This is a genomic window from Agarivorans sp. 1_MG-2023 (assembly GCF_030548385.1).
Classification (GTDB): Bacteria; Pseudomonadota; Gammaproteobacteria; order Enterobacterales; family Celerinatantimonadaceae; genus Agarivorans.
Window position 1 is genome coordinate 56,552 of the sequence record NZ_JAUOSJ010000015.1, and the last position, 50,331, is coordinate 106,882.

The 50,331-nt window shown below is 44.3% G+C and carries 50 protein-coding genes; 23 read left to right on the forward strand and 27 right to left on the reverse strand.

The annotated features are described in order from the left end of the window. Positions 1-168: 168 nt before the first annotated feature. From Q4592_RS18810 to Q4592_RS18840, 7 genes are all read right to left on the reverse strand, one after another. Entirely contained in the window at positions 169-1,656 is a 1,488-nt protein-coding gene (locus Q4592_RS18810) for a carboxypeptidase M32 (RefSeq protein WP_303516073.1), read from the reverse strand. 23 nt (positions 1,657-1,679) lie between these two features. Continuing rightward, positions 1,680-2,255: a DNA endonuclease SmrA gene (gene smrA, locus Q4592_RS18815; RefSeq protein ID WP_303516075.1), complete on the reverse strand. Its 576-nt coding sequence runs from the start codon at positions 2,253-2,255 to the stop codon at positions 1,680-1,682. A 72-nt stretch (positions 2,256-2,327) separates the two neighbouring features. Then, a complete protein-coding gene (locus tag Q4592_RS18820; RefSeq protein WP_137672653.1) occupies positions 2,328-2,471 on the reverse strand; it encodes a DUF3149 domain-containing protein in 144 nt (47 codons plus the stop codon). 68 nt (positions 2,472-2,539) lie between these two features. Continuing rightward, positions 2,540-3,415: a TraB/GumN family protein gene (locus tag Q4592_RS18825; RefSeq protein ID WP_303516079.1), complete on the reverse strand. Its 876-nt coding sequence runs from the start codon at positions 3,413-3,415 to the stop codon at positions 2,540-2,542. A 63-nt stretch (positions 3,416-3,478) separates the two neighbouring features. Then, positions 3,479-4,312 carry an SDR family oxidoreductase gene (locus tag Q4592_RS18830; protein ID WP_303516082.1) on the reverse strand — a complete coding sequence of 278 codons (834 nt, stop codon included), beginning with the start codon at positions 4,310-4,312 and terminating at the stop codon, positions 3,479-3,481. After that, positions 4,309-4,977 carry a PilZ domain-containing protein gene (locus tag Q4592_RS18835; protein ID WP_137672656.1) on the reverse strand — a complete coding sequence of 223 codons (669 nt, stop codon included), beginning with the start codon at positions 4,975-4,977 and terminating at the stop codon, positions 4,309-4,311. Before Q4592_RS18835 ends, Q4592_RS18830 begins: the two co-directional genes overlap by 4 nt. Positions 4,978-5,201: 224 nt before the next feature. Then, positions 5,202-5,420 carry a DUF1127 domain-containing protein gene (locus Q4592_RS18840; RefSeq protein ID WP_303516086.1) on the reverse strand — a complete coding sequence of 73 codons (219 nt, stop codon included), beginning with the start codon at positions 5,418-5,420 and terminating at the stop codon, positions 5,202-5,204. Positions 5,421-5,514: 94 nt separating this feature from the next. On the opposite strand from Q4592_RS18840, the gene Q4592_RS18845 reads away from it, so the two are divergent. Then, positions 5,515-6,465 carry a LysR substrate-binding domain-containing protein gene (locus Q4592_RS18845; RefSeq protein WP_303516088.1) on the forward strand — a complete coding sequence of 317 codons (951 nt, stop codon included), beginning with the start codon at positions 5,515-5,517 and terminating at the stop codon, positions 6,463-6,465. A gap of 51 nt (positions 6,466-6,516) precedes the next feature. Here Q4592_RS18845 and Q4592_RS18850 read toward each other — a convergent pair whose 3' ends face one another. Further along, a complete protein-coding gene (locus tag Q4592_RS18850; protein WP_137672659.1) occupies positions 6,517-7,239 on the reverse strand; it encodes a DUF3108 domain-containing protein in 723 nt (240 codons plus the stop codon). Between the two features lie 124 nt (positions 7,240-7,363). Continuing rightward, positions 7,364-10,036, reverse strand: a complete 2,673-nt coding sequence (gene adhE / locus Q4592_RS18855) for a bifunctional acetaldehyde-CoA/alcohol dehydrogenase (RefSeq protein WP_303516092.1) — start codon at positions 10,034-10,036, stop codon at positions 7,364-7,366. A 562-nt stretch (positions 10,037-10,598) separates the two neighbouring features. On the opposite strand from adhE, the gene Q4592_RS18860 reads away from it, so the two are divergent. The 5 genes from Q4592_RS18860 (at position 10,599) to oppF (ending at position 16,149) form a co-directional block, all read left to right on the forward strand. Next, the gene (locus tag Q4592_RS18860; protein WP_303516095.1) at positions 10,599-12,227 is read left to right on the forward strand and encodes an ABC transporter substrate-binding protein; all 1,629 of its coding nucleotides are present in this window, start codon (positions 10,599-10,601) and stop codon (positions 12,225-12,227) included. Positions 12,228-12,329: 102 nt separating this feature from the next. After that, positions 12,330-13,250: an oligopeptide ABC transporter permease OppB gene (oppB, locus tag Q4592_RS18865; protein WP_303516098.1), complete on the forward strand. Its 921-nt coding sequence runs from the start codon at positions 12,330-12,332 to the stop codon at positions 13,248-13,250. A 9-nt stretch (positions 13,251-13,259) separates the two neighbouring features. Continuing rightward, on the forward strand, positions 13,260-14,168 hold the full coding sequence (oppC, locus tag Q4592_RS18870) for an oligopeptide ABC transporter permease OppC (protein WP_137672663.1): 909 nt from the start codon (positions 13,260-13,262) through the stop codon (positions 14,166-14,168). Between the two features lie 15 nt (positions 14,169-14,183). Beyond that, positions 14,184-15,158, forward strand: a complete 975-nt coding sequence (locus Q4592_RS18875) for an ABC transporter ATP-binding protein (protein ID WP_303516102.1) — start codon at positions 14,184-14,186, stop codon at positions 15,156-15,158. Position 15,159: 1 nt separating this feature from the next. Continuing rightward, positions 15,160-16,149 (forward strand): murein tripeptide/oligopeptide ABC transporter ATP binding protein OppF, encoded by a 990-nt coding sequence (gene oppF, locus Q4592_RS18880; protein WP_137672665.1) that lies wholly within the window; start codon positions 15,160-15,162, stop codon positions 16,147-16,149. Between the two features lie 76 nt (positions 16,150-16,225). Here oppF and Q4592_RS18885 read toward each other — a convergent pair whose 3' ends face one another. Together Q4592_RS18885 and Q4592_RS18890 are read right to left on the reverse strand one after the other, a co-directional pair. Beyond that, positions 16,226-17,182, reverse strand: coding sequence for a 3'(2'),5'-bisphosphate nucleotidase CysQ (locus Q4592_RS18885; RefSeq protein WP_303516107.1), 957 nt, complete (start codon positions 17,180-17,182; stop codon positions 16,226-16,228). After that, positions 17,182-18,165, reverse strand: coding sequence for a phosphotransferase (locus Q4592_RS18890; protein WP_303516109.1), 984 nt, complete (start codon positions 18,163-18,165; stop codon positions 17,182-17,184). The genes Q4592_RS18885 and Q4592_RS18890 overlap by 1 nt, the downstream gene beginning before the upstream one ends. 281 nt (positions 18,166-18,446) lie before the next feature. Between Q4592_RS18890 and Q4592_RS18895 the strand changes: the two genes are divergently transcribed. Further along, the gene (locus tag Q4592_RS18895; protein ID WP_303516111.1) at positions 18,447-21,647 is read left to right on the forward strand and encodes a diguanylate cyclase; all 3,201 of its coding nucleotides are present in this window, start codon (positions 18,447-18,449) and stop codon (positions 21,645-21,647) included. Positions 21,648-21,777: 130 nt separating this feature from the next. After that, the gene (locus tag Q4592_RS18900; protein WP_303516114.1) at positions 21,778-22,788 is read left to right on the forward strand and encodes an MBL fold metallo-hydrolase; all 1,011 of its coding nucleotides are present in this window, start codon (positions 21,778-21,780) and stop codon (positions 22,786-22,788) included. Positions 22,789-22,837: 49 nt separating this feature from the next. Here Q4592_RS18900 and Q4592_RS18905 read toward each other — a convergent pair whose 3' ends face one another. Together Q4592_RS18905 and Q4592_RS18910 are read right to left on the reverse strand one after the other, a co-directional pair. Continuing rightward, entirely contained in the window at positions 22,838-24,181 is a 1,344-nt protein-coding gene (locus tag Q4592_RS18905; RefSeq protein ID WP_303516117.1) for a cellulase family glycosylhydrolase, read from the reverse strand. 70 nt (positions 24,182-24,251) lie between these two features. Then, the gene (locus Q4592_RS18910) at positions 24,252-25,631 is read right to left on the reverse strand and encodes a glycosyl hydrolase family 8 (protein ID WP_303516119.1); all 1,380 of its coding nucleotides are present in this window, start codon (positions 25,629-25,631) and stop codon (positions 24,252-24,254) included. 404 nt (positions 25,632-26,035) lie between these two features. Here Q4592_RS18910 and Q4592_RS18915 point away from each other — a divergent pair, with 404 nt between their 5' ends. The 3 genes from Q4592_RS18915 (at position 26,036) to Q4592_RS18925 (ending at position 27,931) form a co-directional block, all read left to right on the forward strand. Then, positions 26,036-26,911, forward strand: coding sequence for a WYL domain-containing protein (locus Q4592_RS18915; RefSeq protein WP_303516122.1), 876 nt, complete (start codon positions 26,036-26,038; stop codon positions 26,909-26,911). A gap of 10 nt (positions 26,912-26,921) precedes the next feature. Then, positions 26,922-27,140 carry a DUF6500 family protein gene (locus Q4592_RS18920; RefSeq protein WP_303516124.1) on the forward strand — a complete coding sequence of 73 codons (219 nt, stop codon included), beginning with the start codon at positions 26,922-26,924 and terminating at the stop codon, positions 27,138-27,140. Between the two features lie 128 nt (positions 27,141-27,268). Further along, entirely contained in the window at positions 27,269-27,931 is a 663-nt protein-coding gene (locus tag Q4592_RS18925; protein WP_303516126.1) for a cation transporter, read from the forward strand. Between the two features lie 51 nt (positions 27,932-27,982). On the opposite strand, the gene Q4592_RS18930 is transcribed toward Q4592_RS18925, so the two are convergent. Next, positions 27,983-28,360: a hypothetical protein gene (locus Q4592_RS18930; protein WP_137672675.1), complete on the reverse strand. Its 378-nt coding sequence runs from the start codon at positions 28,358-28,360 to the stop codon at positions 27,983-27,985. Between the two features lie 438 nt (positions 28,361-28,798). Beyond that, the gene (locus tag Q4592_RS18935) at positions 28,799-29,689 is read right to left on the reverse strand and encodes an NAD(P)-dependent oxidoreductase (protein ID WP_303516131.1); all 891 of its coding nucleotides are present in this window, start codon (positions 29,687-29,689) and stop codon (positions 28,799-28,801) included. Positions 29,690-30,009: 320 nt separating this feature from the next. Here Q4592_RS18935 and Q4592_RS18940 point away from each other — a divergent pair, with 320 nt between their 5' ends. Continuing rightward, positions 30,010-30,489 carry a pyrimidine dimer DNA glycosylase/endonuclease V gene (locus tag Q4592_RS18940; protein WP_303516133.1) on the forward strand — a complete coding sequence of 160 codons (480 nt, stop codon included), beginning with the start codon at positions 30,010-30,012 and terminating at the stop codon, positions 30,487-30,489. A 140-nt stretch (positions 30,490-30,629) separates the two neighbouring features. Next, on the forward strand, positions 30,630-31,994 hold the full coding sequence (locus Q4592_RS18945; RefSeq protein WP_303516136.1) for a PLP-dependent aminotransferase family protein: 1,365 nt from the start codon (positions 30,630-30,632) through the stop codon (positions 31,992-31,994). A 1-nt stretch (position 31,995) separates the two neighbouring features. On the opposite strand, the gene Q4592_RS18950 is transcribed toward Q4592_RS18945, so the two are convergent. Continuing rightward, positions 31,996-32,358, reverse strand: a complete 363-nt coding sequence (locus Q4592_RS18950) for a helix-turn-helix domain-containing protein (RefSeq protein ID WP_137672679.1) — start codon at positions 32,356-32,358, stop codon at positions 31,996-31,998. 156 nt (positions 32,359-32,514) lie between these two features. On the opposite strand from Q4592_RS18950, the gene Q4592_RS18955 reads away from it, so the two are divergent. Both Q4592_RS18955 and Q4592_RS18960 read left to right on the forward strand, forming a co-directional pair. Continuing rightward, positions 32,515-33,195, forward strand: coding sequence for a glutathione S-transferase family protein (locus Q4592_RS18955; RefSeq protein WP_303516138.1), 681 nt, complete (start codon positions 32,515-32,517; stop codon positions 33,193-33,195). 40 nt (positions 33,196-33,235) lie between these two features. Continuing rightward, positions 33,236-34,324 carry an alkene reductase gene (locus Q4592_RS18960; protein ID WP_303516140.1) on the forward strand — a complete coding sequence of 363 codons (1,089 nt, stop codon included), beginning with the start codon at positions 33,236-33,238 and terminating at the stop codon, positions 34,322-34,324. A gap of 95 nt (positions 34,325-34,419) precedes the next feature. Here the strand turns inward: Q4592_RS18960 and Q4592_RS18965 are convergent, their stop codons facing one another. Beyond that, positions 34,420-34,878: an invasion associated locus B family protein gene (locus Q4592_RS18965; protein ID WP_137672682.1), complete on the reverse strand. Its 459-nt coding sequence runs from the start codon at positions 34,876-34,878 to the stop codon at positions 34,420-34,422. A 56-nt stretch (positions 34,879-34,934) separates the two neighbouring features. Continuing rightward, a complete protein-coding gene (locus Q4592_RS18970; RefSeq protein WP_303516145.1) occupies positions 34,935-36,173 on the reverse strand; it encodes a nidogen-like domain-containing protein in 1,239 nt (412 codons plus the stop codon). Between the two features lie 292 nt (positions 36,174-36,465). On the opposite strand from Q4592_RS18970, the gene Q4592_RS18975 reads away from it, so the two are divergent. Further along, positions 36,466-37,008: an NUDIX hydrolase gene (locus Q4592_RS18975; RefSeq protein ID WP_303516148.1), complete on the forward strand. Its 543-nt coding sequence runs from the start codon at positions 36,466-36,468 to the stop codon at positions 37,006-37,008. Positions 37,009-37,014: 6 nt separating this feature from the next. Here the strand turns inward: Q4592_RS18975 and Q4592_RS18980 are convergent, their stop codons facing one another. Further along, a complete protein-coding gene (locus Q4592_RS18980) occupies positions 37,015-37,641 on the reverse strand; it encodes a bifunctional 2-polyprenyl-6-hydroxyphenol methylase/3-demethylubiquinol 3-O-methyltransferase UbiG (protein ID WP_303516150.1) in 627 nt (208 codons plus the stop codon). Between the two features lie 107 nt (positions 37,642-37,748). Here Q4592_RS18980 and Q4592_RS18985 point away from each other — a divergent pair, with 107 nt between their 5' ends. Next, a complete protein-coding gene (locus Q4592_RS18985; protein ID WP_303516153.1) occupies positions 37,749-38,633 on the forward strand; it encodes a LysR family transcriptional regulator in 885 nt (294 codons plus the stop codon). Position 38,634: 1 nt separating this feature from the next. On the opposite strand, the gene Q4592_RS18990 is transcribed toward Q4592_RS18985, so the two are convergent. The 7 genes from Q4592_RS18990 to Q4592_RS19020 all read right to left on the reverse strand — a co-directional run bounded on the left by Q4592_RS18990 (position 38,635) and on the right by Q4592_RS19020 (position 44,004). After that, entirely contained in the window at positions 38,635-39,123 is a 489-nt protein-coding gene (locus Q4592_RS18990; protein WP_303516155.1) for an ureidoglycolate lyase, read from the reverse strand. After that, on the reverse strand, positions 39,123-40,139 hold the full coding sequence (gene alc, locus Q4592_RS18995) for an allantoicase (protein ID WP_303516157.1): 1,017 nt from the start codon (positions 40,137-40,139) through the stop codon (positions 39,123-39,125). Before alc ends, Q4592_RS18990 begins: the two co-directional genes overlap by 1 nt. A gap of 150 nt (positions 40,140-40,289) precedes the next feature. Further along, positions 40,290-41,117, reverse strand: coding sequence for a MurR/RpiR family transcriptional regulator (locus Q4592_RS19000; protein ID WP_303516160.1), 828 nt, complete (start codon positions 41,115-41,117; stop codon positions 40,290-40,292). Between the two features lie 39 nt (positions 41,118-41,156). Further along, positions 41,157-41,885 (reverse strand): amino acid ABC transporter ATP-binding protein, encoded by a 729-nt coding sequence (locus tag Q4592_RS19005; RefSeq protein ID WP_303516163.1) that lies wholly within the window; start codon positions 41,883-41,885, stop codon positions 41,157-41,159. Next, on the reverse strand, positions 41,872-42,522 hold the full coding sequence (locus Q4592_RS19010) for an amino acid ABC transporter permease (RefSeq protein WP_303516165.1): 651 nt from the start codon (positions 42,520-42,522) through the stop codon (positions 41,872-41,874). The genes Q4592_RS19005 and Q4592_RS19010 overlap by 14 nt, the downstream gene beginning before the upstream one ends. Positions 42,523-42,534: 12 nt before the next feature. Further along, entirely contained in the window at positions 42,535-43,203 is a 669-nt protein-coding gene (locus tag Q4592_RS19015) for an amino acid ABC transporter permease (RefSeq protein ID WP_303516168.1), read from the reverse strand. 15 nt (positions 43,204-43,218) lie between these two features. Further along, positions 43,219-44,004: a transporter substrate-binding domain-containing protein gene (locus tag Q4592_RS19020; RefSeq protein WP_303516171.1), complete on the reverse strand. Its 786-nt coding sequence runs from the start codon at positions 44,002-44,004 to the stop codon at positions 43,219-43,221. A 443-nt stretch (positions 44,005-44,447) separates the two neighbouring features. On the opposite strand from Q4592_RS19020, the gene Q4592_RS19025 reads away from it, so the two are divergent. The 6 genes from Q4592_RS19025 (at position 44,448) to Q4592_RS19050 (ending at position 49,781) form a co-directional block, all read left to right on the forward strand. Continuing rightward, positions 44,448-45,146, forward strand: a complete 699-nt coding sequence (locus tag Q4592_RS19025) for a spondin domain-containing protein (protein WP_303516174.1) — start codon at positions 44,448-44,450, stop codon at positions 45,144-45,146. Between the two features lie 13 nt (positions 45,147-45,159). Next, positions 45,160-45,867, forward strand: coding sequence for a spondin domain-containing protein (locus Q4592_RS19030; RefSeq protein ID WP_303516176.1), 708 nt, complete (start codon positions 45,160-45,162; stop codon positions 45,865-45,867). 79 nt (positions 45,868-45,946) lie between these two features. After that, a complete protein-coding gene (locus Q4592_RS19035; protein ID WP_303516178.1) occupies positions 45,947-46,648 on the forward strand; it encodes a response regulator transcription factor in 702 nt (233 codons plus the stop codon). After that, complete coding sequence (locus Q4592_RS19040; RefSeq protein WP_303516181.1) at positions 46,638-48,131, forward strand: cell wall metabolism sensor histidine kinase WalK; 1,494 nt, start codon at positions 46,638-46,640, stop codon at positions 48,129-48,131. Before Q4592_RS19035 ends, Q4592_RS19040 begins: the two co-directional genes overlap by 11 nt. A 231-nt stretch (positions 48,132-48,362) precedes the next feature. Then, the gene (locus Q4592_RS19045; protein ID WP_137672698.1) at positions 48,363-48,554 is read left to right on the forward strand and encodes a hypothetical protein; all 192 of its coding nucleotides are present in this window, start codon (positions 48,363-48,365) and stop codon (positions 48,552-48,554) included. Positions 48,555-48,572: 18 nt separating this feature from the next. Further along, complete coding sequence (locus Q4592_RS19050; RefSeq protein ID WP_303516184.1) at positions 48,573-49,781, forward strand: MFS transporter; 1,209 nt, start codon at positions 48,573-48,575, stop codon at positions 49,779-49,781. Positions 49,782-49,955: 174 nt separating this feature from the next. Here the strand turns inward: Q4592_RS19050 and Q4592_RS19055 are convergent, their stop codons facing one another. Next, positions 49,956-50,228: a hypothetical protein gene (locus Q4592_RS19055; protein ID WP_303516187.1), complete on the reverse strand. Its 273-nt coding sequence runs from the start codon at positions 50,226-50,228 to the stop codon at positions 49,956-49,958. Between the last annotated feature and the right edge of the window lie 103 nt (positions 50,229-50,331).

The following is a 50,331-nucleotide window of genomic DNA, read 5'->3' on the forward strand; positions in this document are numbered from 1 at the left end:
AAGCGAGTGCCAAAGTGAGTAATTTAGTTTGTGGATTACCGAGAAGATCTGATGGTTACTTGAATCAATCGTTTATTGAGCCATTTAATCATCAACAGTGGGGTTCGCAACAAGCTTAGGGTGGGAATGGCAACTGCTACTAGGGTAGCAATTGCCTATTAGCCTCTTCTATAAGTACCTTGTACGAAGATGTTGTTCAAAATACTGGCTATTCAATGTTTCGCCAGTGGCGCGGCGTACCAACTCATCGGTTTCATAAATACTGGCTTGCGACCAAATATGTTGTTGAAGCCAAGCAAAGGCTCCACTGTAATCTCCAGCGGCAATCGCTTGTGGAGTATCTGGTTTTGCTTTTACCAGAGCAGCATGAAACTGCGCCGCATACATTGCCCCAAGTGAATAGGAGGGGAAGTAGCCGATTAAGCCAGCAGGCCAATGTACATCTTGCATACAACCATCTTTAAAGTTCCCCTTGGTGGATAAGCCTAAATATTGCTGCATCTTTTGGTCCCACAGCTCTGGGATATCCGCCACACTAATTTTCTGATTAATTAAGTCTCGCTCTAATTCGTAACGCAACATAACATGAGCAGGGTAGGTGAGCTCATCAGCGTCGACGCGGATGTAACCGGGCTTAACGCTTAAGTAGTGGCGTTTAAGTTCTTCTAATTGCATGGGTTGTTGTTGGCATAAATGCTGATTAACCAAGGGAAGCAACTGCTCTACAAATGGTTGGCTGCGCCCTAGCTGCATTTCAAAAAATAGGCTCTGGCTTTCATGAATACCCATAGAGCGGGCTTGGCCAAGGGGCAAGTCTAGGTAATCTAGCGGTAGGTTTTGCTCGTAACGGGCATGTCCTGTTTCATGTACTACACCCATTAATGAACGGGTAAAGTCTTCTTCTTCGTAACGGGTGGTGATACGAACATCGCTAGGTACGCCGCCACAGAAGGGGTGAGCGCTTACATCTAATCGGCCGCGCTTAAAATCAAATTGCAGTTTTTCCATTACAGCCAAACCAAGTTGCTTTTGTTGCTCGCTAGGAAAAGGCCCATTTAGCTGTAGTGCTGGCCAAGTAGATTGCTTATCAACCACTTGTTGAATTAGTTGCGGTAACCAAGTTTGGATCTCGCCAAATACCGTGTCTAAACGTTGCATTTGCATGCCTGGTTCGTATAAATCCAGCATAGCATCGTAAGGATTCAAACCTGTTTGCTCGGCACGGATCTGTGCTTCTTCTATCGCCAGTTGCATAACGGCTTGCAGGTTTACCTGAAAAGATTTCCAGTCGTTGGCGCCGCGTTGGTCTCGCCAAGCGTGCTCACAATGGGCAGTGGCTAAAGACTTTGCTTTTACTAAGTCTGCTGGCAGTGCAGTATTGTTGCGCCAACTGCGTTCCATTTCTCGTAATGAAGCTTGTTGAATAGGGTTAAGATTTTCTTGTGCAGCCTGGCCTAGCCAATCTTGCATTTCAGGGCGAGTGGCTTTTTCATGAATTAGCACCGCTAGTTCGGCGAGGGCTTCTGCACGCGCTTGATTGCCGCCATCTGGCATCATGGTAGCTTGATCCCAGCCGCATATAGCACTTAAATGTGACAGCTTAGAAAGGTGCTGAAAATGTTGGCTGAGTGCTTGGTAAGCGCTTTGCTTAGACATAGTAATTCCTTGAGTAACCTAGTTTACGCTAGGCGGCGAGCGTGACGCTCACGGTTATCGAGTTTTTGTGACTCGCTTTTTTTCAATAAAACGTAAATAGCGCCTGTGCCACCGTGCATGGTTTGGGCACTATGAATGGCTAATACCGCATCAATTTGTGGTAACCATTGGCTTACGTAACTTTTAAGTAAAGCGGGTGGTTCACTGTTGTGGCCTTTACCAGGAATGATAAGGGCGCTACGAATATTGAGCTCTTGGCACTGCTTAATAAAGCTCACCACCTCGTTACGAGCTTGTTCTAGCCTAAACTTATGTAAATCGAGTTTGGCTTGAATCTCATATTTGCCTAAGCGTAGCTTTTTAAACACACCTTGTTGTAAGCCTGACTTTTTGAATGACACTAAATCGTCAGGATGAAGCAGGGTGACATGCTCGAGGGATAAATAATCTTGAGAAGTGGCGTGATGATGCTCAGCGGCTTGTTGACGCGCTTGCTTGGCCGCATCATTGAGGCTATCAGAACTACTGAGTACCGCATCTTGTTTTAACGGTTTTACGCCAGCAACTTCTTGCTGGAAAAGATCAAATTCATTAGACATAAAAGAACCCCTGAACAACGAAGTCCCTTCTTTATAAAACAGAGCGGGCAGCGGTGCAACCGCTGCGTTTGCTTAATTTTGTGGAGGTTCGCTTTGACGAATTTTTTTCAAGAAGTAATAAGTATAAAAACCCATCAACGCAATTGTAGTGGCAATTACAGTGACAGACATTAATCCAATGCTGTTACCAAACAGTAAATCGAGCCAAAGTTCCATTGCTAACTCTCCTTTCAGGTAAGTAAAGTTAGCTTAATTTAGTCAATGAAATGTCAAATTGATGTGGGTCAATTTGTTAAAGGATCGACTTCACGGATTGCGTAACCCAGCTTTTTAAGGCTGTCTAATAGTCCTTGTTCACCGTATAAATGCATGGCACCTACTACCACAAAACTGGTATTTTCAAGCTGAGTAAGTTGTTTCATCCAGTTGCGATTTCGCTGATAAAGAAGTTTTTCAAGTACCTGCTCAGCCCCTTGTTGAAACATTGGATCGTCGTTGAGTAAGTTAAGTAGCTTGTTGTTCTCGCCGTTATTCCAATGACTGACTAATTGCTTGAATAAATCAGGCACTTGGTCAAAGTCATCGAGGGTTTGCTCCAGTAGCGGAACCTGAATGCTACTTAGGCTACTTAATGCTTCTATTTGATCGGCAAAACTCTCAAGTTCATATACCGGTGTATTACTATGTGCCGCTTGCTTAATAAAGTGCAAATCTAGACCAAGCTCTGGCTGATAACCTAAAGTTTGCATTTGTAGCTGGCTAAGTACCACCGCTACATACCAGGGCTGCATGTTATCGAAAATGTGCGAAGAAAGGCCCAATTCTTGGCTGCGCTTGGCTAAAAGCGTCATGTATTGAGGGCTGATATAGTCACTAAGACTTTTGCCGGCAGGCAGTTGGCTAGCTGCACTCAGCACTTGTTGGTCTTGGCTGCTAATGTTGCTCACGTTGGTTTCAATCACTAAGCGCTGGCTTTGTTGGTAAGCCTCAGTAAATGGCGCAGGTAGTGGATAAAAATCTTCGGTACCAAGATGAATCGATCCAAATAGATAAAGCTGTTGATGGCCTTTAGTTGCTAACCAAAGTGAAGGCTCTGCAGCAATTTGGCTGCTAGAAAAAATAAGTAATAAAGAGCCTAAACGGCTGATCCAAGGTTTCATGGTTAATCCACTCATACAAAGAGAAAACTACTTTAACATGAGAGGCTTAAGCTGCCAGTAGCTTTAGCTTTTTTTAAGAATTGCGTCCAGTATGGCAACCGGCAAAATGCGCCGTAACCAAGCAAACAAATGTGTAGGAAAGGTGACGTAATATCGGGCCTTGGGGTTGTTGGCTTCTAATGCGTGCAATAGCGCTTTGTAAACGGCGCTAGCGGGCAAGGTGAATTGGCTACTTGGCCCTTCTTGCGTTAATCGCTCAAGCGTTTGCTGGTAAGCCTGCTGGTGGCGAGTATTGTTAGCATCGATATGTTGCTCAAAAGCACGTTTGGCATTTTTTCTAAAGTGGCTAGTAATAGGGCCGGGTTCGATAAGTGATAAGTGCAGCGGCGTGTCAGACAGTTCCAAACGCAGCGTATCGGTATATCCTTCTAGGGCAAATTTACTGGCGTTGTAAGCACCACGGTACTTCATGGCCACCAAGCCTAATACTGAGCTGTTTTGAATAATACGCCCACTTTGCTGTTTGAGCATGTGTGCTATGGCCAAACGGCTTAGGTGGTGCCAGCCAAAAAGATTGGTTTGAAACTGCTCACGTAAGGCCTGGGTGGGTAAATCTTCTAACGCCCCTGGCTGGCCATAAGCGCCGTTGTTAAATACAGCATCGAGCTGGCCATTACTAATGTTTAAGGCTTGTTGCCAAGCTGACTCTATAGAGGTATCACTGGCCAAATCTAGCTGCACGCAGTGAAGGCCAGCTTGCTGGAGACGCAGAACATCATCAGCCTTTCGGCAGGAAGCAATAACCTTATAACCGCGTGAATGAAGTTGCTGGGCGCAATACAGACCAATGCCTGAACTACAGCCAGTAATTAAAATGGAACGGGAGGTTTGGCTCAAGCAATACCCTGTATTTTCTTCTCATAGGCTTTATCAACTAATTGCCTATCAATTTGTTCATTTACAATCTCGTAATCTTGAACAAACTGGCAGCCGAGTGCAAATTCATTACGCTCATTCGGAGTATTTTTTATTTGGCAGGTAAGAATTATCGGGTCATCTCGTTTAGGAAAGCGAGTTTGTAACTGAAGGTTCTTATCTTTAAGCACATTGATATTAAACTTGTTAGCCGCACTAGGTACAAACTTACAACCGCGTGAGGAGATGTCTTTTAGTACACCGCGTAATACGTGTTTAGAATCTAGGTGTAAGGTAGCGGGTTGGTAACATTCGTAACGGTCGTATTTACGCAGTGGCATAGACATAACATTTTGCGGATATTGTAAAATCATCCAACGGGCGGGTTCATTAATTAGCGTGACAATTTCAGAGCGGAAGGCAATAAGTTTGCCGTCCCAATGAAACCGTGCATTGACTTCGCAGCCTTCGCTAATAATGTTAATGCCTGAGTTTGCGTCACCGCCATTGAGGCGACAAATAATATAGCTGGTTTGATCAACACCAATCCAATGGCCTTTAAAGTCAGCGGCCTTTTTGAAACGAGTGGTAATGCTTAGGTTAATCCCGCAATTAGGCGGTACTTTGTGAAATTGTACTTGATCCATAAAGAAGAAACGCTAAATCCATTTATTGCTGCCACTAGAGGCGGGCCGCGTGGCTTAATTTCGATGATTCTAGCGGAAAACAATCAAAAAAAACATCTTGTAAAAATATATCTCAGAGCAGATTTTATTTTGTAAAAACTCAATTAGTTTAGGGCTTTAAATAAAACACATTAACATCAACGAATTATAAAGCCCTTGTGATAAATACCTTTGTTTGCGCAGACTTAGTATTTCCAAAATGGTTTTTCCGCTTCGTGCATCGCTTCGGCTCTGCTTACCCCAATGTCTTTAAGTAAGTAGTCTGGAAGTGACGCTAGTTCTCTGCGGCTTTTTCTGCGTAACAGTAAGCGGCTAATGTAGTTTGGCAAGCGTGTAATGCTTAATTTAATTACATCATAAACACTGTGTTGAACGTGACGGTTGGCCTGATTTAAGTAACTCATGATGAACTCCTTTTGTGTTGATGGTTAAAAAGTACGCTAAATTGGGGTAAGCTGACAAACGACTAAAATTGACTTTCGGTTAAGGAAAACTTAAGTGAGTGAGCGTTTGCCACCCTTGCAGGGCTTGTACTATTTTTATCTAGCGGCAGAGACGGGCAGTTTTAAACAAGCTGCCGAAAAGCTGTATGTGAGTGCCGCAGCTATGAGCCAGCAAATTCGCCAGTTAGAAGAGAGAGTTGAGGTACAGTTGTTTGAGCGGCAACATCGTAAGGTAGTGCTAACGCCGGAAGGTGTTACCTTGCATCACTATGCCAAACAAGCTTTTCGTAGCCTGCAGGATGGGGTGCGACAAATTAGCCAAGACCCAGATCCACTCAGCTTATCGTTATCGGTATTGCCATCGTTCGCTCAGCATTGGCTGGTGCCACGGCTTGGTGAGTTTAGCCAGCAGCATCCAGATTTGTCGGTAATGCTTATGCCCAAGAACAGCTTGATTGATTTTCGCCAGGATCGCGTGGATTTATGTGTACGTTATGGCTTGGGTGATTACGAAGGATTGCATTCGGTTAAACTGATGGATGATCATCTTTATCCAGTTTGTCATCCCTTGTATTTAAAGCAGCACCCCATTGAATCGCTCAATAACTTAAGCGAACACACCGTGATAGATGATGCGAGGCCAGATATGAACTGGCAACATTGGCTGCAAGTGGCTGGTTATGAATCAAGTACAGCTAAGGCTAATTTACGTTACCAAGGCGCTCATGTGGTTATTGAGGGGGCGTTAGCGGTGCAAGGAATAGCCTTAGTAAGACATAGCTTGGCATGGAAGTATATTCAGCAAGGTGTGTTAGTAAAGCTAGGAAAGGTAGAAGTGAAGCCGCGTTACAGTTATTACTTGGTTGCACCTAAACCCTATTTTAATCGTGACAAGATAAAGCAGTTTAGCGACTGGATTCAGTTGCAAGCGCATCAGTTTTGGGCAGAAGCAGAGCAGCAGCGTGTTCAAAGTAAAATAGTGAACACGCAGGTGATGAAGTATTAACGGTAGGCTTTAGTTCTTTCGATTTAGTTCTTTCGATTTAGTTCTTCTGATTTAGTTCTTAACGATTTGTTGATCGTCTAAACCTTGAATATCAAGCCGAGTGGCCTCAAGGGTTGCCCAACTTTTACCGTTACGAATAATCTCAGCTTTAACCAGATGGTAATCTAACTCTGGCGCTAGCCATAGCCAAGTGCTGCGGCCTTCTCGTTTCTTTTGTTCAACTTTTAAGGCTTGAAAAGTGCCCAAGTTAGTTTCAACGGTTTCTTCCGCTACCACGGTAAAGCGGTAGTTATCTACCTCGTCAATCACATTGTAGTGATAGTCTAAATCGGTCAGGCCTTTCTTTAAGTCATTCTGTAGTTGTACTGAAAAGCCCGCCGCATCCATTAATTGGTGAACATCTTCTGGTGCTTCAAAATGATGGCGCTCGCCATCAACATCTACAATTAATCCACCCTTTCTATCGGGATGCCCTGTGACCTGAGTAGTAGAAAAAAGGCCGCTTTGCTTCAGCACAAAACCTAAAGTTTGTACGTCTTGTTCATGATAGGTAAAACGCGAGGTATCGTCGTACTTTAAACCGCCAGCGAGGGCAGTGCCAATGCTTTTAATTTGATAGGTATCGTTGCCTAAATCGATAAGTTGACGATAGCCTTTTGCAATAGGGATGCCTTTAAAGTTCGCGCTATATTCAGCCTCAAAGGGCAAAACCTCGGCTAGGCTGGCGGTGCTAATTAACAAAGCTGATAGAGCAATAGCTTTTGAAAGTGACATAACAATAACCCCAGAATATCTTTAAATGAGTATAGCTGCCCGATATGACAAAGCGTAAGGCGAATTTTAAAGTAAAAAAAAGGCCCCGTAAACGGGGCCTTATAGTTCAGGACTTAGTTAGCAATTAAGCTTTCGCTTTAGTTGCTTTCTTAGCCGCTGGTTTTTTAGCTTTTTGAGACTCAGCTTCAGCACTGTCTGCTGCTTCGGTGTATGGACGACCGTAGTATGAATCAAGTAGTACTTGCTTCAATTCGCTGATTAATGGGTAACGTGGGTTTGCACCAGTACATTGGTCATCAAACGCGTCAACCGCTAGTTCATCAACTTTCGCTAAGAAGTCAGCTTCGTTCACACCAGCTGCTTGAATTGATAGTGGAATATCAAGCGCCACTTTCATTTCATCTAACCATGTTAACAATGCGTTAATCTTGTCTTCAGTGTTACCTGCAGTGAAGCCTAAGTGTGCCGCAACTTCAGCATAACGAGCACGCGCTTTAGGGCGATCGTACTGCGAGAATGCAGTTTGTTTAGTTGGGTTGTTAGTTGCATTGTAACGAATGGTGTTCGAAATCAACAACGCATTTGCTAAACCGTGTGGTACGTGGAACTCAGCACCTAGTTTGTGCGCCATTGAGTGACACACACCCAAGAAGGCATTCGCAAAAGACATACCAGCGATAGTTGCAGCATTGTGAACTTTCTCACGAGCAACTGGGTCTGTTTTACCGTTTGCGTAAGAGCTAGGTAGGTATTCTTTCAGTAATTTAAGTGCTTGTAGTGCATGTCCGTCAGAGTACTCGTTGGCTAGTACAGAAACGTAAGCTTCCATAGCGTGAGTAATCGCATCGTAACCACCAAAGGCACATAAAGACTTAGGCATATCCATTACTAAGTTAGCGTCAACTACTGCCATGTTAGGCGTTAGTTCGTAATCAGCTAATGGGTATTTTTGACCGGTTGAATCGTCAGTTACAACGGCGAACGGTGTTACTTCAGAACCAGTACCAGAAGTAGTAGTAATACATACTAGTTCTGCTTTAGAACCCATTTTAGGGAACTTGTAAATACGTTTACGGATATCCATAAAGCGCATTGATAGGTCTTCGAAATCAGTTTCTGGGTGCTCGTACATTACCCACATGATTTTCGCAGCGTCCATTGGTGAACCACCACCAACAGCTAGAATAACGTCAGGCTGGTAGCTATGACATGCTGCAGCGCCGGCTTTTACTACTGTTAATGTAGGGTCAGCTTCAACTTCGTGGAATACTTCAACTTCCATGCCTTTCTCTTTAAGGATAGAGCGAAGGTCGTCGATGTAACCATTGTTGAATAAGAAACGGTCAGTCACGATAAGTGCGCGTTTCTTGCCATCTAGATCGTCCATAGCGATTGGTAATGAACCACGACGGAAGTAGATAGATTTAGGAAGTTTATGCCACAACATATTCTCAGCTCGCTTCGCTACAATTTTCTTGTTGATTAAGTGTTTTGGACCCACGTTTTCAGAAATCGCGTTACCACCCCAAGAACCACAACCTAGCGTTAATGAAGGCGCTAATTCGAAGTTGTAAAGGTCACCAATACCACCGTGTGAAGAAGGTGTATTCACAAGAATACGTGCAGTCTTCATTTTGTCACCGAAGTAAGCAATACGATCAGCGTTAGCATCTTGGTCGGTGTAAAGTACAGATGTGTGACCAACACCACCGATGTCTAATACGATACCCGCTTGGCGAACAGCATCTTCAAAGTCTTTCGCTTTGAACACACCTAGCGTTGGAGATAGTTTCTCATGAGCAAACTCATCATCGTAAGACGCTTCTAAGCCTTCACCGATTAAGATTTTGGTTGCTTTAGGTACTGTTACGCCCGCTAGCTCAGCAATTTTGTATGCTGGTTGGCCAACGATTTTAGCGTTAAGCGCGCCATTGATAAGCAGTACTTTACGTACTTTATCTGCGTCAGCCTTGTTAAGCACAGCTGCGCCGTATTTAGCGAAACGCGCCATAACTTCGTCGTACTTAGATTCAACGATGATAGCCGCTTGCTCAGAAGCACAGATTACGCCGTTATCAAAAGTCTTAGACATTAAGATAGAAGAAACAGCACGTTTAACGTCAGCAGTTTCGTCGATAACAACAGGTGTGTTACCCGCGCCAACACCAATTGCAGGCTTACCTGAAGAGTAAGCAGCTTTAACCATGCCTGGACCACCAGTTGCAAGGATAAGAGAGATGTCATCGTGCTTCATTAATGCGTTCGACAATTCAACTGAAGGAGTATCAATCCAACCGATGATATCTTTTGGAGCACCCGCTGCAATTGCTGCATCTAACACAAGCTTAGCAGCGAAGTTAGTTGAGTTTTTAGCACGTGGGTGCGGAGAGAAGATACAACCGTTACGCGTTTTCAAGCTGATTAAAGCTTTGAAAATGGCTGTAGACGTTGGGTTAGTCGTTGGTACGATTGCACACACAATACCCACTGGCTCAGCGATAGTAATTGTGCCGCCTTCGTCGTTGCGGTCGATAACGCCACAAGTTGGTTCGTCTTTATATTTGTTGTAGATGAACTCAGAAGCGAAGTGGTTCTTGATCACTTTGTCTTCCATAATGCCCATGCCAGACTCTTCAGCCGCCATACGAGCTAGTTCAATACGTGCTGTAGAAGCAGCGAGTGACGCAGCGCGGAAAATCTTGTCCACTTGTTCTTGGTCAAAAGATGCAAATTCAGCTTGCGCTGCCTTTACTCGAGCAACCATTGCGTTTAACTCATCAATATTACCTACAGGCATCCTGTTCTCCTCATTTAAACTAAAACTAATTAGTAAACCGATACTGTCTAATTCGAATCTGAAAATCGTAGACCGTTATGTCGCTTTAGTGGTTTAGTAATTAACTTTCACCAGCGATTATAATAGCCCTTTAGTGGTACCACTTGATCCAGATCATGTGTTGCTAAGTTACAAATGTAAAAAAATCACTAAATAATTACAGTGATATTTAGCGATTGGTGTAATTTTTGAACATTTATTGTAATTTTAACCATATTCTTTTGTAATACAAAAGGGTGATGGTTCTAAGTAAAGGTGATTTTTACTGATCATTAACAATAATTGTTAGAGGTTAGCTTAACGTAGTGCTTTAACAATAAAAAACTATTTATTTGCGAGAATAATAGGGATGAATGGGCTGTAAAAGGTAACTTATTATTTGTCGTTTTTGTTATTCGAGTGTAGCATCTGGCGTGTATGAGCTTTTTATTAGAATATTGTACTGATTTAATATTCATGTAAAGTGAATGGAAATATCACAGAAGGCTAAAATATAGCTCACTGTGTCAATATGGAGATGAAAATGAAAACTGCTAAAACCCTCGCGGCTAGCCTCGTTAGCGCCGCAATACTAAGTACCTTCACTACCGCTACTTTTGCTGCAGATGTTCCCGCTGGCGTTAAACTTGCGCCGGTACAAGAATTAGTCCGTGGTAACGGTACTGAACCTGCTTCTTTGGACCCTCATAAAACCGAAGGTGTTCCTGAATCAAACGTGATTCGAGAGCTTCTTGAAGGGCTAGTAAACCAAGACGGCGATGGCAATTTAGTGCCTGGAGTAGCAGAGTCATGGGAAACTAAAGACAACAAAACCTTCGTTTTTCACCTACGTAAAGACGCAAAATGGTCAAATGGCGACGCATTAACGGCTCATGATTTTGAATATAGTTTCAAACGCGCTGTAGACCCTAAAACAGCCGCTCCTTACTCTTGGTATTTAGAAATGACTACCATGGTAAACGCAGCAGAGATTATTGATGGCAAAAAACCAGCCTCTGAATTAGCGGTTACCGCCCTAGATGATTACACCCTCGAAATTAAACTTGAGCAAGCGCTACCATATTTTGTAGCAATGACTTCTCACACCACCTTGAAGCCAGTTCACCGCGCTACGGTAGAAAAGTTTGGTGACAAGTGGACGCTACCGGCAAACTTCGTGGGTAATGGCGCTTATAAAGTGAGCGAGTGGGTGGTTAACGAAAAAATCGTAATGGCTCGTAACGAAAACTACTGGGATAACGACAGTACCGTTATTAACAAAGTAACGTACCTGCCAATCGAAAACCAAGTCACCGATATGAACCGCTTTTTAGCCGGTGAAATTGATATGACTTACGAAATGGCCAATGAGCACTTTAAGCGCATGCAAAAAGAGCAGCCAGATTCGTTAAAAGTAACGCCTTACTTATGTTCTTACTACTACGGCTTTAACAACAAAAAAGCCCCGTTTGACGATGTTCGAGTGCGCAAAGCTTTGTCTTACGCCATTGATCGTGACGCAGTCGCTAAATTCATTGTAGGTAAAGGTGAATTGCCAGCTTACAATTTTGCTCACCAAAAAGTGGCTGGCTTACAAGTTGATACGCCAGATTACGCAACCTGGACACAAAAAGAGCGTAACGCTAAAGCAGCGGCGTTACTGGCCGAGCTAGGTTACGGTAAAGACAAGCCTTTAGAGTTTACTTTGTTGTATAACACCAGTGAGAATCACAAGAAAATTGCTATTGCGGTAGCGTCTATGTGGAAGAAAACGTTGGGTGTTAAAGTTAACCTTGAAAACCAAGAGTGGAAAACTTTCCTAGATAACCGCCGTAACGGTAACTACGATGTTACTCGCGCGGGTTGGTGTGGTGATTACAACGAAGCGTCTACCTTCCTTTCGTTAATGCAAAGCAACAACGGTAACAACGACCAATTCTACAATAGCCCTGCTTACGATGGCTTCATGAATGGTGCGATGGCTGCAGTAGACGATGCCGTTCGCAGTGATAACTACCGTCAAGCGGAAGCGCAACTTGCTCAAGATATGCCGCTTGCACCTATCTACCACTATGTAAATGCGCGTTTGGTTAAACCAACAGTGGGTGGTTACCCAATGAATAACGCGGAAGATAAAATTTACACCAAAGATCTATACATCATCGCTAAATAATTGATGTTTGTTGAATAAGGCACCTTGCTTATCAGGGTGCCTTATTTTGTTGTTAGCTAGGTAATAGTGCGCAACGAAAATAAATAAAAGCTGGATACTTGTATGATTAAGTTCATCTTAAAACGAATGTTAGAAGCAATCCCCACTTTGCTGGTATTGATTACTATCACCTTTTTCATGATGCGTTTTGCCCCAGGAAGCCCTTTCTCTGGTGAGCGCTCACTACCGCCTGAAGTCCTCGCCAACATCGAGGCGAAATACGGTTTAGATAAACCAGTTCTGGAGCAATACTTCTCCTATTTAGGCAGTTTGGCTCAAGGCGACCTTGGCCCTTCATTTAAATATAAAGACTACACCGTGAATGAGTTAGTGGCGCAAGCCCTACCGGTGTCTGCCAAAATTGGCTCTATTGCCTTTATATTCACAGTATTAATGGGTGTGTCTGTTGGCACGCTAGCGGCACTTAAACAAAATACTTGGATGGACTTTAGCATTATGTCCACGGCAATGGCCGGGGTGGTGATGCCCTCCTTTGTATTAGCGCCTAGCTTGGTGTATGTCTTCGCCATTAAGCTGCAATGGCTCCCCGCCGGCGGGTGGAATGGGGGGCAACTGCAGTACATCATATTGCCGATGCTTGGCATGTCTTTACTCTACGTTGCGTCTTTTGCGCGGATTATGCGTGGTAGCATGATTGAAGTATTAAGCTCCAATTTTATCCGTACCGCTAAAGCTAAAGGCCTGCCTTATCGCCATATCATATTGCGCCATGCTTTACGTCCTGCACTGCTGCCAGTGGTGTCGTACATGGGGCCAGCGTTTGTCGGTATTATTACTGGCTCAGTAGTAATTGAAACCATTTTTGGTTTACCGGGCTTTGGTAAGTTGTTTGTAAATGGCGCGCTTAACCGAGATTACTCTTTAGTATTGGGTTTAACCATTCTGATTGGTAGTTTCACTATTATTTTCAATGCGATTGTCGACATTTTATATGCCTTCATCGATCCGAAAATTCGCTACTAGGAGGCTGCTATGTTAGATAATAAACAGAACAGCGAAGCGCTTAGCGAGTTCGCCGATAAGTTGGAAATTGAAGGTCGCAGCCTGTGGCAAGACGCCCGCATGCGCTTTATGCGCAATCGCGCGGCGATGGTGAGTTTGGGCATCTTAGTATTTATTACCTTGTTAGTGGCATTTGGCTCGCACCTTAGTGAGTTTGCTTTTGATGATACTGACTGGGGCGCTATGCATCATGCACCGTCTATCGAGAGTGGCCATTATTTTGGCACCGATTCTTTAGGTAGAGACATGTTTGTACGTACCTTATTAGGTGGTCAAATATCGTTACTTGTTGGTGTAATGGGGGCATTTGTAGCGGTGCTTATTGGCACCTTGTATGGCGCCACCTCTGGCTTTTTGGGTGGCACAGTAGACCGAGTCATGATGCGCTTGCTAGAGATCCTTTATGGCATTCCATTCATGTTCTTTGTGATTTTATTGGTAACCTTTTTTGGCCGTAACATCTTCTTGGTATTTGTGGCGATTGGTGCAGTATCGTGGTTAGACATGGCGCGTATTGTTCGTGGCCAAACCTTAAGTCTTAAAAACAAAGAGTTTATTGAAGCCGCCGAAGTATGTGGTGTATCAAAATGGAAGATCATTACTCGCCATATTGTGCCAAACGTATTAGGCATCGTGGCAGTGTACGCCACTTTACTGGTGCCGCAAATGATTCTTACAGAGTCATTCTTAAGCTTTTTAGGTTTAGGTGTACAAGAGCCAATGACATCTTGGGGCGCACTACTACAAGATGGCTCGCAGACCATGGAAATTGCCATTTGGCAATTGCTGTATCCAGCGGCATTTATGGTTGTCACACTATTCAGTTTTAACTATGTAGGCGACGGTTTACGTGATGCCTTAGATCCGAAAGATCGGTAAGGCAAGGGTATAACAATGAGTTTATTAGACGTTAAAGACCTTCGCGTGGAGTTTTCAACTCCTGAAGGCAGTGTTACAGCAGTGAATGATTTAACCTTTTCACTAGAAGCCGGACAAACTTTAGGCATTGTGGGTGAGTCAGGTTCTGGTAAAAGCCAAACCGCTTTTGCCTTAATGGGACTACTGGCGAAAAACGGCGTCATTTCTGGCGAAGCGCTATTTAATGGTCAGCAAGTGCTTAACTTGCCTGAACAGCAGTTAAACGCTATTCGTGCCGAGAAAATCTCGATGATTTTCCAAGACCCAATGACTTCGCTCAACCCTTATATGAAAGTAGGTGAACAGCTTAAAGAAGTATTGCGTTTGCACAAAGGCATGAGTAATCGTGAAGCCCATGTAGAAGCAGTGCGCATGCTAGATGCGGTGAAAATGCCAGAAGCTGAAAAGCGTATGGCGATGTATCCACATGAGTTTTCTGGCGGTATGCGCCAGCGCGTAATGATTGCGATGGCCTTACTATGTAAACCACAATTATTGATTGCCGATGAGCCTACCACTGCCTTGGATGTTACCGTTCAAGCGCAAATAATGACTTTGTTAAACGAGCTAAAAAGTGAGTTTAATACGGCGATTATTATGATTACTCACGACTTAGGTGTTGTGGCGGGTATTTGTGACAAAGTGCTGGTGATGTACGCTGGGCGAACCATGGAATATGGGAGCGCTAAAGACGTATTCTATCGACCAAGCCACCCCTATACCGAAGGCCTGTTAAAAGCGATTCCACGCTTGGATACCGAAGGCGAAATACTGCCAACAATTCCGGGCAATCCACCTAACTTGTTAAAGCTTCCGCAGGGCTGTCCATTCCAGGAGCGTTGCCACAGAGTAAGCGATCACTGTCGTCAGCATACGCCTGAACTAAGCACTTTTGGCGATCAGCGTCAGCGAGCTTGCCATGATGATTTCCACTTAAGCGGAGGCCAATAATATGAGTGATAAAGCCTTATTGCTGGACGTCGTGGATTTAAAAGTCTATTTCAAAATTAAGAACAACAAAGGTTTACCTTGGGCGCCAGCTGCTACTTTAAAAGCGGTAGACGGTGTATCACTAAAACTCTATCAAGGTGAAACCTTGGGTGTGGTTGGTGAGTCTGGCTGTGGTAAATCTACCTTTGCGCGTGCGGTGATTGGCTTAGTGCCAGCCGAAGCGGGTAAGGTGGTTTGGTTAGGCCAAGACTTAACTAAATTGCCCCATAAAGAACTACGTGAGAAACGTAAAGAGATTCAGATGATCTTCCAAGATCCGCTGGCCTCGTTAAACCCACGCATGACCGTTGGCGATATTATTGCCGAGCCTTTACAAACCTTTTACCCCAAGCTGAGCAAGGCAGAAGTTAAGCAGCAGGTAAAAGAGATGATGACCAAAGTAGGTTTACTGCCTAACGTTATTAACCGTTATCCGCATGAATTCTCTGGTGGTCAGTGTCAACGTATTGGTATTGCACGGGCGCTAATCTTAAAACCTAAGATGATTATTTGTGATGAACCAGTCTCTGCCTTAGATGTATCGATTCAAGCACAGGTGGTTAACTTACTTAAAGAGTTACAGGCTGAAATGGGGCTTAGCCTTATTTTCATTGCTCATGATTTATCGGTAGTGAAGCACATTTCTGACCGAGTGTTGGTGATGTATTTGGGCAATGCGGTAGAGCTGGGCACATCAAAAGCACTTTTTGATAAACCTACGCATCCTTACACTAAGGCCTTGATGTCGGCAGTGCCAATTCCTGATCCTGATTTGGAACGTAACAAAACCATTGATTTGCTAGAAGGCGATTTACCGTCGCCAATTAGCCCGCCATCGGGTTGTGTATTCCGCACTCGCTGTCCAATTGCTACCGAGCAGTGTGCTCAGTTAAAACCGCAGTTGGAAGGTACTAGCGATCACTCAGTGAGCTGTATTCATACTGCAGTGTAAGCCTTAGTCGGTAATAAAAAGCCAGACACTTGTCTGGCTTTTTTTGTTGCTTAGCTTTCGCTTGGTCACTTTGACCTTAGATATCACTAAACTGTTGATTTAGCTTTAAAGCTAAAATCTGTTCGGCTATATCTTGGGAGCTGGCATACAACACGCCTTGCTGATTCATAAAGCTAGAACCTGAGTTATTTAGCGCTAGGGTTTGGCCCATACTGTCACTTACCCACGCACCTCTTCCCCTTGCAATAGCAGCGGTAGCGGCAAAATCCCAAATGCTGCCACCGCCTTCGTTGCGCTTAGCCAATTTCAAGTAAAAGGCATCATTGCTGTCCATTACTGAGCAAGCGTTTACTACCGCGCCAGCCTGATGATTTATTACTAGCTCCTGATAGCCTAAACGATTTGCTAAGGCGCTTAGCTGCTGCTTTAGCGGGCTAAAGTAGGTTTCTTTCAAGCTACTTCTATCACAGTAAAATACTAAGGCTTGGCTGGTATTAGCAGTGCTAAGGCTAAACGTTTGCTGCTGTTTAATGCTTCGGTATTGATGGGTGTTCACGTCAAAGTAGCTGTGATACAAAACTTTGGAGAAGGGAAGGTATACCACTCCAATCAATGGCTGACCTTGCTTGTTTATAAGGGCGATAGACACCGCGCAACCATTACCGCCTTCAATAAAGGGTAGGGTGCCATCAAGAGGGTCAATGGCCCAAAATGCTGGCTGAGTGAGCCTTGGGTGTTGGCTAAGACTGTGTTGCTGAGTATTTTCTTCAGCTAATACCGCCAGCTCAAATTGCTGAGTAGCCTGCTTCAAGTGTTCTAAAATCAATTGCTCACAGTGCACATCAACCTGAGTTACCACTTGCGCACTTAAACTTAGAGTAGAAGATTTGCGATCAACCTCTAGCGAGCTACGCGGGAAGGCGGCGATGTACTCTCCGGCTTGTTGTGCGGCTTCAATAGCGAGTTGCTTAAGCTGCTCAAGGTTCGCCGTGCTAAATGGGCAGGATATTGATGGATGATTAATGCTATTCACTAAGCTAAGGCCTTAAGCGCACGCTGGGTTTGTTGTTCGCTGTAACTATTGAGCTTCCAATGATCAGGGCTCCAGCCAAGCAGAAAACGCTGGAAGTCGGCCCAGGCGAAGGGATATAACGCGCGCCACTGACGTTCTAGTTCGGCAACGTTTACTAAGCTTATCTTATAGTGCGAAATAGCCTGCTTAAGCTGGTGGAAGTAGATTTCAAGAAAATGGTCTTGTTGTTCAAAACATTGCTGTTCACTTAAACAGCTGCCCATAAACAAGGCTAAATCCTGAATACCACACCCTTTTCCCACGTATTGAAAATCTACCGCTGCTGCTTGATTCATTTCTTGGTTAAAGCAAAAGTTAGCGAGTTTGGCATCACCGTGAATCAAACAATGGTAGTCACTGTTTTGTAGTTGTTGGTCGATGACCGTCGCTGCTTGCTTGAGTGGACTATCTTCCATGGCGGCGAGTTCGTCTGGGCGGGTAGCTAAATGCCAGTAGCTACCTTGCTGCCAAAGTTGTGCTGCTGGGGCTTGTAAAAAACGCGCATGAAAGTAAGCCAGCCAACGCACACATACCAAGGCTTGTTCTGCGCTTACTTGTTGTTTTACTTGATTGAAACCGAGAGTATGTAAGTCTTCAAGAACCAGCCATTGTTGATTGTTATCTGCACTTAGGTCTAACAAGCTTGGAACGTAACAATTGTTATCACAGGCTGCTGCAAAGTGTTGATACCAAGCAAGTTCAACTTGATAAGAGCGAACTTTACGTTGGTGAGAGCCTTGAGTATTCCATCCGCGAGGGTGTTCTACTTGCTCTGGATAGCGAATATTTTTAACCACTAGGCTAGAGCGCAAACCCTGCTTAAAGTGCACTCTTAGTAATTCGCCATATCCGCCCCATAGTGACTGAATCAATTCGCTATGGTGAATCTGTTTGGCTTGGTTTATTTGGCAAAGTTTTGCTTGTTGTTGGGTACTTAAAGACATTAAAATAATTGTGATTCGAGTATCTAGATATAGTACGACATACGAGCACCTAAACACGAGTGTTGACTATCAAGTTTAATTTTTGTTGTTTACCCATGGGCTGTTTGATTCAGCGTTGGCGAGCTTAACACTAAATAAAGTTGACCAAGTTATCAGTTTTATTATCTAGCTGTATATATAGGCTTTTTCCCGAGCTTTATGTGACCATCTTGGCATCGATTATTGAGTAAATATCTTACTATAGCGAGTGTTCAAGTTTGCCTGGGAGGGCGATTTCAAGTATGCCCCAAGTAGACCATTTCTCTAAGCGATTGACCATTGACTGGCAATTAGCGCTGCAAAACAAAGCAAGTTTTAGCTTTTTCCAGTGTTCCGACCCTGAAAACTTAGCGCGTTGTGCTTCTGATTTTGCAGAGCAGCAAGCAGTGCCGATGTACATGATTACGCTCAACAATCTTAGTGCTTATTCGCCCTATAGTGCTTTGTTTGCCTTATTAACTGCTCGCTATGAATGCTCGCCATATACTGCCAAAGAATTATCGCAAAAAGTCACCGACTTTGTTCCTCTGCAGCAGAATATATGCGACATGTTAGAAGGCAAACCCTATTCCCGCAGTGAAATGGTCATCGTGGATGATTTGTACTTTGAGCAGCAATCTATTGAAAAAGCGATCCTTAAGTTAACCGAACTGTTGGTACTAGAGCCTTGTTTGGTAGTGCTTAGTGGTTGGCACTTTGCTTCTGCTTCGGCCATTCAGCTGGTTAAAGCTTTGGTTAATCAAAAACCTAACCTTCCGCTAATGGTATTGGTATCAATTGATACTCAATATGCCTTAGCCAATCGCCAAGACGATGAAGCGTGGGAAGGGTTTCTAGATTGGTTAGACGACACCACGCTGATTCACAAAGTACCTGCAAGCCAATCGCCTTTAAAAGCACGTTGGCAATATCGCGATTGTATAAAAAGTGCAGACGCCTTAGTGGCCGAAAATATTGCTTTTATGGCTTGGCCAGAAGCTGAAACGGCAGCGCGTTTAATGCTTGAAAGTAACGATTTAGACGATGCTACAAAAGCTAGCTTGCAGCTTCAGTTAGCTGAAGCTTTGCTTTATCAAGGCGAGTTGAATTCTGCGGTGACCGAATTAGAGTTGCTGCAAGTGTTTCAAGAAACCTTAGAGCCAGCGTTTAATAAGGTACATTTACTTAATTTGTTAAGTATTACCCTGGTGCAGCAGCAAAGCTTTGAAGAAGCGATGCAATGTTCAGAAGCAGCCTTAGAGTTGGCAGGCCAAGCGGCTGATGGGCACTTGTTAGCGCAATCTTTATTTGTGAATTTTTATGCTCACGATAAGTCATCTACACCTTTACAGTTACTTGAGTTTGAACATCTAGACAAAGTATTGAAACAATACAATATGGATTGTTCACGCCTGTATGCACTGCGTAACTACTACACGTATTTGCGGTTTTATGAAGAACTCGATTCAACTATTGCGCTAGATTTTACTCAGCAAGCACTGATACTGGCTCGCCGTATGGGGCACCGCCAAGGCATTGCCGCCAGCTATCACAGCAAAGGCATTATTTATTCTTATATTAGCCGTTACCACGCTACCTTTCGTTGTTTTGCAGTCAGTTCGCGTATTCGCGAAGAACTGGGTGAAGCCAGCGAACGGGTAAGAATGTATAACGGTACCGGTTACTTTAATACCCTGTTGGAAAAGTACCCAGAAGCACAGCAGCAATACCTAGCCGCCTATTCTATTGCTCGCCATACCGGTGATTATTCGGAATTAGTGGTTACCTTGTACAACTTTGCGTGGTTGTATTTTTGTACCCGAGATTACCAGCAAGCCTGTGATGTGTTAGAGCAGTTGGTGAGAATTTGTCGTATACGCCAAATGACTCACTTTCCTTTTCGTAACCTTTACGATGTCTTTAGTCTAAAAGGCTTTTGCCATACTAAATTAGGTGAGTTAGCGCGTGCCCAGCAGTGTTTAGAGCGCATGCAAGGTTTACCATTTAACCCGTCCAGTACTGGTGCCTTTTTAAGAGCATTATTGCAAGGCTCACTTGATGTTGTAGATGACCGACTCGATGAGGCTCAGCAAATCTTTGAAAAAGCGCCCGCCTTGTTAGGCGAAGTCGTGGATATGGACAGCCGCCTACTGCCGCAATGCAGTACGGAATTATTAGAAGTCTATAGCCGACAAGGTAACTGGGAAGCGTGCGATAAATTGCTGCAATCTAGTTTAGCTATGTGCGAATCCTTAGTCTTGCCGCGTTTCACCGAAATTTTTAAAGGTATAAAAAAGGTTATTGATAAACGTCATGCCTTTTATGCTAAAGACATTGAGAAGTTTCCGCTAAACGATGTTTCTTTAAACTTGCTCGATTTGGTGCGTAATGCCAAGCAAGATACTCAGTTACGGCAAGTACAGCAGCGGCTGCGCGAGATGCAGTTGATTAGCCGAATGCAATCATTGCCTGAGCGTTTTGAAAGCACCATGGATTTAGCCGTTGAGAGCTTAAAACTGGTGTGTGGCAACTTTACCGTGCAAGTCGGCATGATTCATCACTTTACTTCTGAAGGTTGGACAGAGTGGACTCATGTAGGAAAAGCGATTCCCGAAGAACAAGTACAACATTACTTAGCCCATATTGAAGATAACCATACTACCTGGATAAACAACAGTTTTAGCTCCAAAGGTGAAGATGGAAAACGGGCGACGTATAACTCATTAGCCTGTTTACCTATTTTTGTTGATGAGCACCTTTATGGCGCTTTAACGCTGTGCAACTTTAACAGTAACCGTTACTTCGATAGACAAGATCAAGACACTTTAAATCTTATTAGTCGCCAGTTAGGCAGCCAATTACAGCAACTAAAGCACCGCGAAAATTTGCTGAAAATGTCGACCACAGACTCGCTTACGGGCTTATTTAATCGCCAAGCTTTGTTGGCACGATTAGACCAAGAATTGGTGATGTTTGAGCAGCAAAATGGCACGTATCATTGTTCGTTAGCTTATATCGATTTGGACAATTTTAAGATCGTTAACGACTTGCTTGGCCATGATGTCGGCGACAAAGTGCTTAGCGCGTTTGCCGATTTATTAGTACAAACCATGCGTGCTGGAGACATTATTGCACGCTGGGGCGGCGACGAATTTGTGGTGGTGTTTCCTAGTGCAAATCATGCTCAAGCAAAACTTACCGCAGAGCGATTACTCACTAATTTACAGAACCGAAATCACTTTAAGAATGAATTAAGTGCTTGGGCTGATAAACCAGAGTTAGTGACCGAACTGCCAGATTTAAGCTGCTCAATTGGTATCACCGATTGCGGTGGAGTAGAGCATGCCGACCTAAATGAAGATTGGCTGCTTAAACAAGCCGACCGCGCTTTATATCGCGCTAAAGCTGAAGGTAAAGGGCGCGTTAGCGTGATGAGTTTAAGCCATGAGTTTGTTTTAGATTAATTTTTTCTAGCTGTGAAGATTAAGCGTTAGCGGGTGGCTAGCGCTTTTTTTATTGCTCTGGTACTTGCCTTAAGCGCTATAGAACTTTTACAGTGGCAATATTATTGAGTGTAATTCCAAAGGATTGATAGTGGCGAAGTTGTTAACTGGGCTAGTTGTAGTGTTCACCGTAGGCCTGATTGTGGCGTGTAGTTCGTCGGATAAGGTGTATCAAAACAACCATATTCCTCCTATAGAGAAAAACCCTTTCAAGTTTTTGTATGTTCGCTATTTTGGCGAGCAAGTGTGGGCCGACCAAGCTGCCCAGGCCAGCGATATTCCGCGTCAAACGGTAGATATAGCGCTAATCAATAACCCGCAGCAAACCAATAAAATTACCTGGCTAGGCCACTCTAGTTTCTTGGTGCAGTTACCTAGTGTTACTTTTCTTACTGATCCCGTGTTTAGCGAACGCGTATCGCCAGTGAGTTTTGCTGGCCCTAAACGATTAGTCCCGCTTACCTTTAATCCGGAAGATTTGCCAAAGATTGATTTTGTGGTGATCTCACACAATCATTATGACCACCTAGATAAAATGGCAGTTAAAGCCTTAGGTAACTCTACCCATTATTTAGTTCCCGAGGGCCTAGGCGCGTGGTTTGAAAAAATGGGGGTAGATAGCGACAATATTAGTGAATTGGCTTGGTGGGATTCAGAACAGCGAGCAAATACCCAGATTACAGCTACGCCTAGCCAGCATTGGTCGGCACGTGGTTTGTTTGACCGCAATAAAAGCCATTGGGCCAGTTGGTTAATTGAAGTAGACAACAAGCGTTTGTGGTTTGCCGGAGATACTGGCTACAACCCTTACGACTTCAAAGAAATTGGCCAATGGGCGGGTGAGATAGATTTAGCTTTTATCCCTATTGGAGCCTATGCCCCTCGCGACTTTATGAAAGACCAGCACGTGAACGTGCCTGAGGCGATTAAGATTCACAATGATGTGCGCTCAAAACTGTCGATAGGCATGCATTGGGGCACTTACCCTTTAACTGCTGAGCCAGTGATGGAGCCTGCAGAGCAGTTAATAGAGCTGAGCGAACAAACCAAACAAGGTGAGTTTGTGAGTATGGCAATTGGTGAAACACTGCGATTAAAATAAGCACTAGTGACGAGAAATGATTCGTCACTAGTGCCAGTTCTTAAATTTGTTAGTTAGTGCTACCGAAACCTAAGCCACCATTACAATGCAGCCATTCGGTTTTGGTGCCACCGCCACATTGGCCGTTTGCCCAAGCACCTGTATTGTATGTTTGGTCTTCCGCTTGGCGGACTTGACCATTAATGCTTAGGTAGTCAATTTGTACATCACCACCATTTTGGTCGTTGGTGTACTCAATTAACATGTCACCTGACGATGAGGTATTAACGCTATAGTTTTGGTAACTACTGCTGAGTGACCAAGTTTGCACTGGTTGGTTATTGATGCGCAAGGTTATTGATTGACCACCGCTAGTACCGCGAGCTCTAACCACGACTGTATTGTCGCCATTTCCGCCGCCGTTATCACCACCACCGTTGTCACCGCCGCCATTGTCGCCACCGCCGTTGTTGCCTCCCCACCAGTAACCTTTTTGTTTAGCATCGGGAACCCATTTGTCACGGGTATTACCGAGATCAGATTCACCCCAACCACGCCAATCAATTGATGATTGTTGTAACTCTTCTAGGGCTTGGGCGTTTACATCATAACCATAGTAGCGCTTAACGTAGTTATGGCCTTCGCCTAAGTAATCCCACTCAGTACAAATAGTAGGGTAGTTGTTTAACAGGTCATTTAAGTGGGCAATTTCTTGGTTCATGTTGCCGTTAGGCGCACCATAAAAGTGAAAACCTACTGAGGTATTACTCCAATCAATCCATGAGTATTGATCAACGATACTTTTCATATTCAGCGCCATTGAATGGAACGAGAACATAATAATATGGCGTTGAGGCGCATCACGTCTTACTTGTTGGTAGACCTGACGCATTGGCTCCATAAAAGCAGATGACTTGTAATCTGCGTCATTCCAAGCTTGTTCATTGTTCAACTCATAATATACCAAGTCATTATCTTTATAGCGGCTTGCCACCTTACGCCAGAACTCAGCCATCATGCCAAAACCACGAGTGCGTTGAAATTCGCCTACGTGGTGGTAGTTAATGATGATATTGGTACCGGTTTTAGTCGCGTTGGCTACAGCGATATCTAGGTAGGGAATCACTTCATCTACCGACCAATTAGCCCCTGGCTTAGGCGTCCAGTTTGGATCCCAAGCAACAAAGGGGTCAACCCACGCCACTCGAACGGTGTTAAAACCTAAGTTTTTTACTTTCCTCCACGATTCAATATTGGTAGTGACAGTGCCGCTGGATTTTGCATAAGGTTTACCGAGGATCATCGGTGTCCCTCGCATTACTTGGCCATTTTTATCGGTTAATGTCGCGGCATTTAATCCGTATGCTAGGTTAGTAATTACAAGTAATAACAACACTCTTTTTAGCTTGTTCATTAGCTGTTCCATTTAGAGTTGCGGGTTAAGCAAGGGTTGTACGGCACAGCCAACCCTTGCAGGTTTGTTGTCAGTTCGCCGCAGGTTTATAGGTATTGCCGGTTAGAGTTAGCGCATACAGCGCTGATAAAGCCATGCCGTAGTAATCGTTGTTGGCATTTTCATAACCGTTAGCACCTATGTTCCACGGTAAACTGCCATTGAGGGTTTCGTTAACCCAATGGTTGGTGTAGTTGTTTGCGTTAGCGGGATACCAATCATAAAGCATGGCTGCAACGGCAAAGCCGCCAGAGAATGACCGTCCGTTGTACCCGGCGCTATTGCCAGTAGCTTGAGCGATATCGGCCTTAATACCTGATATGTCTCCGTTGTTGGAATCGTTGACAAGGTCATTGATTAAACGGCGTGTCCAGTTACGTGATTCGTCTGTGCCATACCAGGCGTAATCCATGGTCACTCGCCAAGGAATGCGAGACGCATCTGATCCGTAATTGGTACTGCGACCGGATACAGCGCTGCCGTCTAGCTTCATCCAATCAGCCACAAAAGTTTTGTCTCCGTTAGGGCCCGCTTTTTGTTTATCTAGCAACTTGGCATATAAATCACGTGCAGCTGAGTTCCAGCGATCGTTGGTATTGCGTACTTTGCTGTCTAATGCGGCCACTTCTGCAAAGAAGCGGAAAAAAGCAGGAATAGAGTAAGAGGCATCAATTTCGTCTTTGCAGGGATCAAAATTAGATTTTTGGTAAGGTTTTACAACCCAAGTACCACCATCGTCAGCACACCAATGCAACCAGTTGTCGTGTAGTTCGTTAACGATGTGAATGGCCTCAGCCCGGTAATCAATACCGGTACCACTCCATTTGTCTGCGGCAACAAATAAGGCCATCGCGATATCAACATCGCCATCGGTAGCAGGGCCGCCACCACCGGCACCAAAGCAGGTTTGGTTTTGACCCACAATGCCGTAACAAATTTGATTAGTTACTGGAGAGGCATTGTCCCATACCAACCAAGGCATTAAGGCAGCGTTGTTATCATCAATAGTTTTTTTGTAAAAACGGTACAGTTTATCGAAACGAGCTTTGTCGTTGCCATAGGCAGTAATCAGCATACCGTAGCCCATGCCTTCGGAGGCGGTAGCGTAAGCATCCTTACTTACGTTTCCGCTGCCATCACGCAATGCTCCCCCAGATCCCCATTTAACACGTGCTTTATCGCTACCAACATTCACGATGTAGTTGTCTACAAAACGATTGTAAATGGTGTTCAACTCAGAGGCGCTAATTGCGTTGTTATCGGGTAGCAAAATGCCACCCCAATATCCGGAGTTGGCTAAATTTTGCTTGCTAAGCGCTGCTTCTGCCGAAAAGCCGGTAGCACTTAGTAGTAACACTGAGCTAAACAGTGCGCAGCTAAAGAGTGGTCGCGTAGTTATAAAAGGCTTCATTTTATGTCCTTATGTTTTTTATTTTTGTATTTGTTAGCGTTAACATTTGTAGTTTATATTTTGTACATATTGAGTTGGGGGAGGCTAAGGCTTGGCGCTAAAATTATGTGACGTAGATGTGTGATGTAAAACAGGATTATTTTTTAAGTTTTTGATAATTAAATATAAATTGATTTCATGGGCATCGCCTTGTTTTGCGGCTTACGGCAGGTGTTTTGGTTAAAAATCAATTTGAGATGTAAAAAATAATGATCAATATTTGATATTTATAGTGCTATGGAAGTAACAAATTGCAGTTTTGTTTGCTGCCTATCAAAACTAAAATAAGTGCTAATCAAAATGATTGCCTGTCTAAAGCTCCCTTGTTAATATTTTTGCTTTCTAGGAATGTAGGGTGTTGATTAATGGAACTAAAAGACTTAAGTCATGGGCAACGCAGTCGCCTAGCGTTTATCGATTTTAGCTTAGAATATTTTGGTGAAGTAAGCCGAGCCGATTTGATTAGCCGTTTTCAAACTGGTCTTGCGGCTGCAACTAGAGATTTATCAAGCTACAAGCAGTTTGCGCCCAATAATGCGTTCCTTGATCACAAGGCGCGTCGCTATTTAAGACGTGATCAATTTAGTCCCTTGTTTTCCCATAATCCAGAAGCCATTTTAACGGGCTTATCTCATGGCTTTGGCGACGGCTTATCATTTCCACTAGAACCTAGTGATACCTGCTTTGACGCCGTACGTTTGGTGCATCCTAAAGCAGAGTTTATTGCGGCTATTATGCGCGCTATTCATCATCGTGTTCCCCTACAATGTTTGTATTTGTCTGTTTCATCGGGGGAATCTAGTCGAGAGATCGTTCCGCATAGCTTGGTTAATAATGGTCACCGTTGGCATGTACGTGCTTTTGACCGAGTGAGTGGCAGTTTTCGTGATTTTGTATGCACCCGCTTTACCCAGCTTGCTGTACTGGATCAGTCTATCGAGACCTTAGAAGCCCGTGAATACGATAAACAGTGGAATCACATTGTTGAGCTTGAGCTGATTGCTCACCCAAGTTTAGTGCACCCACAGGCCATTGAGCTGGACTACGCGATGCATAATGGCTTACTAACCTTAGAAGTAAGGGCTGCGTTAGCAGGTTATTTGCTGCGCCAATGGAATGTAGATTGTTCGACTGCACATAGCTTAAGTGGTGGTGAGTATCAGCTAGCCTTAAAAGACTGTTCAGTGCTTAAAGGTGTGGCTGGCTTGGCTATTGCGCCTGGTTGGACAGCTAGCGAATAAGGGGATCAAAATGCGCGACAGTCTTAAACAGCATATTGTGACAGTGTGCGATAAGAAAATGGCCAGCAAAGGGAGTGATGTAGGGCTGTCATTTTATGCGTTTTTCGCCAATAAAAATGATGATCCTGTTTTGCTAATGGAAGCCGCTAGCTGGTGGATAAGTACCCATCAGCTTAATCATTTTGAAAAAGCCCACAAAATTAAGGCCTTAGTTGAGTCCGAGCAGTAATTGCCAGGAAAAGCGTGCTATTGGCATTAGCGTGGTACTCTTGAATGTAGATTATTTACCCACTAGAATGGCGAACTTTTATTGTTTAATAGAAGGTTGTGTCGCTTAATTGCGCCATTGGTAGTTAAATGTTTGGTTCTGGTTGGTCCGAAAAAGCGCTGTTAAGCTTTTCTAGTTTCTCCTCTTTATTTTTTGCATTACTGGGTATCAGTTTAGGATTATGGGCTGGTTCTTTAGTGATTGTATTCGATGGTGCTTACTCCTTAGTCAGTTTAGCGCTCACCTTGGTATCACTAGGTTCCTTAGCGCTAAAGAAGCACCCTGTATTTGATGATAAACCCAACAAAGCACTGATGATTGAGCCTGCGGTTGTTGCTTTTAAAGGTTTAGCGATTAGCGTGATGTGTTTGGTGTCTTTTGCGACTGCTGTGTTGGCCATTATTCATGGCGGGCGTAACGTTGATACAGGATTGGCGTTAATCTTTGGCCTTATTAATGTGGTGGGGTGTGTCGCAACGTATTGGATTTTAAATAAAAGTGCTTCTCAGTCGGCGCTGTTAGATGCGGAAGCAAAACAATGGTTAATGGACAGTGTTATTAGCGCGTCGGTGTTAATGGGCTTTGGCATTGCGATTGTGCTAACTAAAACACGGTATGCAGAATTTGCGGTATATGCTGATCCGGTGATGGTTATACTGGCTTCAGCGTATTTTATTTGGGTGCCGTTAAAAATGACCTTGAGTGCCGTGAGGCAATTACAACAAATTAACCAAGTAGAACTCGGCTATTAGGCCATTATTGGCGCTAATCGAGGATTTGCGCCAATAAAAATGGGATGCGACTTACTCTGCGTAGCAGCTATCCCAATCGCCATAATTTGCATCACCAGCAAGAACTTGCAGTTCAACATCGCCTAGTACTTCAACGATAGTGGCATTTGCTTGTGCAACAACAGCTTCTAGCTCAGCTTGCTCAGTGAAGAAGTTGATTGCTACGTGGTATTGCTCGTTAAAGTAAGCAATAAACAAATCCCAACCTTGCTGCTGTTGAGTTGCGGCAAGTGCAGCGTCTACTTCGTCAAATTTCTCGATATCAGCAACAAATCTAATCTCTGCGCAGGTTTGTGCGAAAGGACCAATCGCTAACTTTTTCAAATGGCGTGGTTTGTGATGGCTTTTAGCTTCTGGTTTCGCTAAATCTGGAACGGCAATAAGAGTCATTATTGTTACCTAGTAAAGATGGAAATAGGGTAGCGTAATGGGCAATCAAAGTTGCCAACTACAATTGCACGCGAGCTTAGTCTAGCTCTAGGTATAGCGCAAGCTAAAGCTGAACAATCGGCTTTTCTTTAGCTCTCGAAGAATCTGTATAGTAATGCTTACAGCGAATCATGCTGGATCTAAGTGGCTTCTCTCAAGATGGGTTAGTATTACTAGTGTGCTAGCGAAGATGTTGTTGGTTTGAGCCACTGACGCTGCGCGAGGTATTGAAAACCTATTTAAACATGCAGGCAATAAACACTTCCCTTATTGTCGTCTTGTTAGGCTGAATGTTTCGCACTTTTCGCTTTATTTGAACTTCTATTTTATTTTATATATTCACGTTCTCGCGTGACTCCCACCTAAGGCCTGCGGCCTTAGGTTTTTTTTGAGCGCAACTTATCGTGCTTCTTGATCAAATTGTTTGATTAAGGCTGAGGTATCGGCACGTGAGAACCCACGTTGCTGCAATTTGGCATACTGTTCATCAACTTGTTTTGCCAATGGTAGCGGCACACCTAGCTTGTTAGCTTCATTAAAACAAATGGCTAAGTCTTTACGCATCCAGTCTATTGCAAAACCAAAATCAAACTGGTTGTTTGCCATGCTTTTCGCTCGATTGGTTAGTTGCCAGCTTCCAGCTGCGCCATGTTGCAATACCTCCACAACGGTATCAATGTCTAGGTCAGCCGCCTTCGCAAGCTGTAAAGCCTCAGACAAGCCCTGTAAAATACCACTGATACAAAGTTGATTGACCATTTTGCAGGTTTGTCCGTAGCCTGCAGAACCTACTAAGGTAACGGCTTTGGCATAACTGCCAAGTAAGCTCTCCACTTTATCTAGGGTGCTTTGCTCGCCACCCACCATGACTGTTAATGCGCCGTTTACTGCACCCGCTTCACCGCCAGATACCGGGGCGTCTAGAAATGCTAATTCATGTTGTTGAGCGGCACTATATAACTCACGAGCTAATTCAGCAGATGCGGTGGTGTGGTCGATTAAAATGCTGCCTGGTTTGGCGGCAGACATAATGCCATTTTCGCCAAGGCTAACTGTTCGTACGTCTTGGTCGTTGCCTACGCAGGTTATTATCACATCGGCTTGGGCGGCGGCTTCTGCTGGGGTAAAGGCTTGCGTGCCGGTGTATTGCTCTAACCAGCGTTTTGCTGTGGCATCGGTGCGGTTATACACCACCAACTTGTAGCCTTTGTCGCTTAAATGTCCAGCCATAGGAAAACCCATTGTTCCTAAGCCAATAAATGCAACAGTGGTTAGAGGTGCTTTACTCATCGTGTATTCCCTTTAAATGTTTAAGCAAGTGGTTAGCGGCAATCAGTAAAACGATGTTTACATTGAACTAGTTCAATGTAAATGCTTCACTGAACTTAGCGTAAGTTTTCGACAAATTGACTTGTTTTACTAGTGCAATGGCAAAGCGCACTGCTAGTTCAACATAGTGAGTTGTTGTGGCCATTTAAAGCGATAAAAAATGCACGCTGTTCTAATCGATTGAGCGCTTAGCTACGTAGTGATCTTATAACTTCAAATTATCGTCACTGGCACTGCTCAATAGAGCGGATGCAGCTTATACAATCCACATGAGAAATCTTATGAACATTTTTATTCTGGACCATGATATTAAACGCTGCGCGCAGTTTCACTGCGACCAACATGTGGTAAAAATGATTTTAGAAAGCGTTCAAATGTTGTGTACCGCTTTAAATAAAAAAGGATTTACTACGCCTTACAAATCTACTCACCTTAACCACCCTTGTGTGCTTTGGGTTGAGCAATCTTATGACAATTTTTTGTGGCTTAAGCAATTAACAATAGAACTAAACCGAGAGTACCGTTATCGCTATAACAAAGAGATCGACCATAAATCGATGGCGGTGTTGGAAAAGCTTACCGAGTTTCACTATAGCCAAAAGGGCCTGACTGAATTCGCTCAAGCTATGCCCCTTGAATATAAACAAACGGGGGATGCGGTAGAGGCTTATCGCCAGTTTTATTTGGCTGAGAAAATGTCGTTTGCAAAATGGACTAAGCGACCGATGCCAGCTTGGGTGAATCAAAAACTCGAGTTCTAGGTAGTTGTTTTGCTGTTTATTCAGTAAAACGATGCACAAATTAAAACCTGACTAGTTTGATACACTTGCATAGTATCTCGTAAGGTTTTTCGCTTCAGCCTTCGCCCTCATGCTATTTTTTATGGAATATCGATATCTCTATGCAAGCTTTGTTAGCGAGTTTTAACCCGCAAGCTCGTCCTTTATACTTGGAAATAGCCCGTTGTATTGAGAATGCAATATTAAAGGGACATTTAGCCTACCAAAACAAGTTACCTGCTCATCGTGTTTTAGCCAAAGAGATTGGCAGTAGCGCCGTTACGGTGCGCCAGGCTTATCAAGAATTAGAAAGCAAAGCCCTAATAAGTTCGGGAGTGGGGCAAGGCACTTTTGTTTCATTTAACGTAAACCTTAGCGACGGTATAAAAGGGCGAACTCGAAATGAGTTTAACCTTTCCTTGGTTACGCCATTAAATGGACCCTTATTGGCACCTTTACGTACCCAGCTTAAGGCCTTAGCTGGCGATGATTTGGCAGCATATTGTGATTACGAAGATGATGCCGGTAATCCAGAGCAACTAGCTATTTTGCACCAATGGTTACAAAGCCAAGGTATTGTGTGCGAGCAGAGCCAAGTAATAGTTTGTCACGGTGCGCAACATGCATTGTTAGTGGCGGTACTTGCCACTACCCAAGTGGGAGACCGAGTAGCGGTAGAGCGCTTATGTTATCCCGGAATTCTTTCGGTACTTCGACAAACGGGCCGTATACCAGTACCCATTGACTTAGATGAACAAGGTTTATTGGTTGAATCGTTAGAAAAACAACATCAACAGCAAGCTATTAGGGCCTTAGTATTGGTGGCTTCTTGTCAAAATCCAACAGCAAGTGTGATGCCAAACCAGCGGCGGCAAAAGTTGGCTGCGCTAGTTAATCGCTATGCTATTCAAGTGATTGATGACGATATTTATGGCTTTTTAGCGGACGACAACATCAAGCCTTTTTATTGTTTTGCGCCACAGCAAACGGTTTATTTAACCAGCTTGTCTAAGTGCGTCTCGCCTAGTTTGCGTTTAGGCTTATTGGTGGTACCCAAAAGTGAGCGTGATGACTATATAAACTTGGTGAGAACAACGGTATGGCTGCCTTCGCCTTTACTCATGCAATTGGCTTGTCAGCTAATAACAAGCGGGGCTGTGGCTCAAATTAGCCAGTGGCAAAAGCGCCAGGCCTTAGTCCGTCAGCGAGCTGCGAAACACATTTTTAGTGAGTTAGAGTTTGTGAATCAAGCGCTTGTTGAGCACTGTGCTTATCATCTTTGGCTTTACTTGCCACAAGGCTGGACCAGTAAAGCTTTTGTAGCGGTGATGCTAAAACACCGTATTCACCTTAGCGGTGAGCAACATTTTAGTGTTGAAGGCCAACAAAGACCCGCAGTGCGGATAAGCTTAATGGCCACTCAAGACATTGAACAATTAAAGCACGCACTTGGCTTGATCCGTGATGTATTACTGAGGCGTATTTAGCTCACTCGTGGGCTTTTTGATAGTCTTTTCCCCAAGCACATAATAAATCTAAGGCTGGGTTTAGTTGTTCGGCCAAAAACGTCGGGGTGTACTCCACTCTAGGCGGCACTTCGGCATACACTTTTCGTTCGATCAGTTTATCTTTTTCTAAATTACGCAGTTGCTGGGTTAGCGTTTTTTGAGTGATTTTAGGGATCTCTCTTTTCAACTCACCAAAGCGAAGCGTTTTCCCTCGTAGCTGATACAAGATAATCACTTTCCATTTTCCACCAATCACATCAATGGCAGTAGTCACCGGACATTCATGCATTGTCTCAGAAACTTCATATTTTTTTTCGTGGCTGGAAGCCGCTGAATCCAACATTAGGCACCTCTAGGAAACTAAATATCTAATTTGTGCGTACTTGTAGTTCGTCAAAACATTCTTATAGTTACCAAAAGATACTATGTTTCGTTTGGATACAGAAGTTGTATTTGGTAACCAGGTGAATATTTGTTTGTTACAACAAGGAAAAATATCATGCCCACCACCTACCGGCCCAATCAAAGTATTGAACTGATTAGTTTTAAGCTTTGCCCTTTTGTTCAACGTTCGGTGATTACCTTACTGCACAAAGGGATCGACTTCAAAATACAATATGTTGATTTGGCTAACAAACCTGACTGGTTTCTCGCACTGTCACCTTTAGGCAAGGTACCAGTATTGAAATACGGTGACCAAGTATTATTTGAGTCAGCAGTAATTAATGAGTTTCTAGATGAAATTACCGAAGGCTCGTTGATGCCAGCTGATCCTTTGCAAAAAGCCAAAGATCGAGGGTGGATTGAATTTGCTAGCCAAGTGTTAATGGCTCAGTACCAAACGTCGATGGCGAAAAATGAAGACGATTACCATTCAGCCTTAGCGGGCCTAAAAGACAAACTAAGCCGTTTAGAAAACCTTACCAGTGAAAACGCTTATTTTAATGGGGATGATTTAGCCTTAATCGATACCGCATTAGCTCCTCTATTCACCCGTTTCGCGGCCACGAAAACGCTATACGCTAAAGATTGGTTGGCCGATTTTCCTCGCTTAAGTGGATTAGGCGAGCGTTTGTTGGCCTTACCTGCGGTGCAGCGTTCAGTGGTCGACGACTTTAATCAATTGTACGCCGAATATTGGCTTAAAGCCGAAAGCCATTTGGCGCTAAGTAATAGATAAACCAGCCAAGCCATTTTGTGATAACTGAAAGGATTTAATTATGTCTCTAGCAAACTTATTTTCTCCTATTAACTTAGGCGATATTAGCTTAAAGCATCGGGTGGTGATGGCTCCGCTTACACGTTCGCGCTCAGCCCAACCCGGTGATATACCTCAAGCGCTTAACGTTGAGTATTATCAACAACGCGCCAGTGCCGGGTTAATTATTACTGAAGCTACTCAAGTTTCACCGCAAGGTAAGGGTTATGCTTTTACGCCGGGTATTCACAGCGAGCAACAAATTCAAGGTTGGAAAGCCATTACCGAAGCGGTGCACGCTAAGGGCTCAAAAATTGTGCTGCAACTATGGCATGTTGGCCGCATTTCTCACTCAGCTATTCAGTTAGATGGGGAGTTACCCGTTGCACCTTCGGCCATAGCGCCAGATGGCCAAGCATTTACCGAGCAAGGCTTTTTAGATTTTGAAACACCGCGTGCTTTGGAAAGTAATGAAATAGCCTCAATTGTTGAGCAATTTAAGCAAGCGGCAATTAACGCCAAGCAAGCAGGTTTTGATGGCGTAGAAGTGCATGCAGCCAATGGCTATTTGTTAGATCAGTTTCTTAAAGATGGCACTAATCAGCGTAGCGATAACTATGGTGGCTCTATCGAAAATAGAGCGCGTTTGACGCTTGAAGTTACTGCTGCTGTTGCTGAAGTATGGGGGAGTGGGAGAGTTGGAGTTCGCATCTCGCCAACCGGTACTTTCAACTCAATGTCTGATAGCAAGCCTCAAGCTCTTTTTAACTACTTAACTGAGCAGTTAAGCCCAATGAATTTGGCTTACTTACATGTTGTTGAGAACTTTGCTGGCGCGAGTAACGAAGGCTTTAGCTTTGCTCAAATACGCAGTCGATTTGCAGGTGCATACATGGCAAACGGTGGCTATGGCGCAGAGAGTGCAGAACAAGCCATTGCAAATGATAGTACTGACGTGGTGTCTTTTGGCGCGCCATTTATTGCTAACCCCGATTTACCAGAGCGCTTTAAGCAAGGCGCAGAGCTGAATGAATTAGATCAAGATACTTTATATGGTGGTGGCGCTAAGGGGTATACCGATTACCCAAGCTTAGTAACCGTAAGTTCTTAAAGTTTCATTTTTTGCGAAAAAGCTAAAGCAAAAAATGTTTGTGCAAGTCCACATTCCCTGTGGTGTTTGGCCTCGCTTGCGAGGCCTTTTTTTATTTATTGAATAGAACCGTAAGCTTGTTTAAAGCCAGTGAGTATTACCGGAAATGCGGTTTGTTGCTGGTTACTTTTAAGGATGTAAGCAATCGACATCAATTTTCCGTTCTGTAGATCTTCTATCAATTGCCTATCGGCGACTACATTAACTTCGCAAAGCTTGTTGTCACAGGTAGTGATAGGCAAATGAAGGGCTTTTTGCTCATCGATTTTTAACCCCAAGCCCTTTTTAGGCTCAGCGTTTGCGCTAATTCTAATTTTTAAAATGGGTTGTTCTGCATGGTTGAAGTAGCTCACTCCGGCTATAACGTTTGCTGCATCGCCTTGTTTCTTCATAATCATTTGAGTGATTACGCAGGGCTTACCCGGTGGGCATTTAACTGTCCACGCTTCAAAATCTTCAGCTAAGGTGGTGCTAGTGATAAGCAATGAAAATAAAGCGATAAATACATTTTTCATAAGTTGTCCGTAACAAAAAAGGGAGCCTTAAGCTCCCTTACTTTTAACCGCTTAGCTTATGCAGGCATTAAGCTTATTGGTGCAGAGTTGCTGCGTTTGCGAGAGCTAAGTAACAATACTACTGCTACTAACATCAACAACCAAGTGCTAGGTTCTGGTACTGCGTTACCTGGGCCAGGAATAAACTCTAGAATTGGTAATTGGCGCATGGCAACGGTGCCTGAACCAGCAAAAGTTAATCCGGTAACAAATGCTAGTTCGTCATTTGGGTCCAGCTCGTTTGACGTGTCAATGCCTGTTACGCGGAAACGGTCAACACCATCAACACCAAAGTCATAAACATCACCAGCAGCTAAATTGGCAACTTGTTCCCAATCTACGCCAGTCCATAGCCAGATAAAGAACATATCGTCGTCGAAACCAGCAGGTAGCGTAACCGTGCGAATGTTTGGACCTGAATCAACAATGTAGTCGTAACCAACCGCTACATCTGGATCAATAAAGACTAATTCATCGGCATCTACGTTGAATTCAAAACCCCAACCGCCATCTACTACTACTGGCATTATTGGGTTATCAGGGGTTGCACCTGGTAACGCGCCTTCGCGAATAGCAAAGCGCCATACGCCATCTTCGCCAGTATTAGAGCTTGAAACGAGATCTAAAATATTCTCGCTAAATGAACCAGGCAGAGCGAAAAAGTTTTCGCCGTCACCAGCATCATAACCTGCTTGAGCGGGGGTGCCGCCTAAGCCGTTTGAGCCGTTAGAGGCATCACCAGTAGTCCATTCTAATTTGTCGTAACGAAATTCAACATCAAAGTTGCCTGCGCCTGTATCTGAACGGTCGATCAGTACAGCTTGGAAGCTGTTAGCTTTGTTTGAGTTTTCATCGTAGTAACCCACGTTATCCCAAGTAACTGCTACTACACCGTCAGAAGGGCTACCTACATATACTTCACCACATTCAGCACAGCCGGTATCTACATCAGCCCAAAATGGCGCAATCATTGGCTGTTCGGCAACGGGGAAGGCGACTGGAGTGAAGCCATCTAATGGGCTTTCGAAAGTAATGTTCCCGTTGTTGTTTACGAAAAACTCATTGTAACTATTGCCAAAGTAGTTAATTTCAAAGGGCAGGTCGAGTTGATTCGATGAACCATCATCATTTCTGCCCATGGCTAGCTCACCGTAACCAGCGTCTCCACCAAATCCGCTCAACATGGTGGCTTGAGCGGTAAAGGACCCAAGGAGGAGGCTCGCTGTTGTGATTAATGCTAAAGATGTCTTTTGCACAAGTATATTCCTTCAATGTTGTTACAAAGATGCTTAGTTAAACCAATGATTTATAATTATTTTTCGACATTCGACAAAGCAAGAATCAAGCCCTATATAACTATCCTTTATTTTTCATGCAGTTAAGATTTAAGGTAAGACTTATTATTTGTCTTATGTAAAATTTATCGACATAAATATTTATAAACAAAAAACTTTATTTATACCCTGAAGTCACCGCAATAATGTGGGTTTGCTTGTTTAGGACTTAACTGCTAAATTCGCCAGCCATTTTTCAATCAGCTAAATCACTATGCGCTTACTCAAATCAACCATCCATTCCGATTTAAACTCTCTTACGGGTAGGGCCTTAGAGCGTATTGCGGCACGTGCGATTGTGTTGAAGGGTGACGATATCTTGCTGATGTATACCGAGCGTTATCATGATTACACACTACCTGGTGGTGGCGTGGATCAAGGTGAAGACCTTATTACTGGCTTAAAGCGGGAATTGAGTGAAGAAACTGGTGCACAAAATATTCGCAATATAGAAGCCTTTGGCTGCTATGAAGAATATCGCCCCTGGTATAAAGATGATGCTGACTATATGCATATGCTGTCTTATTGTTATCTGTGTGAAATTGACGATGAGCTGGGCAACAATGCCTTAGAAGACTATGAAATCAACAATGGCATGAAGCCAGTTTGGTTAAACATTCATCACGCTATTCAGCACAACCTAGACACCATGGCAAATAACCCGAAAGCGGGGATGTCGGTTGAGCGAGAAACCTTTTTGTTGCAACAAGTGTTGGCAGAATGCCTAAGCGAAAATCCACTCAAAGCGGCGGTGTAAACACCGCTATTCTGCCTTAGGTTTTCGAGCGACTACAAAGCTAGAAATGGCTTTATTAGGTCGCCATTGCTGTTCAATGCTAAAACCTTGCTGACTAAAACTGTTAAGTAACTCTTGCTCGGTAAACACCTTAACCAAAGGCATTAGGCCTAGTGCTTTACCTATTGGGCCTATTACCTTAAAAAACTTCATTTTGTCGCCTAAGCAAGGGGTACTGGTAATCAATACGCCGCCTGGTTTTAGCCAGGTCATTATTTTGCCAATGGCGGTATCTTTGTCTTCGAGAAGGTGAATTAGGTTAAGTGCTAGCACAACATCTACCGGTTCGTTTACATCCAAATCTTCAATCGTGGCTTGCTTAAAATCTACGTTCCCGATGTTTTGCTGCTGGCGTTTTTGTTCGGCAATGTCTAGCATTCCCGACGATAAATCGGTAGCAAGTAAATGTTTAAGGTGGGGGGCGTGCAACAGCGCTGTTGAGCCGGTTCCACAACCTACTTCTATAGCGGTGGCTTGCTTGGAAAAATACTGGCGACTTTGCTCTAGCTTGTATTGGTAAGCTTGGTTATCTGCAATTACTCGCTTGGCATAGCCCTTAGCATGTTTATCCCAAAATTTAACGTTAGCCGCCATCGAGTTCTTCCCTTTAATATTTGCTTTGTCTTGCTAATGGGTAAATAGTAACCATGCAATAAAGCTATAACAATGTAGTTTTATGTATCTTAGGTATGCATATTCGAATGGATTGGCGTTCAATAAACTTTGATTGGAATCGGGCAAGAGCCTTTTTGGTGACTGCAGAAGAGGGCTCTTTGTCGGCTGCGGCGCGAGCCTTGAATATGACGCAACCAACACTTGGGCGGCAAGTTAGCGCCTTAGAGCAAGAGCTGGGTGTGTCGCTGTTTGAAAGGGTGAGTGGGCGCTTACAACTTACTGGCAGTGGGCTGGAACTGTTGGCACACGTGAAGGCGATGGGCGATGCAGCGAACAGTTTGTCGTTATCTGCATCTGGTCGCGCAGAAGCGATTGAGGGCGATGTGTGTATTTCAGCGTCTGAAGCGGTCGCGGCTTACATTTTACCGCCAATTATTGCTAAGTTGCGAGATCATGCACCTGGGATCCGCGTAGAAATCATTGCCAGTAATGACAGCAGTGATTTATTGCGACGAGAAGCTGATATTGCCATTCGCGCCTATCAACCCAAAGAGCTTGAACTGATTGCGCGTAAGCTCAAAGACATCAATGTGCATATGTATGCTGCGCGGGCTTATCTTCAGCAGTGGCCTCAGCCGCGTACGATAACAAGTTTAGCCAAGGCGGATTTTTTGGGTTTTAGTAAAAGTGATGAATTAATCGACGAGTTAAGTAAATCCGGCTTTGCGCTTGAGCAAAGCAACTTTCCTGTGTCGGTGAGTAATCACCTTGTGCAATGGGAGTTGGTTAAACAAGGTTTAGGCATAGGCTTTATGCTGGAGAACGTAGGAGACAACGAGCCCTTAGTTGAGCGCGCTTTTGCAGATTTACCCGCCTTTGCTACGCCGTCTTGGCTGGTGGTGCACCGTGAGCTAAACACCAGTAGGCGCTTGCGCATGGTGTATGACTTTTTGGCCAAGCATCTTAATTAAGCTAAGCGATTAAACGTATCGCCGCACTTAAGGTTTTTTCAACGCAGTTAGCTTCTTTGCCGCTGCGGTCAATAACTAAAAAGTCACTGGTTTGCTGCAGGCTGATAAGAGGGTGATGCCAAACACCGCTATGGTAATTAACTCCTTGATTACCTTGAGCTAAAAAAGCGCGAATGTATTGTTCTTTTAGTGCTCCAGCACTGGCCACCACAACCACATAGGGGCGAGCAGATAGCGGCATGAACAGTTGGCTACCAAAGGGGTGGTGCTCCATCATCGAAATAGTGAGTGGCAGCTCAAATGCTTGACCACGAAAGATAGAGCAAATCATTGCTGAGTGGCTGCCGCTGTGCTGCAATTTAGCTAAATCGTGATAACGCTGGGTAGAACCGCCATTTATCGCAAAATGCTCGGTGTTCTCTGTTTCTATCACCTCACCAAAAGCAGCAAAAGCCGCTTTGGTGAGGGGTTCTAGTGTTAGCTCCAGCATTAATTATTACCTTTTACTTTGCCCCAAAGTCGTACTCGGCTAATCCCACCATCGGGGAAAATGTTTACCCGAATATGGCTAATAGAGCCTAAGGGCTTTAATTCGCTAAAGTGATGATCGTTGTCGGCACTTAAAGTCTGGGGAGCCAGTAACTCTTCCCAAAACATACTCTGGCTGATTAAACTCAAATCGTTAGGGTCGCTGATATTGGCGGCTTGAATAGACAGTTTATCGGGAAAGTTGCCTTTAAAGTGGGTGGTCGCAATATCGATGTCTTCAACACTACCTGCTTGGCCTAGCGCGATAATACACCAGTCGTTGCCGGGTTCGCGGCGGCGGCGGGTTTCCCAGCCATCTCCCATGTTTACCCCTTTGCCTGGTGCCAATAAGTTGCTTGGCGTGCCGTAGTGGGCATCGTTAAAACCAACCACTCGGCCACCATTTTTAAGGGCGATTAAATCAATGCGTTGGTCACTGTTCGCGGTGGCAGCAGGTTGACCAAATATTCTAAGCCTTGCGATACCGCCATCGGGGAAAATATTCACCCTCACGTGGCTAATGGCTTGCTCGGTGCTTACTTCAAAAAAGTGGCTGTTGTCGGCACTTAAGGCGCTGGCGGGCAATAGTGCTTGCCACTGGGTATCGCTTGCCGGTAAATCACTTTCGCAATGGCAAACCTCAATACTTATTGCGGGCGCATAGTTGCCGGTGAAAAAACTGGTGTCTATTTGTAAGCCTTTAACGCTGCCAGCTACGCCAAGTTTAACAATGCTCCAATCGTGGCCAGAGTCACGGCGGCGACGGCTTTCCCAGCCATCCATCCATTTGCCATTATCATCGTATTTATCGGGATAAAATTCGGCCGGTAGGTGGTTAAGCATACGGTCAGCAGCCGCAAAAAAATCATCACTTACCGCTACCACTTTACTGCCTAAACGTTGGTCGGCTAGGTTAATAAACTGCTGACTAAATACGGGCGCGTTGGCAGGTTGCTCGGCAATCATTACTTGGCTCATGTGTATCCTTATTTATCGAGTTTTATGTCGTTACGCGGTGGCGCTTTCTATGAGCTAACTGGCTCTTAATTTAAGATTTTGGTTCAATTGTTTCATTGCTGTTTACTGTTTCTCTCTGTTTTGTGTCAGGGAATAGGGAACAACAGGCTGTTAGTTGTGTGGTTCTAGTTCGTCTAATAATTGATAATTGTTACTGATTTGGTGGCTATGAGTGTGCGCCGAGTGTGCCAAATAATCGTAGACCTTATTGCTTAAATGGGCGAGTAAACTCATGGGGGCTGCGTAGCTGTCTAAGGGCGAATGATTGCTCATTGGGCACACCAGCAAATGTTTTACTTTAGAGCGATAACATTGGCCGCTTTGGTCGGTGATCAACAAGCAATTAAGGTGCTCCAATTGGTCAATTAGCGCTGCAAATATTTTAGGGCGGCGGCGAATACCAATTAGAATCACCAAATCTGTATCATCAAACTGCACTAGTTCTTCACCAATACTTTGTCCGGGAATCGGCAGTAAATGTACCTGCTTACGGCACTGCATTAGCTGCTGACGAAAGTGCATGGCCAGCGGATAGCTGTTGCGGTAACCAATAATGGTGACACGCTTGGCTTGGCCGATTTGCTGCACTAGGGCTTCGCAATCCATTTGTTCTAGCTGCTTGAACACCTGGCTAATGGCCGCTAAATCACTATGTTCGCTAGTATCACTGGGCTCACTGGTGAGTAGCGGCTGGCCCCATTCGCGCTCTTGTCTAAGCTCGTCACATACTTGTTGGTGATCTTGGTAACCTAGCTGGCGAAAAAAACGGCTAACACTGGCTTTAGAGACGTGGCAAGCACTGGCAATTTCTGCGGTAGATTGAATCAACACTTTATCGGGATGATGCTGTAAATAGTCGGCCACTAAACGCGCTTTAGCTGAAAGTTGCGAATAGTGTTCAACAATACGTTGGTTAAACGCACAGGCCGATGTAGTCATAAATGATTCATTCCTTTTACGAGATTGGTTTGCTAAAGCTTAGAGTACTGCTGAGATAAAGCTTTGTAATTCTGTGGTTTGCGGCTGAGCAAAAACCTGTTTACTGTCACCGGTTTCCCACACTTTTCCTTGATGCATAAACACCACTCTATCGCCTACGTCGCGGGCAAAATTCATTTCGTGGGTCACCAATATTAAGGTCATGCCATCGGCGGCCAGTTGCTCAAGCACCTTAAGCACTTCGCCCACCAGTTCGGGGTCTAAGGCCGAGGTAATTTCGTCGCACAGCAATACTTTGGGCGACATAGCTAACGAGCGCGCAATGGCTACCCGCTGCTGCTGGCCGCCCGACATACTGGTGGGGTATTGATCAAACTTGTCCGCTAAGCCCACTTTTTCGAGTACTTCTTTAGCTAGTTTTAGGCATTCTTGTTTGTTTTTTCCCAATACTAATTTGGGGGCCAGCATAATGTTTTCGCCGGCTGTCATATGGGGGAATAAATTAAAGTTTTGAAACACCATGCCTACGCTGCGGCTCAGTTGCCTAAGCTGTTTTTCATCTTCGCTTACGGCTTGTTTATCTACAATTATCGCGCCGCTTTGAAAAGGCTCTAAGCCGTTCACGCAGCGTAATAAAGTGCTTTTACCCGAACCACTGCGGCCAATGATAGAGATAACTTCGCCCGCCTTTATTTTTAAATCTATACCTTTTAATACGTGGTGTTGGCCATAATATTTATGAATGTTTTCGATACTAACCAGTGACATTGAGTTTCTTCTCCAAATGCTTGCTGTACAGCGACAGCGGGAAACACAATAAAAAGTACAGTACAGCCACTAAGGCAAATACTTTAAAGGGTTGGAAGGTGGCATTGTTTAACATGGTGCCGGCCTTGGTTAACTCTACAAAACCGATGATTGACGTAAGTGCGGTGCCTTTTACTACTTGCACTGAAAACCCCACAGTGGGGGCAATCGCTACTTTTAATGCCTGCGGCAAAATGATGTAGCGCATAGTTTGAAAAAAGCTAAGGCCTAAGGTTCTAGCAGCCTCCCACTGTCCTTTGGGTAAGGACTCTATACAACCGCGCCATATTTCACATAAGAAGGCACTGGTGAATAGGGTTAAGCCAATAATGGCAGCGGTCCAAGCGCTAACATCTAAACCTATTAGCGATAAACCAAAAAAGATAATAAACAGCTGCATTAATAAAGGCGTGCCCTGAAAAAGCTCCACGTAGCCTTTTACCAGTGCGGCCAAAACAGGGGTGTTGCTAATGCGCATAAAGGTAAGCATTAGCGCGACTAAGCCACCGCTAGCAAAGGCGATAAGGGACAGCAATATGGTCCAGCGCGCCGCTAACAATAAGTTGCGCAGAATGTCCCAATCAGTAAATTGCATCATGAACATTGGCTCCTACAAGACCGGGTTTTTAAATAAACGCCGAGCGCTTAACTCGAACAACTGGCGCATGGCAATGGCGAGCAATAAGTAAATTAGTGCTGTGACTAAATAGGATTCAAAGCTGAGAAAATTGCGCGATTGTATAAAGTTGGCGGAAAAGGTGAGCTCTTCTACCGATATCTGCGATACCACAGCAGAGCCCAGCATGACTATGATGCATTGGCTCACTAGCGCAGGGTAAATTCTTTGAAAAGCGGTAGGAAGTACGATGCGACTAAAAATGTGCCAGTGACTTAAGCCTAAGGTTTTTCCCGCTTCCCATTGGCCTTTTGGGGTGGCTTCAATCCCTGCGCGAATAATTTCGGTGAGGTAAGCGCCAAGGTTTATCACCATAGCCAAACAGCCTGCTTGCCATGCGCTAAGTTTAAGCCCTAGCGCTGGCAGGCCAAAAAAGATAAAGAATAACTGCACAATAAAGGGGGTATTGCGAATCACTTCTACATAGGCGCTAATCAGCCACCGTAACCAAGCTTTGTTACTTATTCTCCCTGCCGCACCCGCGGTGCCAAGCAGTATTCCTGCAACGGTGGAATACACGGTTAGCTCGGCGGTGGTTAATAAACCTTTGGCGAGCTCGGGTAAGTAGGGCAGTAGGCCGCTAAAGTCCAGTTGGTAGCTCATTACGCGCTCCTTGTCTTACAGCTCTTTAGGCAACGAGGTTTTAAACCAAGCCAGTGATAGGCGCTCTAGCTCTCCACTGCTTTTCGCTTGGGCAATTAAGCCGTTCACTTTGTCTACTAAAGCTTGCTCGCCTTTAAGTACACCAACATAACAAGGTGAGTTTTTAAGTAAAAACTTGGTTTCAGGCTTGCGGGTAGGCACGCGCTTGGCGATTTCTGTGGCAACCAAGTTACCGGTAGCAATCAATTCAACTTGGCCAGATAGGTAGGCAGACAGCGTGGTGTTGTTATCTTCAAAACGTTTAATGGTGGTTGAGCTATCCACTAATTTGCTTAGTTCGATGTCTTCTACTGCACCGCGAGTTACGCCTACCGTTTTACCGGCTAGTTCTTTGGCTGAGTTTACCGCTACTTCTTCGGCGCCAAAAACACCAAGGAAGAATGGCGCGTAGGCATCACTAAAATCAATGGCTTTTTCGCGTTCTGGGTTTTTACCCAGGCTAGAAATGACCAAATCTACCTTACGTGTTTGTAAGTAAGGGATGCGGTTAGCGCTAGTTACTGGCACCAACTCCAGCTTTACATCTAATTGTTCGGCTAAATAGCGCGCCATATCTATGTCGTAGCCCATTGGTTGTAGGTCACTACCCACAGAGCCAAAAGGAGGAAAATCTTGAGGTACCGCCACTTTTAGTACACCGCGTTCCATAAGTGTTGATAGTTGGTCGGCTTGGCTTACGGTGCTGGTTAGGGCGCAGACTAGGATAGCGGCGCTAGCAATCAATTTTTTTAAAGTAAACATAGGGCTTCCTTAGCGGGTTAATTTTAAAATGAAACGAATGAATCTATATTTTTATATTTGCAACAAATGAGCCGAGGATTTTCTGTATGAATAACTATTTAGTTAATTGTTTAATAACAATGGCTTACCGAAATTTTGTGGACTGTTGTTTGATTTGGTAATGGGGAGTACGCAGATTATTCACCCACTTTGGTGCCGAATAACGACCAAAGTGGTGCAATGAATACCACTAAAGTGGTATTTATTATTACTATTTAAGTCAGTAGATATTTATCTTTACCGTTATAAAAGGAATATTTTTAATTAAATTTTAAGCTTAACCATTTGATTTAAATTGAAAATGTACTCTGTGATGAAAAAGTGATAACTCTGTGAATTGGTTGGGACATGTGCTTCTTATACTGGATTTGACTGTTAAATAAGGACCGCAAAAGGAGCGAACCATGGATCTCAAGTCATCTTTGTTAGCAATGCCATTGATTGCTGTAAGTACATTAAGCCAAGCCGCAGTGGTAGACGTTAAAATCACTAACCTTACCCAAGGTATCTATTACACACCGCTATTAGTTACTGCACATACCTCTGACGCACATTTGTTCGAAGTAGGCCAAACCGCCTCTTCAGCTCTGCAAGCAATGGCTGAAGGTGGTGATATTTCTGGTCTACAAACCATTGCCGACGGTATTTCTGCTGTTTCATCGGCTAACCCTGCTGGTGGCTTACTTGCCCCAACCGAATACGCAATGGTTAGTGATTTAGACACTGGCAGTAATACTCACCTCAGTATCGTGGCAATGTTATTGCCAACCAACGATGGTTTTGTGGGTAAAGATAGCTGGGAAATTCCGAGCGAAGCCGGCACTTATACCTTCTACATGAATGGTTATGACGCTGGTACCGAAGCCAACGATGAAATTGTAAACGGTGGTGGTATGTCTGGCGTTCCAGGTATTCCAGCTAACCCTGGCATGAACGGCGGTACTGGTGGTAGCGGCGTAGCAACAGCTTCAGCTAATAGCAACATTCATATTCACCCTGGTAACGTAGGTGACCAAGACGCAGCTGGCGGCATGAGCGATCTAGATAGCCGCATTCACCGCTGGTTAAACCCAGTGGCTAAAGTAGTTGTTACCGTTAAGTAATTAAGGAGGATCTATGGCTATCTCAAGTTTTGCAAAGAGAGCCTTGGCCGTAGCGGTAATGGCGGCAGGACTAAGTGCATGTGGCAGTGATGATGACACCGTTGTTGTATTGCCACCCGATACACTAGACTTTGAAGTCACCGTGTACAACGACACCGCAGCACAACCTTTATCACCAGTAGTGGTAGGTATACACAGTGCTACGATGAGTTTGTGGTCGGTAGGTTTATCTGCAAGTGTACCCTTAGAAACCATGGCTGAAGGCGGAAACGCTGACGACTTAGCGGCGATGTTTACCGATACCAACGTTGCAGTACTAGGTGCAGGGGCTATTGGCCCAGGTAACTACGAAAAACTAATGATTAGTGCTGAAGATCGCACTGAGATGAAATTATCCCTAGCCAGCATGATGGTAAACACAAATGATGCGTTTACTGGTTTGAATGCTATTGATGTTTCAGGCTTAATGGTAGGCGACAGCATGAGTTACACGCTACCCGCTTACGATGCTGGTACGGAAGCAAACAGTGAAGCAATGGGTTCTATTCCTGGCCCAGCAGACGGCGGCGAAGGCTTTAACGCAGCCCGAGATGATACGATGAACAAAGTTTCTCGCCATCCCGGTCTAGTAACCCAAGCAGACGACGCAATGTCAGTATTGCTGCCTGATCATCGAATCTCAGGCACTGTTGGGCGCGTAGTTATTACTCGTACCAACTAATACTGTTTGTTATTACGCCCGTGCTGCGGTGCGGGCGTAACTATTTGGTCTGTCTATAAATACAAGGAAAGGAGCCTGTATGTCCCCTCGGATCCTGGTCATTGAAGACGACCACGATATTAATAATCTGATCACCATGAACCTGAGTGACATGATGTATCAGGTAGAAAGTTGTGAAAATGGTTCGGAAGGTTTTGCCAAAGCCAGCCAAGACAACTTTGATTTAATCGTTCTCGACTTAATGTTGCCCGGCATGGATGGCCTCGATATTTGCCGCCAACTGCGCGCGCAACAACAAAACACCCCAATTTTAATGCTTACCGCTCGAGACTCTGAAGCCGACCGTGTGGTGGGTTTAGAAATGGGCGCAGACGACTACCTCACCAAACCCTTTAGTGTACGCGAGCTACAAGCGCGGGTTAAAGCCATGTTGCGCCGAGTAGATATGCTAATTCAAAGTCAAAACCAGCCTGCACCCAGTGTGATGCAATGGAAAGACTTAACTATTGATGTCGCCCGCCGCCTAGTGTCGGTACGCGAGCAAGCGGTTGAACTTACCTCTACCGAGTTTGATTTACTGCATCACTTAGCCAAGTCACCCGGTTTGGTATTTAGTCGCGCTCAGCTGCTTGACCAAGTGTGGGGATATAAACACAGTGGATACGAACATACGGTGAACTCTCATATCAACCGCTTACGCACTAAATTAGAAAGCGATCCTTCTAATCCTGAATATGTGCTCACCGTGTGGGGAGTAGGGTACAAGTTTAATGATGTTTAAATTTATTAGTTCTTTTTACAGCAAGTTAATGCTGGCGGTAGTGGTGTGTTTTATCCTTGCTGGTGGCCTGTTGTTAGGTTTGGCTCACCAAAGCTCGCAGCAATACCAAAATGAAATTGAGCAGAAGCTGCACCTACAATTAGCCGAACATTTGGTGCACGACAGCCAGTTATTCAAAGACGGACAGCTCGATCCCAAAGCAATTAAACAAGCTTTTCATTCAATGATGATTCTTGGCCCTAGCTTTGAGTTTTATATTCTCGACACCAGCGGCAACGTGGTGACCTACTCAGCAGATCCCAGCAAAATTAAACGTAAGCAAGTAGCCTTAAAACCGATCCGCCACTTTATTAATGGCGACAGCGCCATGCCGATTATTGGAGACGACCCTCGCTCCAGCAGCCGACGAAAGATTTTTTCGGTGGCCGAAATTCATGAAGGCAGCACAGTTAAAGGTTACTTGTACATCATTATTGGTGGTGAAATATACGATAGCGTGGCCGAGCTGTTGCAGGGCAGCCACATCATGAAGCTGAGCATGCTGGGCTTGCTGTTTATCCTTGGATTTAGTTTGCTGGTGGTATTTCTTATATTTGGTTTGCTCACCAAACCTTTGCGCCGCTTGGCTAAAGATATTGACCAATTCCAGCATGTGGGTTTGGAACAAAGCTCGAACATAGCGGGGCATTGGCAAGATAACTCACACGACGAAGTACAAAAGCTGGGGGCGGCATTTAGCGATATGGCCACCACCATTAAAGGCCAATACCAAAAGGTAAAAGACACCGACCAATTGCGCCGCGAGCTTATTTCTTACGTATCTCACGATTTACGTACACCACTTGCATCGCTGCAGGGCTATTTGGAAACCTGGCAATTAAAACACAAAGATCTGTCGCCCGAAGAAGGCGAGCAGTTGATTAAAGTGGCATTGAGCAGCGCCCGTAAAACCTCTAGTTTAGTGGAGCAGTTATTTGAACTTGCTCACCTCGACAGTGACTCCGCCACCATTAACGAAGAACCAGTGGCCATTGCCGAGTTGGCACAAGATGTCATTCAAAAGCTCGAATTAGCCGCTCACAAAAAGAACGTAAGCATGCGTGTCGACCCGCAAGATCCATCGCTGCTTGCCTGTGCCGACATTCAACGCATTGAACGGGTTTTTACTAACTTACTGGAAAACTCGATTCGCCATTGTAGTGATGGTGATGAAATTAAGGTGCTAATTAGCCCCGCACAGCAAAGTGACAAACTGTTAATTACCGTGAGTGATACTGGCACCGGTATACCCGCTGATGACTTACCGCATATCTTTGACGCCCACTATCGCGCGGCTAATCGCGCGAAAGATAAAAGTTCGCACGGCGGCTTAGGTTTGGCAATTGCTAAGCGAATTGTGCAATTGCATCGGTCTTCTATTAGTGTTGAATCAACCTTAGGCGAGGGCACTCGCTTTAGTTTTAGCTTAGACAAACCCATGTAAGCGCGCCTACTTGATGCGTTTAAACTAACAAGCCAGCGAATTCTCGCTGGCTTTTTTGTTTTGCTTAGCGCTTATTTCAGCGTTGTTTTATAGGTCAAAATACACAAACGCTGCCTAACAAATAAACTATGCGCTCACTGCATAACTTAAGTGACAAAAATTCATTTGGAACATGTCATCGACTTCCTTACACTCCGCGCTTCTTTTTATTGTTTGTAGTTAATAAGGCCCATGTTTTCGCAATCTACCCTTGCTCAAGTATTAAGAATACTCACCTTGTTGAGTTTGTCTTTGCTGCTGGTACATCACTCGCCAAGCTTATTAAAGCTGTTGGCCGAGCAAGCTATGAATAGCGGTTGCCACCAAATGAATGATGAAGGCATGCATAGCAGCCATCATCACTCTCATCATCAACATCATTAAAGTAAGCAAGAAGGCACAATGAGTATTTTTCGATTTCCCATTTTAGTTTGGTTAGGTATTGGCATTCTGGTGATATGCCTTGGCATTAGGCAGTCTTTTGGCATTTTTATGATGCCAGTGTCTGAGCACTTTCAACTGGGTAGAGAGTTCTTTAGTTTTGCCATTGCGCTGCAAAACTTATTGTTTGGTGTATTTCAGCCCTTTGTTGGTATGGCTGCCGATAAATGGGGCGCTAAAAGAGTGATTATTTTAGGTGCTATTGCTTATGCTTTAGGCCTGTATTTAAGCTCTGTCGCAGCTGAACCAAGCATGCTGTATTTGTCGCTAGGGGTATTAGTTGGGGCGGGGCTAAGCGCCACCAGTTATGTGATTGTATTAGGTGCAGTGGCAAAAGTAGTACCGGCCAAACATGCCGCCAAAGCCTTTGGTTTAACCACCGCGGCAGGCTCTTTTGGCATGTTTGCGATGATCCCCGGAGCCCAACTAATGATGAGCCAAGTGGGTTGGCAGGGCGCTCTTCAAGGTTTTGCCTTGTTATGTGCAGTAATGATTGCCTTTGCCATGTTCATGAAAACCGCAAAACCTAGCACTGACAATCAAGCTGTATTAGACGACAAGCAAACGCTAAAAGAGTCTCTATCAGAGGCGTTTTCTCATAAAGGCTATTGGCTGATTCATGCGGGCTTTTTTGTGTGCGGTTTTCATGTGATGTTTATTGCTACGCACTTGCCGAGTTACTTGGCCGATAAAAATTTAAGCGCAACTACCGGGGCAATGGCCTTAGCTTATGTAGGCATATTCAATATCTTTGGTTCGTATTTCTGGGGGGTAATGGGCGATAGGTTTAGTAAGCGCCATGTTATGTCGGCCTTGTACCTAATGCGAACCCTAGTGATTGCCGGATTTGTCACCCTACCGGTTACCGAGAGCAGCGCGGCTATTTTTGGTGGCGCAATTGGTTTTTGTTGGCTGGGTACTGTGCCATTAACCTCTGGCTTAGTGAGACAAATGTTTGGTGCACGGTATCTCTCTACCTTGTACGGTTTAGTATTTTTTACCCATCAGGTGGGCAGTTTTTTGGGCGCTTGGGCAGGCGGACGTATTTATGATTACTATGGATCTTACGAACCTATCTGGTGGTCAACCGTAGCACTGGCCTTTATCGCCGCACTGATTCACTTGCCGATTAATGACAAACCAGTATCGCGTTTGGCAGCTGCTAGTTAAGTCTGTCGGAGGGAATCAAGACGAATCATTTCCTAACACGTTTATGGACTAAAATGTGTTAGGTTTGATGGTGTAACGCCTAGCTAATGGGCATAAACATCTTATCTTGCTTGAATGAAGAGTCTACTGAATCGGATCAACTACAGTGTCCGATTTGATTGCCTTGTTATGTGTTTAATAAGCTCGAATGTCATTATAATATTCTATTGCTTTTACAATATTTGGTATTTGCTCTTTTAAAAAATCAGCTTCAGTAGCTAAAAGGTGAATTTCTTCATTTTTTAGAACTCTTTCAAGCAGAGCTTTTGAAGCTTCTTTATAAAATTTATCACCCATGTCTAAACCATCATCCATTTCATAAAAGCATCGCAGCACAGAATCTATGTTTTTGGATACTTCTGAAACATCAAATGTAACTATGGCGGATTTTATATCTGATTCATTCATAATTATCACTGACACATAACGCCCCATTCTAGCGAATCCCCTCATAATCCTCTGAGAACTCATATAAGTAGACGCGCACCCCGTGGTTTGATCTAATTAATTT

Coding starts and splice junctions, on each gene's coding strand:
- Q4592_RS18990 (WP_303516155.1), bottom strand. CDS start 39,123: ATGCTGGAGCTAACACTAGAACCCCTCACCAAAGCGGCTTTTGCTGCT.
- Q4592_RS18895 (WP_303516111.1), top strand. CDS start 18,447: ATGCCCCAAGTAGACCATTTCTCTAAGCGATTGACCATTGACTGGCAA.
- Q4592_RS18860 (WP_303516095.1), top strand. CDS start 10,599: ATGAAAACTGCTAAAACCCTCGCGGCTAGCCTCGTTAGCGCCGCAATA.
- Q4592_RS19005 (WP_303516163.1), bottom strand. CDS start 41,885: ATGTCACTGGTTAGTATCGAAAACATTCATAAATATTATGGCCAACAC.
- Q4592_RS18820 (WP_137672653.1), bottom strand. CDS start 2,471: ATGGAACTTTGGCTCGATTTACTGTTTGGTAACAGCATTGGATTAATG.
- oppF (WP_137672665.1), top strand. CDS start 15,160: ATGAGTGATAAAGCCTTATTGCTGGACGTCGTGGATTTAAAAGTCTAT.
- Q4592_RS18945 (WP_303516136.1), top strand. CDS start 30,630: ATGCAAGCTTTGTTAGCGAGTTTTAACCCGCAAGCTCGTCCTTTATAC.
- Q4592_RS18955 (WP_303516138.1), top strand. CDS start 32,515: ATGCCCACCACCTACCGGCCCAATCAAAGTATTGAACTGATTAGTTTT.
- Q4592_RS19030 (WP_303516176.1), top strand. CDS start 45,160: ATGGCTATCTCAAGTTTTGCAAAGAGAGCCTTGGCCGTAGCGGTAATG.
- oppB (WP_303516098.1), top strand. CDS start 12,330: ATGATTAAGTTCATCTTAAAACGAATGTTAGAAGCAATCCCCACTTTG.
- Q4592_RS18910 (WP_303516119.1), bottom strand. CDS start 25,631: ATGAAGCCTTTTATAACTACGCGACCACTCTTTAGCTGCGCACTGTTT.
- alc (WP_303516157.1), bottom strand. CDS start 40,139: ATGAGCCAAGTAATGATTGCCGAGCAACCTGCCAACGCGCCCGTATTT.
- Q4592_RS18825 (WP_303516079.1), bottom strand. CDS start 3,415: ATGAAACCTTGGATCAGCCGTTTAGGCTCTTTATTACTTATTTTTTCT.
- Q4592_RS19045 (WP_137672698.1), top strand. CDS start 48,363: ATGTTTTCGCAATCTACCCTTGCTCAAGTATTAAGAATACTCACCTTG.
- Q4592_RS18850 (WP_137672659.1), bottom strand. CDS start 7,239: ATGTCACTTTCAAAAGCTATTGCTCTATCAGCTTTGTTAATTAGCACC.
- Q4592_RS19015 (WP_303516168.1), bottom strand. CDS start 43,203: ATGAGCTACCAACTGGACTTTAGCGGCCTACTGCCCTACTTACCCGAG.
- Q4592_RS19020 (WP_303516171.1), bottom strand. CDS start 44,004: ATGTTTACTTTAAAAAAATTGATTGCTAGCGCCGCTATCCTAGTCTGC.
- Q4592_RS18975 (WP_303516148.1), top strand. CDS start 36,466: ATGCGCTTACTCAAATCAACCATCCATTCCGATTTAAACTCTCTTACG.
- Q4592_RS19035 (WP_303516178.1), top strand. CDS start 45,947: ATGTCCCCTCGGATCCTGGTCATTGAAGACGACCACGATATTAATAAT.
- Q4592_RS18890 (WP_303516109.1), bottom strand. CDS start 18,165: ATGTCTTTAAGTACCCAACAACAAGCAAAACTTTGCCAAATAAACCAA.
- Q4592_RS18905 (WP_303516117.1), bottom strand. CDS start 24,181: ATGAACAAGCTAAAAAGAGTGTTGTTATTACTTGTAATTACTAACCTA.
- Q4592_RS18835 (WP_137672656.1), bottom strand. CDS start 4,977: ATGGATCAAGTACAATTTCACAAAGTACCGCCTAATTGCGGGATTAAC.
- adhE (WP_303516092.1), bottom strand. CDS start 10,036: ATGCCTGTAGGTAATATTGATGAGTTAAACGCAATGGTTGCTCGAGTA.
- Q4592_RS18930 (WP_137672675.1), bottom strand. CDS start 28,360: ATGACTCTTATTGCCGTTCCAGATTTAGCGAAACCAGAAGCTAAAAGC.
- Q4592_RS19025 (WP_303516174.1), top strand. CDS start 44,448: ATGGATCTCAAGTCATCTTTGTTAGCAATGCCATTGATTGCTGTAAGT.
- Q4592_RS18980 (WP_303516150.1), bottom strand. CDS start 37,641: ATGGCGGCTAACGTTAAATTTTGGGATAAACATGCTAAGGGCTATGCC.
- Q4592_RS19010 (WP_303516165.1), bottom strand. CDS start 42,522: ATGATGCAATTTACTGATTGGGACATTCTGCGCAACTTATTGTTAGCG.
- Q4592_RS19040 (WP_303516181.1), top strand. CDS start 46,638: ATGATGTTTAAATTTATTAGTTCTTTTTACAGCAAGTTAATGCTGGCG.
- Q4592_RS18925 (WP_303516126.1), top strand. CDS start 27,269: ATGTTTGGTTCTGGTTGGTCCGAAAAAGCGCTGTTAAGCTTTTCTAGT.
- oppC (WP_137672663.1), top strand. CDS start 13,260: ATGTTAGATAATAAACAGAACAGCGAAGCGCTTAGCGAGTTCGCCGAT.
- Q4592_RS18960 (WP_303516140.1), top strand. CDS start 33,236: ATGTCTCTAGCAAACTTATTTTCTCCTATTAACTTAGGCGATATTAGC.
- Q4592_RS19055 (WP_303516187.1), bottom strand. CDS start 50,228: ATGAATGAATCAGATATAAAATCCGCCATAGTTACATTTGATGTTTCA.
- Q4592_RS18985 (WP_303516153.1), top strand. CDS start 37,749: ATGGATTGGCGTTCAATAAACTTTGATTGGAATCGGGCAAGAGCCTTT.
- Q4592_RS18950 (WP_137672679.1), bottom strand. CDS start 32,358: ATGTTGGATTCAGCGGCTTCCAGCCACGAAAAAAAATATGAAGTTTCT.
- Q4592_RS18810 (WP_303516073.1), bottom strand. CDS start 1,656: ATGTCTAAGCAAAGCGCTTACCAAGCACTCAGCCAACATTTTCAGCAC.
- Q4592_RS18840 (WP_303516086.1), bottom strand. CDS start 5,420: ATGAGTTACTTAAATCAGGCCAACCGTCACGTTCAACACAGTGTTTAT.
- Q4592_RS18940 (WP_303516133.1), top strand. CDS start 30,010: ATGAACATTTTTATTCTGGACCATGATATTAAACGCTGCGCGCAGTTT.
- Q4592_RS18935 (WP_303516131.1), bottom strand. CDS start 29,689: ATGAGTAAAGCACCTCTAACCACTGTTGCATTTATTGGCTTAGGAACA.
- Q4592_RS18875 (WP_303516102.1), top strand. CDS start 14,184: ATGAGTTTATTAGACGTTAAAGACCTTCGCGTGGAGTTTTCAACTCCT.
- Q4592_RS18920 (WP_303516124.1), top strand. CDS start 26,922: ATGCGCGACAGTCTTAAACAGCATATTGTGACAGTGTGCGATAAGAAA.
- Q4592_RS18915 (WP_303516122.1), top strand. CDS start 26,036: ATGGAACTAAAAGACTTAAGTCATGGGCAACGCAGTCGCCTAGCGTTT.
- Q4592_RS19050 (WP_303516184.1), top strand. CDS start 48,573: ATGAGTATTTTTCGATTTCCCATTTTAGTTTGGTTAGGTATTGGCATT.
- Q4592_RS18965 (WP_137672682.1), bottom strand. CDS start 34,878: ATGAAAAATGTATTTATCGCTTTATTTTCATTGCTTATCACTAGCACC.
- Q4592_RS19000 (WP_303516160.1), bottom strand. CDS start 41,117: ATGACTACATCGGCCTGTGCGTTTAACCAACGTATTGTTGAACACTAT.
- smrA (WP_303516075.1), bottom strand. CDS start 2,255: ATGTCTAATGAATTTGATCTTTTCCAGCAAGAAGTTGCTGGCGTAAAA.